The organism is Geodermatophilus maliterrae, assembly GCF_041018925.1.
GTDB lineage: Bacteria > Actinomycetota > Actinomycetes > Mycobacteriales > Geodermatophilaceae > Geodermatophilus > Geodermatophilus maliterrae.
Genome location: NZ_JBFNXQ010000034.1, coordinates 1 through 47,451, shown reverse-complemented (window position 1 = coordinate 47,451; position 47,451 = coordinate 1). Strand labels below are relative to the sequence as shown.

The 47,451-nt window shown below is 74.6% G+C and carries 43 protein-coding genes; 22 read left to right on the top strand and 21 right to left on the bottom strand.

Annotated features, from left to right (window positions below; genetic code table 11):
- Nucleotides 1-218: 218 nt before the first annotated feature.
- Both ABQ292_RS12505 and ABQ292_RS12500 read right to left on the bottom strand, forming a co-directional pair.
- Nucleotides 219-788 carry a hypothetical protein gene (locus ABQ292_RS12505; protein WP_369206759.1) on the bottom strand — a complete coding sequence of 190 codons (570 nt, stop codon included), beginning with the start codon at nt 786-788 and terminating at the stop codon, nt 219-221.
- 30 nt (nt 789-818) lie between these two features.
- Complete coding sequence (locus ABQ292_RS12500; protein ID WP_369206757.1) at nt 819-1,640, bottom strand: IclR family transcriptional regulator domain-containing protein; 822 nt, start codon at nt 1,638-1,640, stop codon at nt 819-821.
- Nucleotides 1,641-2,116: 476 nt separating this feature from the next.
- On the opposite strand from ABQ292_RS12500, the gene ABQ292_RS12495 reads away from it, so the two are divergent.
- The 3 genes from ABQ292_RS12495 to ABQ292_RS12485 are packed head-to-tail and all read left to right on the top strand — an operon-like array spanning nt 2,117 to nt 5,158.
- Complete coding sequence (locus tag ABQ292_RS12495) at nt 2,117-3,307, top strand: CaiB/BaiF CoA transferase family protein (protein WP_369206755.1); 1,191 nt, start codon at nt 2,117-2,119, stop codon at nt 3,305-3,307.
- Nucleotides 3,304-4,128, top strand: coding sequence for a citryl-CoA lyase (locus ABQ292_RS12490; protein WP_369206753.1), 825 nt, complete (start codon nt 3,304-3,306; stop codon nt 4,126-4,128). Before ABQ292_RS12495 ends, ABQ292_RS12490 begins: the two co-directional genes overlap by 4 nt.
- 49 nt (nt 4,129-4,177) lie before the next feature.
- Nucleotides 4,178-5,158, top strand: coding sequence for a zinc-binding dehydrogenase (locus tag ABQ292_RS12485; protein ID WP_369206751.1), 981 nt, complete (start codon nt 4,178-4,180; stop codon nt 5,156-5,158).
- Here ABQ292_RS12485 and ABQ292_RS12480 read toward each other — a convergent pair.
- Nucleotides 5,155-5,760 (bottom strand): helix-turn-helix domain-containing protein, encoded by a 606-nt coding sequence (locus ABQ292_RS12480; protein WP_369206749.1) that lies wholly within the window; start codon nt 5,758-5,760, stop codon nt 5,155-5,157. The two genes, ABQ292_RS12485 and ABQ292_RS12480, sit on opposite strands and share 4 nt — an antisense overlap.
- Before the next feature lie 59 nt (nt 5,761-5,819).
- Here ABQ292_RS12480 and ABQ292_RS12475 point away from each other — a divergent pair, with 59 nt between their 5' ends.
- Nucleotides 5,820-7,412, top strand: coding sequence for an FAD-dependent oxidoreductase (locus ABQ292_RS12475; RefSeq protein WP_369206747.1), 1,593 nt, complete (start codon nt 5,820-5,822; stop codon nt 7,410-7,412).
- On the opposite strand, the gene ABQ292_RS12470 is transcribed toward ABQ292_RS12475, so the two are convergent.
- On the bottom strand, nt 7,388-8,185 hold the full coding sequence (locus ABQ292_RS12470) for an esterase/lipase family protein (RefSeq protein WP_369206745.1): 798 nt from the start codon (nt 8,183-8,185) through the stop codon (nt 7,388-7,390). The two genes, ABQ292_RS12475 and ABQ292_RS12470, sit on opposite strands and share 25 nt — an antisense overlap.
- A gap of 263 nt (nt 8,186-8,448) precedes the next feature.
- Here ABQ292_RS12470 and ABQ292_RS12465 point away from each other — a divergent pair, with 263 nt between their 5' ends.
- A complete protein-coding gene (locus tag ABQ292_RS12465; RefSeq protein ID WP_369206743.1) occupies nt 8,449-8,748 on the top strand; it encodes a hypothetical protein in 300 nt (99 codons plus the stop codon).
- 96 nt (nt 8,749-8,844) lie between these two features.
- On the opposite strand, the gene ABQ292_RS12460 is transcribed toward ABQ292_RS12465, so the two are convergent.
- The 6 genes from ABQ292_RS12460 to ABQ292_RS12435 all read right to left on the bottom strand — a co-directional run bounded on the left by ABQ292_RS12460 (nt 8,845) and on the right by ABQ292_RS12435 (nt 12,822).
- Nucleotides 8,845-9,138 (bottom strand): phosphatase RsbU N-terminal domain-containing protein, encoded by a 294-nt coding sequence (locus ABQ292_RS12460; protein ID WP_369206741.1) that lies wholly within the window; start codon nt 9,136-9,138, stop codon nt 8,845-8,847.
- Entirely contained in the window at nt 9,135-9,539 is a 405-nt protein-coding gene (locus ABQ292_RS12455; RefSeq protein WP_369206739.1) for an STAS domain-containing protein, read from the bottom strand. The genes ABQ292_RS12460 and ABQ292_RS12455 overlap by 4 nt, the downstream gene beginning before the upstream one ends.
- On the bottom strand, nt 9,536-10,450 hold the full coding sequence (locus ABQ292_RS12450; RefSeq protein ID WP_369206737.1) for an STAS domain-containing protein: 915 nt from the start codon (nt 10,448-10,450) through the stop codon (nt 9,536-9,538). The genes ABQ292_RS12455 and ABQ292_RS12450 overlap by 4 nt, the downstream gene beginning before the upstream one ends.
- Entirely contained in the window at nt 10,447-11,523 is a 1,077-nt protein-coding gene (locus ABQ292_RS12445; protein ID WP_369206735.1) for a sigma-70 family RNA polymerase sigma factor, read from the bottom strand. Before ABQ292_RS12445 ends, ABQ292_RS12450 begins: the two co-directional genes overlap by 4 nt.
- Nucleotides 11,524-11,728: 205 nt before the next feature.
- On the bottom strand, nt 11,729-12,034 hold the full coding sequence (locus ABQ292_RS12440) for a hypothetical protein (RefSeq protein WP_369206733.1): 306 nt from the start codon (nt 12,032-12,034) through the stop codon (nt 11,729-11,731).
- A 209-nt stretch (nt 12,035-12,243) separates the two neighbouring features.
- The gene (locus ABQ292_RS12435) at nt 12,244-12,822 is read right to left on the bottom strand and encodes a hemerythrin domain-containing protein (RefSeq protein WP_369206731.1); all 579 of its coding nucleotides are present in this window, start codon (nt 12,820-12,822) and stop codon (nt 12,244-12,246) included.
- A gap of 129 nt (nt 12,823-12,951) precedes the next feature.
- On the opposite strand from ABQ292_RS12435, the gene ABQ292_RS12430 reads away from it, so the two are divergent.
- Complete coding sequence (locus ABQ292_RS12430) at nt 12,952-13,218, top strand: hypothetical protein (protein WP_369206729.1); 267 nt, start codon at nt 12,952-12,954, stop codon at nt 13,216-13,218.
- Between the two features lie 22 nt (nt 13,219-13,240).
- On the opposite strand, the gene ABQ292_RS12425 is transcribed toward ABQ292_RS12430, so the two are convergent.
- Nucleotides 13,241-14,422: an acyl-CoA dehydrogenase family protein gene (locus tag ABQ292_RS12425; protein WP_369206727.1), complete on the bottom strand. Its 1,182-nt coding sequence runs from the start codon at nt 14,420-14,422 to the stop codon at nt 13,241-13,243.
- Between the two features lie 38 nt (nt 14,423-14,460).
- Here ABQ292_RS12425 and ABQ292_RS12420 point away from each other — a divergent pair, with 38 nt between their 5' ends.
- Nucleotides 14,461-15,597 (top strand): glycerate kinase, encoded by a 1,137-nt coding sequence (locus tag ABQ292_RS12420; protein ID WP_369206725.1) that lies wholly within the window; start codon nt 14,461-14,463, stop codon nt 15,595-15,597.
- On the opposite strand, the gene ABQ292_RS12415 is transcribed toward ABQ292_RS12420, so the two are convergent.
- Complete coding sequence (locus tag ABQ292_RS12415) at nt 15,570-16,076, bottom strand: mycothiol transferase (RefSeq protein ID WP_369206723.1); 507 nt, start codon at nt 16,074-16,076, stop codon at nt 15,570-15,572. The genes ABQ292_RS12420 and ABQ292_RS12415 overlap by 28 nt on opposite strands.
- A 96-nt stretch (nt 16,077-16,172) precedes the next feature.
- Between ABQ292_RS12415 and ABQ292_RS12410 the strand changes: the two genes are divergently transcribed.
- Nucleotides 16,173-17,204 (top strand): NAD-binding protein, encoded by a 1,032-nt coding sequence (locus tag ABQ292_RS12410; protein ID WP_369206721.1) that lies wholly within the window; start codon nt 16,173-16,175, stop codon nt 17,202-17,204.
- A 4-nt stretch (nt 17,205-17,208) separates the two neighbouring features.
- On the opposite strand, the gene ABQ292_RS12405 is transcribed toward ABQ292_RS12410, so the two are convergent.
- Entirely contained in the window at nt 17,209-18,555 is a 1,347-nt protein-coding gene (locus tag ABQ292_RS12405; RefSeq protein ID WP_369206719.1) for a serine/threonine-protein kinase, read from the bottom strand.
- Nucleotides 18,556-18,604: 49 nt separating this feature from the next.
- On the bottom strand, nt 18,605-18,742 hold the full coding sequence (locus tag ABQ292_RS12400; protein WP_369206717.1) for a hypothetical protein: 138 nt from the start codon (nt 18,740-18,742) through the stop codon (nt 18,605-18,607).
- 64 nt (nt 18,743-18,806) lie between these two features.
- On the opposite strand from ABQ292_RS12400, the gene ABQ292_RS12395 reads away from it, so the two are divergent.
- Complete coding sequence (locus ABQ292_RS12395) at nt 18,807-21,956, top strand: acetyl-CoA carboxylase family protein (RefSeq protein ID WP_369206715.1); 3,150 nt, start codon at nt 18,807-18,809, stop codon at nt 21,954-21,956.
- A 111-nt stretch (nt 21,957-22,067) separates the two neighbouring features.
- On the top strand, nt 22,068-22,274 hold the full coding sequence (locus tag ABQ292_RS12390; protein ID WP_369206713.1) for a hypothetical protein: 207 nt from the start codon (nt 22,068-22,070) through the stop codon (nt 22,272-22,274).
- 1 nt (nt 22,275) lies between these two features.
- On the opposite strand, the gene ABQ292_RS12385 is transcribed toward ABQ292_RS12390, so the two are convergent.
- The 4 genes from ABQ292_RS12385 to ABQ292_RS12370 form a co-directional block, all read right to left on the bottom strand.
- Entirely contained in the window at nt 22,276-22,779 is a 504-nt protein-coding gene (locus ABQ292_RS12385; RefSeq protein ID WP_369206711.1) for a DUF2505 domain-containing protein, read from the bottom strand.
- A gap of 43 nt (nt 22,780-22,822) precedes the next feature.
- A complete protein-coding gene (locus ABQ292_RS12380; RefSeq protein ID WP_369206709.1) occupies nt 22,823-23,920 on the bottom strand; it encodes a hypothetical protein in 1,098 nt (365 codons plus the stop codon).
- Nucleotides 23,921-24,004: 84 nt separating this feature from the next.
- Nucleotides 24,005-24,901: an ATP-grasp domain-containing protein gene (locus ABQ292_RS12375; RefSeq protein WP_369206707.1), complete on the bottom strand. Its 897-nt coding sequence runs from the start codon at nt 24,899-24,901 to the stop codon at nt 24,005-24,007.
- 37 nt (nt 24,902-24,938) lie between these two features.
- Entirely contained in the window at nt 24,939-25,412 is a 474-nt protein-coding gene (locus ABQ292_RS12370; RefSeq protein ID WP_369206705.1) for a TspO/MBR family protein, read from the bottom strand.
- Between the two features lie 136 nt (nt 25,413-25,548).
- Between ABQ292_RS12370 and ABQ292_RS12365 the strand changes: the two genes are divergently transcribed.
- Together ABQ292_RS12365 and ABQ292_RS12360 are read left to right on the top strand one after the other, a co-directional pair.
- Nucleotides 25,549-25,803 (top strand): ANTAR domain-containing protein, encoded by a 255-nt coding sequence (locus tag ABQ292_RS12365; protein WP_369206761.1) that lies wholly within the window; start codon nt 25,549-25,551, stop codon nt 25,801-25,803.
- Nucleotides 25,804-25,820: 17 nt separating this feature from the next.
- A complete protein-coding gene (locus tag ABQ292_RS12360; RefSeq protein ID WP_369206703.1) occupies nt 25,821-25,922 on the top strand; it encodes a hypothetical protein in 102 nt (33 codons plus the stop codon).
- A gap of 90 nt (nt 25,923-26,012) precedes the next feature.
- On the opposite strand, the gene ABQ292_RS12355 is transcribed toward ABQ292_RS12360, so the two are convergent.
- A complete protein-coding gene (locus ABQ292_RS12355; RefSeq protein WP_369206701.1) occupies nt 26,013-26,147 on the bottom strand; it encodes a hypothetical protein in 135 nt (44 codons plus the stop codon).
- A 329-nt stretch (nt 26,148-26,476) separates the two neighbouring features.
- On the opposite strand from ABQ292_RS12355, the gene ABQ292_RS12350 reads away from it, so the two are divergent.
- From ABQ292_RS12350 to ABQ292_RS12335, 4 genes are read left to right on the top strand one after another with little or no spacing between them, the layout of a single operon-like run.
- Nucleotides 26,477-27,982, top strand: a complete 1,506-nt coding sequence (locus tag ABQ292_RS12350) for an MFS transporter (protein WP_369206699.1) — start codon at nt 26,477-26,479, stop codon at nt 27,980-27,982.
- On the top strand, nt 27,979-30,696 hold the full coding sequence (gene nhaA, locus ABQ292_RS12345; RefSeq protein WP_369206697.1) for a Na+/H+ antiporter NhaA: 2,718 nt from the start codon (nt 27,979-27,981) through the stop codon (nt 30,694-30,696). The genes ABQ292_RS12350 and nhaA overlap by 4 nt, the downstream gene beginning before the upstream one ends.
- A complete protein-coding gene (locus tag ABQ292_RS12340; RefSeq protein ID WP_369206695.1) occupies nt 30,693-32,387 on the top strand; it encodes an NAD(P)/FAD-dependent oxidoreductase in 1,695 nt (564 codons plus the stop codon). Before nhaA ends, ABQ292_RS12340 begins: the two co-directional genes overlap by 4 nt.
- Nucleotides 32,384-33,832, top strand: a complete 1,449-nt coding sequence (locus ABQ292_RS12335; protein WP_369206693.1) for a sensor histidine kinase — start codon at nt 32,384-32,386, stop codon at nt 33,830-33,832. The genes ABQ292_RS12340 and ABQ292_RS12335 overlap by 4 nt, the downstream gene beginning before the upstream one ends.
- 13 nt (nt 33,833-33,845) lie before the next feature.
- On the opposite strand, the gene ABQ292_RS12330 is transcribed toward ABQ292_RS12335, so the two are convergent.
- Nucleotides 33,846-34,127 (bottom strand): hypothetical protein, encoded by a 282-nt coding sequence (locus ABQ292_RS12330; protein WP_369206691.1) that lies wholly within the window; start codon nt 34,125-34,127, stop codon nt 33,846-33,848.
- A gap of 252 nt (nt 34,128-34,379) precedes the next feature.
- Here ABQ292_RS12330 and ABQ292_RS12325 point away from each other — a divergent pair, with 252 nt between their 5' ends.
- Together ABQ292_RS12325 and ABQ292_RS12320 are read left to right on the top strand one after the other, a co-directional pair.
- Complete coding sequence (locus ABQ292_RS12325; RefSeq protein WP_369206689.1) at nt 34,380-34,565, top strand: nuclear transport factor 2 family protein; 186 nt, start codon at nt 34,380-34,382, stop codon at nt 34,563-34,565.
- The gene (locus ABQ292_RS12320; RefSeq protein WP_369206687.1) at nt 34,562-34,771 is read left to right on the top strand and encodes a hypothetical protein; all 210 of its coding nucleotides are present in this window, start codon (nt 34,562-34,564) and stop codon (nt 34,769-34,771) included. The genes ABQ292_RS12325 and ABQ292_RS12320 overlap by 4 nt, the downstream gene beginning before the upstream one ends.
- A 371-nt stretch (nt 34,772-35,142) precedes the next feature.
- Here ABQ292_RS12320 and ABQ292_RS12315 read toward each other — a convergent pair whose 3' ends face one another.
- Nucleotides 35,143-39,324, bottom strand: a complete 4,182-nt coding sequence (locus tag ABQ292_RS12315; protein WP_369206685.1) for an nSTAND1 domain-containing NTPase — start codon at nt 39,322-39,324, stop codon at nt 35,143-35,145.
- 636 nt (nt 39,325-39,960) lie between these two features.
- Between ABQ292_RS12315 and ABQ292_RS12310 the strand changes: the two genes are divergently transcribed.
- From ABQ292_RS12310 to ABQ292_RS12295, 4 genes are all read left to right on the top strand, one after another.
- Nucleotides 39,961-41,460, top strand: a complete 1,500-nt coding sequence (locus tag ABQ292_RS12310) for a lipoxygenase family protein (RefSeq protein ID WP_369206683.1) — start codon at nt 39,961-39,963, stop codon at nt 41,458-41,460.
- Between the two features lie 443 nt (nt 41,461-41,903).
- Nucleotides 41,904-43,835, top strand: a complete 1,932-nt coding sequence (locus ABQ292_RS12305; RefSeq protein WP_369206681.1) for a peroxidase family protein — start codon at nt 41,904-41,906, stop codon at nt 43,833-43,835.
- Between the two features lie 69 nt (nt 43,836-43,904).
- Nucleotides 43,905-44,147 (top strand): hypothetical protein, encoded by a 243-nt coding sequence (locus tag ABQ292_RS12300; RefSeq protein WP_369206679.1) that lies wholly within the window; start codon nt 43,905-43,907, stop codon nt 44,145-44,147.
- A gap of 30 nt (nt 44,148-44,177) precedes the next feature.
- The gene (locus ABQ292_RS12295; RefSeq protein ID WP_369206677.1) at nt 44,178-46,889 is read left to right on the top strand and encodes an ATP-binding protein; all 2,712 of its coding nucleotides are present in this window, start codon (nt 44,178-44,180) and stop codon (nt 46,887-46,889) included.
- The last annotated feature ends 562 nt before the right edge of the window (nt 46,890-47,451 follow it).

The following is a 47,451-nucleotide window of genomic DNA, read 5'->3' as shown; positions in this document are numbered from 1 at the left end:
CAGACCCTCAGGGCGTCGGCGTCCCGGTCCCGGTCGTCGACGACGGGCTCGACGAGGAGCTGTGCAAGCAGGTTGCAGGAACTGCACGGCGTGTCGCGGTGCCGTCCGGTGGGGCTCGCCGCCCCACGTCCTCCCGCACCGCGGAGCGTCCTCCCGCACCGTGGACGGTCAGGGAGGACGCGCCACGATCAGGTCACCTGATCGTGGCCGCGAGCGGCTCAGTCCCGCGCGCGCTGCCGTTCGATCGCCTCGAGCACCGTCTTGCGCCCCTTGCCGAGCTCCCGCTCCGCCTGCTCGGCGCGGTCGAGCTGGGAGTCGCCGTGCATCCGCGACACCCGCCTGCGCGCCTCGGTGGCGTCGACGTCGACCAGCTCGGCGGCCTTGCGGGCCTCCTTGGCGGCGTCTGTGTTGGCCACGTGCTGCTCCTCGCCGTGCCGCTTGCGCGAGTCGGTGGCCCGCTTCTCCTCGTCGCTGAGCAGCTGCCAGGCCGCGTCGGGCAGGTACCGCTTCGTGCCGTCGCTGCCGCGCGCCCGGTCGCCGCCCTCGGCGGTGTGCCAGTCCTGCCCGGTCCACTCCTGCAGGTGCCGCTGCGACTCGGTGCGCTCGCCCTCGTGCCGGTAGCCGCCGCCCTGCGCCTCGTACTCGTGGGCGAGCAGCTGGCTCTTCCGCGCGCTCCACTGGCCGGGCCTGCCGCCCTTGTCGCCGGCCTTGATCTCCTCCTTGAGCCGCTCGCGCAGCTCGGGGTCCGTGTAGTCCTGGGCGTAGTCCTCCGCCGACTTCCCGCTCATGCGCCCGGGACTACCCGACCGGCCGCCGGCTCACCCGGTGGCGGTGCCGGCCCGGCCCACCTCGACGTGCGGCCGCGCCTGCCAGCGCGTCCAGTCGGCGCTGATCTCCCCGGCGGCGCGCAGCAGGAGGGGGAGGTGTTCCTCGAGCAGCCGCTCGCGGGAGGTCTCCGCGGCGTGCACGGTCACGTTCGCGGCCGCCCGGACGGCGCCGGTCCCGTCCCGCACCGGGACGGCGACCGAGCGGACGCCGGGCGCCAGTTCCTCGTCGGCCAGCGCCCAGCCGCGCGCCCGCACCTCGGTCAGCTCCTCGCGCAGCTGCTCGGGAGGGCGGCCGATGTAGGGCGGCAGCCCCGACCGGCTGGGCTGGGCGAGGGTGGCGGCGAGCTCGTCGGGCGGCAGCGCGGCGAGCAGCACCTTGCCCTGCGAGGTCTGCGCGGCCGGGAAGCGGGTGCCGATCTCGACCCGCAGCGCGATGAGCTTGGGCACCGAGACGCGGGCGACGTAGACGATGTCCGAGCCGTCGAGCTGGGCCATCGACGAGGACTCCCCGGTGCGGGCCACGAGCGCCTCGAGGTGCGGCCGGGCGACGTCCCAGAGGCCGAGCGCGCCGACGTAGGCCATCCCGAGGGAGAGCACCCGCGGGGTGAGGGAGAAGGCGCCGCCGGCCGAGCGGACGAAGCCGAGCTCCTCGAGGGTGAGCAGCAGCCGCCGGGCGGTCGGCCGGGCCAGCCCCGTGGCGGCGGCCACCTCGCTCAGCGTCCTGCCCGGGTGGTCGGCGTCGAAGCAGGTCAGCACGTCCAGCCCGCGCGCCAGCGCCTCGACGAAGTCCGGTCCCTCACCGCGTCCGGCCACGACCGCCTCCCCTCGGCTCCCGTCCCCGTCGAGGATCCCAGCCCGGACGGCGCCGTCCGGGTCCCGGGCCCACCGCTCCCCGGCGAGGTGTCGCTCGAGGACCCGTCCCCGCGGCCACGATCCGGTCGCTGACCACTAGCACGTCGGCGACGGGGAGGACCGTGCCCGCGTCGTCCGCCGTCAGCACCGTGCCGCCGTGCGGGACGACGGGCCGTCCGGCCTGCGGTGGCTCGGGGTCGGGACGGGGCGTGGTCGGCTCCTCGGACGTCGACGACACCGACGGACGCGTGTCCGCTTCCCGGACGCCGACGGCGGACGGCGGACCCGTGTGCATGACCTGCGGCCCGCGACAGGGCGCCGCACGCGGTCGCTGCAGTCGATCACCGTCGTCTTGACATGCTGGAACGGCCACGCCGAGACTCCGGACGGCACAGCGGACAGCCGTCCGTGGCCCACCGACGAGGGGACGCGCGACGATGACGGCTGGACCCGCCGGGACCGCGCCAGCATCCGGACAGGGACCTCTCGCGGGCCTGCTGGTGGCCGACTTCTCGCGCATCCTCGCCGGCCCCTACGCCACCATGCTGCTGGCCGACCTCGGCGCCGAGGTGGTCAAGGTGGAAGGGCCCGGCGGGGACGACACCCGCACCTGGACACCGCCCGTGCGTGACGGCGTCTCGACCTACTACCTCGGCGTCAACCGCAACAAGCGGTCGATCGCCCTGGACCTGAAGGACGCCGTCGACCTCGACGCGGCCTGCGAGCTGGCCCGCCGCGCCGACGTGCTGGTCGAGAACTTCAAGCCCGGTGGCCTGGCCCGCTTCGGCCTCGACTACGACACCGTCTCGGCCACCAACCCCGGCATCGTCTACGCCTCGATCAGCGGCTTCGGCAGCGGCCCGGGCGGCCGGTCGCTGCCCGGCTACGACCTCATCGTCCAGGCCATCTCCGGGCTGATGAGCCTCACCGGCGACCCGGGCGGCGACCCCTACCGCGCCGGCGTCGCGGTCTTCGACGTCATGGCCGGGCTGCACGCCACGATCGGCGTCCTGTCCGCGCTGAACCTGCGGCACGGGACCGGCCGGGGCCAGCACGTCGAGGTGGACCTCCTGTCGAGCGCGCTGTCCGGACTGGTCAACCAGACCTCGGCGTACGTCGCCGGCGACGTCGTCCCCTTCCGGATGGGCAACAGCCACCCGAGCCTGTTCCCCTACGAGCCGCTGCCCTGCGCCGACGGCGAACTGATCGTCACCGCCGGCAACGACGGCCAGTTCCGCAAGCTGTGCGAGGTCCTCGGCGTCCCGGAGCTGGCCGAGGACCCGCGGTTCCTGCGCAACGAGGACCGCACCGCCAACCGGGGAGAGCTGCGCCCACTGCTGGTCGAGCGGCTGCGCACCCGCTCCAAGACGGCGTGGTTCCGGGAGATCATCGGGGCCGGCGTCCCCTGCGGGCCGATCAACACGATCGACCAGGGGGTGGCCTTCGCCGAGGAGGTCGGCCTCGACCCCGTCGTCACGGCGGGGGAGGGGACGGCCGCCGTCCCCTCGGTCCGCAACCCGATCCGCTTCTCCGACACCGCCGCGGACTACCGGCTCCCGCCCCCCGCGCTCGACGAGCACGGCGCGGAGATCCGCCGCTGGCTGGCCGCCCCGGAGGGCGAGCGGTGAGCGAGCGCCCGGAGTACCCGACGGCCCTGGGCGCCTCCAGCCGGCACGCGATCACGCTGCTGGGCACCGACCTCGCCCGCGACGTCATGGGCTCGGTCGGCTTCGGCGAGCTGGCGTTCTGGCTGGCCACCCAGCGGCGGCCCTCACCGGGCGAGACGCGCGTCTTCGAGGCGGTGCTCGCGGCGCTGGCCGACCACGGCTTCACCCCGACCGCGATCGTCACCCGGCTGACCTACCTGTCGGCGCCGGACTCGGTGCAGGGCGCGCTGGCGGCCGGGCTGCTCGGCGGCGGCTCGCGCTTCCTCGGCGTGACCGAGGACTGCGGCCGCTTCCTGCACGAGGTGCTCGTCGCCGCCGGGGAGCTCCCCACCGACGACGCCGGCTGGGACGCCCTCGCGCTGGAGACGGTCACCGCGCAGCGCGCCGCCGGCCGGTACGTCCCGGGCCTCGGGCACCACGTGCACAAGGACGGCGACCCGCGCACCCCCCGGCTGTTCGAGATCGCCGCCGAGGAGGGGGTGCACGGCCCCCACCTGGCGCTGTTCGCGGCCATCGGCCGGGTGCACCCGCAGGTGCTCGGGAGGACGCTGCCGCTCAACGGCGCCGGCGTGTGCGGCGCGGCGCTGGCCGACCTCGGCCTGCCGCTGGAGCTGTTGCGCGGCTTCGCGCTGCTGGCGCGCACCGCCGGGCTGATCGGCCAGCTCGCCGAGGAGCTGCGGCACCCTGTCGCCGACGACGTCTTCCTGTCGGTCGACCTGAACAACCGCGCCGTCGCCCCGGACCCGTACGAGCCCGACTCGCTGGGAGGTCGGCATGGCTGAACCGGCCGCGGCGATCGAGTCCACCCACCACCCGCTCCACACCTGAGCCGTGCGCGCCGCCGTCGTCCGCGCGCCCGGCACGCCGCCCGCGCCCGCCGAGCACCCCGACCCGATCGCCGGACCCGGCCGCAGCCTGGTCCGGGTCACCGCCGCGCCGATCGTGCCGCTGGACCTGCTGTGCGCCTCCGGCACCTCCTACTTCGGGACGCCGGCGGTGCCCTACGTCCCCGGCGTGCAGGGCGTCGGCGTCGTGGAGGAGTCCGGCCGGGTGCCGGCCGGCACCCGGGTGTGGTTCGCGACGTCGGCCGGCATGGCGCCCGGCGACGGCGGCCTGGCGCAGTGGTGCGCCGTCGCCGACGACGACCTCGTGCCGCTGACCGCGGACGTGCCGGACGCGGCGGTGGCGGCGATCGGGCTCTCCGGTGTCGCCGCCTGGATGTCCCTGAGCTGGCGCGGCCGACTGCGGCCGGGGGAGAGCGTCCTCGTCCTCGGCGGCGGCGGGGCCGTGGGCCAGGCCGCGATCGGCGCGGCGCGGGTCCTGGGCGCGTCGCGGGTGGTCGCGGTGTGCCGGTCGGCGGCGGCGCAGGAGCGCGCCCGGGCCGCCGGTGCCGACCCGGTGGTGCCCGCGTCCGACGACACCGATGCGCTCGCCGCCGCCCTGGCCGAGGCGTGCGGCAGGGCCGACGTCGTCGTCGACCCGGTGTTCGGGGCGGCGGCCACGGCGGCGTCCCGGGTGCTCGCGCCCGGCGGGCGGCTGGTGAACCTCGGCGGCGCCTCCGGCGACCAGGCGGTGTTCTCCTCGGCGGTGCTGCGCGGCCGGTCGGCCGAGGTGCTCGGCTACACCAACAACGCGCTCACGCCCGCGCAGCGCCGCACCGCGCTCGACGCGGTCCTCGCCGCGGCCGCCACCGGGCGGATCGCCGTCGCGCACGAGACGGTGCCGCTGGCCGACGTCTCCAGGGCGTGGGCCCGGCAGGCCACCGGGGACGCCGGGGTCCGCCTGGTCGTCGTCCCCGATCAGTACACCTAGCCGCGGCCGGCGGGGGCCGCGCGCACGTGCATCCGCTCGCCCTGCGGGCCGTAGAGGGCCAGCAGCTCGGCCGGCCGGCCGTCGGGGTTGCCCATCCAGTGCGGCACGTGGGTGTCGAACTCGGCCACCTCGCCGGCGGTGAGGACGACGTCGGTGTCGCCGAGCAGCAGCCGCAGCCGGCCGGAGAGCACGTAGAGCCACTCGTAGCCCTCGTGGCTGCGCAGCTCGCCCGGCTCCCCGCCCCAGTGCGGCGGGAGAACCTGCTTGTAGGCCTGCAGGCCGCCCGGGCGCCGGGTGAGCGGGATGAAGGTGGCGCCGTGCCGGGTGATCGGCTTGAGGCGCACCCGCGGGTCACCGGTCTCCGGCGCGTCGACCAGCTCGTCGAGCGGCACCTGGTGCGCCCGGGCCAGCGGCAGCAGCAGCTCCAGCGTGGGCCGGCGCTGCCCGGACTCCAGCCGCGAGAGCGTCGACACCGAGATGCCGGTGTCCTCCGACAGCTGGGTCAGCGTCGCCCCGCGGCGGCGCCGCAGCTCGCGCAACCGGGGGCCGACGGCGGTGAGCACGTCGTCGAGGTCGGGCACGTCGTCGGACACGTGGACCATTTTGCCATAGTGGCAATGGAGTTTGTCGAGACGGCACGGTCGGGTGCACCGTTGCCGGCATGGACGAGACGTACGACGTGGTGGTCATCGGTGGCGGAGCGGCGGGCCTGTCCGGGGCGCTGGCGCTGGGGCGGGCGCGGCGGTCGGTCGCGGTCGTCGACGACGGGACCCCGCGCAACGCGCCGGCGCACGAGATGCACAACTACCTGGGCCGCGACGGCACGCCGCCGGCACAGCTGCTCGCCGACGGGCGGGCCGAGGTCGCCGGCTACGGCGTCGCGCTGGTCGACGACCGGGTGACCGGTGTCGGCGGGTCGGTCGGCGCGTTCACCGTGGACCTGGCGGGGGGCCGTGTGCTGCGGGCGCGCCGGCTGCTGGTCACCACCGGCCTCAGCGACGAGCTGCCGGAGATCCCGGGCGTGCGCGAGCTGTGGGGCACCGACGTCCTGCACTGCCCGTACTGCCACGGCTGGGAGGTGCGCGACCGGCCGATCGGCGTCGTCGCCACCGGCCCGATGTCGCTGCACCAGGCGCAGCTGTGGCGGCAGTGGAGCACCGACGTCGTCCTGTTCCAGCACACGGCCGACGCACCCGAGGGCGAGGTCGCCGACGCGCTGGCCGCCCGCGGTGTCCGGGTCGTGCCCGGCGAGGTCGCCGGGCTGGAGACCGACGGCGGTCGGCTGACCGGCGTCCGGCTGGCGAGCGGTGAGGTCGTGCCGCGCGCGGCGGTCGTCGTCGCCCCGCGGTTCACCGCCCGCTCCGCCGTGCTGACCGGGCTGGGCCTCGACGCCGTGCCGTTCCGCATGGGCGAGGCGGTCGTCGGCTCGCACGTGCCGGTGGACGCCCGCGGCGCCACCGCCGTGCCCGGCGTGTGGGCCGCCGGGAACGTCGCCGACCCCGCCGCGCAGGTCGTCAGCTCCGCGGCCGCAGGGCTGTGGGCCGGGGCGCAGCTCAACGCCGACCTCGTCGCCGAGGACACCCGCTTCGCCGTCGAGGTGATGCGCGCGCAGTCCGATCCGGAGTTCGGCCAGGCGTGGTGGGAGGACCGCTACCGCTCGCACGAGCGCTCCGTCTGGAGTGGCCGGGTCAACGACGTGCTGGCCACCGAGGCCGCCGACCTCCCGCCGGGCCGGGCGCTGGACGCGGGTGCCGGGGAGGGCGGGGACGCCGTCTGGCTGGCCCGGCGGGGCTGGGAGGTGACGGCCCTCGACGTCTCCCGCACCGCGCTCGACCGGGCCGCCGCGGCGGCGGCGGAGGCCGGGGTGGCGCTGGAGACCCGGCGAGCCGACGTCACCGCGTGGGAGCCCGGCGAGGAGCGCTGGGACCTCGTGACGGCGTCGTTCCTGCACTTCCTGCCCGACCGCCGCGACGACGTGCTGCGCCGGCTGGCGTCGGCGGTCGCCCCGGGCGGCACGCTGCTGGTCACGGCGCACGACGGCAGCGACCTGCACGGCGCCGTGCAGCGGCCGGGGCTGCCCGAGTGGTACGCCACCGGCGAGCAGATGGCCGCCGTCCTCGACTCCGCCGACTGGGCCGTCGAGGTGGCCGAGGCCCGTCCCCGCACGGCCCGCGGGCACGAGCACGGGTCGGTGCACGTGGCAGACGCCGTCCTGCGCGCCCGGCGCCGTCAGTCCTCGTCGTCCCGGGTGTAGAGCAGCCGGAGCCGGGCCGGCGGGGTGAACGGCCGCCAGCCCTCGCGGGTCTGGGCCAGGCGGTCGGCCACCAGCCAGAGCACCGCCGGGTCGTGTCCCATGCCGAGGTGGCTGGCGTGCACGCCGACGTTCTCGGCGCGCGGGCCGGGCTCCTGCCGGCAGGCCCGCCAGTCGACGACGCCGTCCCACGGGGAGTAGACGGCGGTGCTGGGCACCGGCAGGGAGCCACCCGGGCCGCCGCGCGACCGGCCCGCGACGGAGTGCAGGTGGCGGTAGCGGTCGTAGGCGCGGGCGCCGGGTGTCCCGTCGGTGGGCCGCCCGGCCAGGCCGAAGGGGGAGCCGAGGCTGACCACCTGGCGGACCAACCGCGGCACCCGGAGCGCCAGCCGGCGGGCGTATATCCCGCCGAGGCTCTGACCGATGACGCTGACCGGCCCGCCGTGCTGCTCGGCCAGCCGCGCGACCAGCTTCGGCAGCGCCTCGGTGATCTCCTTCGTGGGCCCGCGGTTGCGGCCGAGCTCCCACCCGACCACCGGGTACCCCAGCCCGCGCACCCAGCGGCGCAGGGTCACCGTCGAGGTGTCGGAGGCGAGCAGGCCCGGCAGCACGAGCACCGCGTGCGGCTCGCCGCGCGGGGCGCCGCGCAGCAGGGGGTAGCTGAGGGCGAGCGCACCGGCGCTGGCCGCAGCCCGCACCGGCTCGGTCGCCGCGAGCAGGCCGGCTCGGCGGCGGGCGGCGGACCGGGCCGCGGCGGGTTCGGGTCGGGTGGACATCGGACGCCTCCTGCCAGGGGTTCCCGGCGCCCATACCCGCCCGGACGCCTCCGACCCGCGGGCATGACGCGGGTGCTGCGCGCCCCCCGCCCCGCCGTCCGGGGGCGCGAGCGCATCGGCGCAGGTGGGCGCGTCGGACGTCTCCGCAGGGGACCGGAGGCCGGCCACGGCCCGCGTCATGCCGGAGCGCTCAGGGGGTCTTCATCCGTGCAGCCCAGCGGCGACGTCGCCGCACCGGGCAACGGATGAGCAGGAGACCCCTCATGACCAGCACCCTCAAGCGTTCCGCCTTCTGCGTCGCCGCGAGCGCCGCGCTCGTCGCCGGCGTCGCCGGCCCCGCCAGCGCCCAGCCGGTGGACCAGGACGGCCTGGTCAACGTCGCCGTCGGCGACGTGACGATCCTCGAGGACGTCAACATCGGGGTCGCCGCTCAGGTGGCGGCTCAGCTCTGCGGGCTCAAGGTCGGCCCGGTCGCGGTCCTGGGGACCGCCGTGGACCGCAGTGGCGACGCGTCCACGGTCTGCACCACCGACCAGGGCCCGGTGACCTTCGAGCAGAACTGACCGGACCGCGCGCGGCCGGCACCGGCCGCGCCCCCTGACCCCTCGGCCGGGATCCCCCCTGTCCCGGCCGAGGGCCGGCACGCGCGTGCGCCCGGCTCAGCGCCGTCGGGCGAGGAGGCCCCGCTGGGCCATGTCGGACGTCGAGAGCACCTCGATGAGGAACTCCGAGGCCGCTCCGGCCACGTCGGGCACCTCGTCCACCGGGGTCTCGCGCAGCACCTCGACCAGCACCTCGTGGTGGACGCGGACCACCTCCAGGATGCTCAGCCCCCCGGTGACGGCGGCGCGCCCCAGCTCGTAGCCGCGGTGCAGCGCGGCCTCCGCGCGGCGCGGGAGGTAGGCCAGGAACGCGACCCGGTAGTCGCGGGTCAGCTGGTCGGTCGCCGTCACGTCGTCCGGCTGCGCGACGTCGACCGGCCGGGGGCGATCAGCCGGTCGAGGACGTCGAGCCCCTCCTCGAGGTCGAGCGCGGTCAGCAGCGGTCCGGTGTCCATGCCGAGCGCCACCATCGCGAACGCGACGTCGGGCTGGATGCCGACGACCACCGTCACCGCACCGCGCAGCCGCGCCACCTCCGCGATGGTGCGCAGGGTCCGGGTGCCGAAGGAGTCGAGCACGTCGAGCGCGGCGACGTCGATCACCACCCCACGCGACCGTTCCCGCCCGATCCGCTCGACGAGATCGTGCTGGAAGGCGGTCATCTGGGTGTCGTCGAGCGCCGTGTGGATCGAGGCGATCAGGTACGGCTGCTGCCGCAGGATCGAGACGAGCCTGGGTCCGGTCGTCGTCATGGGCTGCCCGTCCCGTCCTCCCGGGCGGCGGCCGTGTAACCGAGCAGGCGCTCGGCCTCCTCCAGGCCGCCCTGCAGGTCCCCGATGGTGTCCATCTTGCTGAGGTCGACGCCGATGGTGACCAGCGTCTGGGCGATGAGCGGCGACAGTCCGGTGATGATCACGCTGGCGCCCATGAGTCGGGACGCGTCGACCGTGCGCACGAGGTGGTCGGCGACGGACTCGTCGACCTCGGGGACGCCGGTGATGTCGATGACGACGACGCGCGCCCGGTGGGTGCGGATGCCGTTGAGCAGCTGCTGGGTGAGCTGGCGCGCCCGCTCGCTGTCGAGGACGCCGATGATCGGCAGGATCAGCAGCCGCTCGCGGACCTGCAGGACCGGCGTGGACAGCTCCCGGATGGAGTCCTGCTGCTGGCGGATGACCCGCTCCCGCTCCTCGACGAAGCTGACGGCGACCGTGTTGGCGATGCGGTTGGCCGCCGGCTCGTAGGCGTCGAGCACCCGGTTGAGCAGGGCGAAGTCGCGCTGGTACTTCTCGAACAGCGACCGGGCGAGCACATCGCGGAGCAGCAGCACGATGCCCACCACCTCGTGCGTCTCCACGCCTCGCGGGATGATCCGCTCCGACAGGTCCCGCGCGTACCGCTGCAGCGCCTGGACGCTGCCGGTCTCGAGCACCCCGACGTAGTTGTCGTAGACCGAGGTCGTCTCCGCAGCCATCTCCTGCGGGGTCATCGCGTGCAGCAGGCCGGCCCCCTGGATGCGGTCGGCCCACTCGTGGCGCAACCGGGTGCGGTGCTCGCGGAGGTGGGCCACCAGCTGAGGGAGCAGCTGGTCCTCCGTCGCCGCCGCCATGAGGTCCGTCTCGTCGATCGCGCCGGCCACGGTCACTCCCTGGTCCTGGGTCATCGGTCACCGCACCATCTCGTCATCGTCACCGTCGTGCCACGGCCGGGTTCGGACACGACCGCGAACTCGTCCATCAGCCGCCGGGCTCCCGGCAGTCCCATCCCCAGCCCGTGGTACGTGCTGTAGCCGTCCTTCATGGCGAGGCGGACGTCGGCGATCCCGGGACCGGCGTCGCGGGCGACCACCTGGACGCCGCGGCGGGGCCGGTCGAGCAGCTCCACCACCACCTCGCCGGTGCCGGCGAAGCGCACGATGTTGCGCGCCATCTCCGACACCGCCGTGGCGATCAGCGTCAGGTCGGTGGAGGAGAAGCCCAGGCGGCCGGCGAGCTCACGGGCGGCCTGGCGGGCGGCGACGATGTCGGCGTCGCCGGAGATGGGGACCCGGACGGCGTCGTCCCGCTGCTGGCCGCGGTCGAGCAGGGGCTGGCTGAGTCGGGCGCAGAGGTCGCACTCGAGCAGGTGCCGCCCGGCCTCCACCTCACGCTGGCGCCGGCGGTCCCCGCTGGACAGGGCCAGCAGCACCGGTCGGCACCGGTCGGTCGGCGGTTCGGCGTGGTCGCGGGCGAGCAGGTACTCCACGCGCAGCCGGGCCCGGGCGCGGTTGAGCTGCGCGGCCACGGCGCCCGCGGTCGAGCCCGACTCCGCGGCCAGCGAGCGGGTGTCCCGGCCCGACACCTCGTGTGCCAGCAGGGCCTCGCGGTCGCGGTCGGAGAGCCGGGCCAGCGCCTCGGTGACGGCCGTCCGCTCCTCGGCGGCCAACAGCTCCGCGTCCGGCGCGTCCGGCAGCTGCAGGTCGACCACCCGGTGCTGGTTGCGGCGCTGCCGGTCCTGGTCGCGCCACGAGGTGACGACCACGTTGCGCGCCGTCGCGATGGCGTAGGGCTCGAGCATCCCGGGTTCCACGCGGCCGGTGGCGGCGAGGACCCGCACGAGGGTCTCCTGGACCAGGTCCTCGACCGCGCTCTCGTCGGCCACCCGGGCGGCGACGATGCGGCGGACCATGGGGATGAGCGAGGCCACGTCGTCGTGGCCGACGTCGGGCGACGGTCCGGCGGACTCCGCGACCCCCATCCCGCGGACGCTACCGCCGGGTGACCGTCCCGGCGCCCTGCCGGGGCGCGGGACGGCCGCCGGGTTCAGCGCTGCGCCAGGTGGGCGGCGGCGGTCTCCCGCAGCCGGTCGTGGACGCCGTCGGCGGCCGGCGTGCACCGGACACGCACGGCCCTGCTGCAGGGCCCCGCCCCGAGCTCGCCGGGGGTGGGGGCAGCGGGGTCCTTCAGTCGCCGGGCGGCAGGACGCGGGGGACGAAGACCTCGTCGATCGGGCGCGGGCCGACGTACTGCCGGCAGGTGCACGGCACCCACGTGTGGCCCGCCCAGCGGCCGCGTTTGTCGTAGGCGTCGCGGCGCAGCTCGGCGTAGCAGGTGTTGGTCTCGGTGTCGTGCTGGCTGAGCGTGTGCCCGCAGCCGCACAGGGGGGTCGGGTTCGGCGGTGGTCCCGCGGGACGGCGCCGGCCGATCCGGCCGGCCACGAAGCCGACGGCCAGCAGGGCCGCACCGATCACCAGGCTGACTGGTTCCACCGTCCGAGCTCCTCCCGCCGCGTTGCCCTCCCGACGGTAACGCCGGGAGAGCAGCGGCGGGGCCGGACGGCGCCGGAGCGTCCCGGACGACGGCGGCCCCGGAGCCCGGGCTCCCCCGGGGCGTTCCGGAACCTCTCGGGGTGCTGCAGGACCCCAGGGAGCCGAGGAACACACCGGAGCGGGGCCCCGGGGGGCCGCCGTCGCCGGACTCAGGTGTCCTGCTTGCCCCTGCCGCTGACGGCGTCGCGGAGGTGGTCGACCAGCGCCGCGACCGGGCCGAGCGCCGTCCGGATCCCGCCCTCGTTGGGCACCAGCGGGTGCGGCCGGGTCGGCGCGATCGCCTTGATCCGCTCGACCTGGTGCGCCATCTCCACCAGCTGCGCCCGGTCGAACGTCGCCTTGAGCTCGGTGAACATCCGGCTCTCCTCGTGCTCGACGTGCGTGCGGATCTCGTGGATCAGCGTCCGGATCTCCGCGTCGTACTGCTCGTCGGCCGGGTCGAGGCGCTCCAGGCGCTTCATCGTCTCCTCGGCCAGGTCGTGCTCGTGCTTGGACCGCTCGGCCTCCTCGGCGTCCACCTCCTTCTGCACGCGCGGGTAGACCTGGGTCTCCTCGGCGACGGAGTGCTTGACCAGGCCGATGCTGACCTCGTCGACGAGGGCGCGCTTGCGGGCCAGCACGTCCTCGCCGGGCTGACCCACGAGCCCCTCGAGCTCGGTGAAGATGCGCTCGAACTCGCGGTGGTCGGCGCTGAGCAGCTCCACCACGTCGCGTTCGGTCTCGGTCACGGGTGCCTCCTGGTGGTGGTCGGGGCCGGTGGCGTACCCAGTCCGGAGCGCGGCGGCACGGCCGCGCACGGTTCCGTTTCCCCTGATCAGGGGTGGTTGCCCGGCTGTGGCGCGGGGCACACTGGCGTCGTGGAGTCCTACGCGGTCGGCTTCGCCCGGCCGGACCGGTGGTCGCGGGGCCGGCCGGCGGAAGACGGCCACCCCTGGCACGCCGTCGAGTCGCACCGTCCCCCCTCCGAGCTCGACGGGGAGGTGGAACTGGCACTCTGCGGCGCCATCGTGCAGGTCTGGGGTTCCCAGCAGTGGGAGCGGGTGGGTGCGGGCCGCACCGGCTGCCCCGAGTGCTACCGCCTGTCCGGACTGGCGCTGCGCGCGCCGCTCCGCCGCGCCGGCTGAGCGGCGCGACCCGGCCGGGAGGTCAGCGGCGCCGTCCGGAGATCGCCGACAGGCCGGTGATCTCCCGGCCGACGATCAGCGCCTGCACGTGGTCGGTGCCCTCGAAGGTGTAGATGGCCTCGATGTCGGCGTGGTGCCGCGCGACGTGGTGCTCGAGCAGGATGCCGTCGCCGCCGAGCAGGTCGCGGGCGTCGGCCACGATCCGCCGGGCGGTCGCCGCGCAGTGCCGCTTGGCCAGCGAGGCCATCGCGGGGGTCATCCGGCCGGCATCGGCGAGGCTGGACAGCCGCCAGCACATCAGCTGCATGCCGGTGATGTCGGCGAGCATCGTCGCGAGCTTCTCCTGCACCAGCTGGTAGCCGGCGATGGGCTGGCCGAACTGCTCCCGCCGCAGCGTGTGCTGCAGGGCCAGCTCGTAGGAGCCGGTCGCCAGGCCGAGGGCCCGCCAGGCCACGGTGTAGCGGGTGCGGTCGAGGATCGTCGAGACGTCCTTGAAGCCGTGGCAGTTCTCCAGGCGGTTCTCCGCCGGCACCCGCACGCCCTCCAGCGTCAGCTCGGCCTGCCACACCGCCCGCAGCGCCGTCTTGCCGGTCATCACCGTCGCGGTGAAACCGGGGGTCCCCTTCTCGACGACGTAGCCGCCGACCGCGCCGTCCTCGCCGCGCGCCCACACGATCACGTGGTCGGCGATCGACCCGTTGCCGATCCACTTCTTCGCGCCGTCGAGGACGTAGGAGTCGCCGTCGCGGCGGGCGCGGGTCTCCAGGGCGACGGCGTCCGAGCCGTGCCCGGGCTCGGTCAGGCCGAAGGCGCCGATCTTCTCCATCCGCGCCATCTCCGGCAGCCAGCGCTCGCGCTGCTCCTCCGAGCCCAGCAGCGCGATCGACTGCATGGCCAGGAAGCTGTGCACGCCGTTGAAGGTGCCGACGCTGCCGTCGGCGCGCGCCAGTTCCGCGGCGACCAGCCCGGCGGCGACGGCGCTCATGCCGGGCGAGCCGTAGCCCTGCACGGTGCCGCCGGCGATGCCCAGCTTCGCGAAGCCCGGCACCAGCTCGAACGGGAACTCCGCGCGCTCCCAGTAGTCGTTGATCCGGGGCAGCACCTCCGTGTCGCACCAGGTGCGCACGCGGTCGCGGACGTCGATCTCCTCGGGGGTGAGCAGCTCCTCGAGGGCGTAGAAGTCAGTGGTCGACGGCTCGGTCACGTCCCGACGCTACGCGTGGGTAGGGCATGCTGCCGGGCGTGCGGATCGTGATCGCCCCCGACTCCTTCAAGGGCTCCCTGGCCGCCGCGGACGCCGCCGAGGCGGTCGCCCGCGGGCTGCTGCGCGAGCGTCCGGACGCCGAGGTGCTGCTGCGCCCGATGGCCGACGGCGGCGAGGGCACGGTGGCCGCCGCCCTCCGCGCCGGCTACACGCCGCGGACGGTCACGGTCACCGGCCCCGACGGCCGCCCGGTCGAGGCGGAGTTCGCCGTCGACGGGATGACGGCGGTGGTGGAGATGGCCGCGGCCGCCGGGCTCGGGCTGCTCGACGAGCTCGCCCCGACCACCGCCACCACCCGCGGCGTGGGCGAGCTGCTGCTGGCCGCGCTCGACGCCGGCGCCACGCGCATCGTCATCGGCCTCGGCGGCAGCGCCACCACCGACGGCGGCGCCGGCCTGCTGCAGGCCCTCGGCGTCCGGCTGCTCGACGCCGACGGCCACGACGTCCCGCCCGGCGGCGCCGGGCTGGCGCTGCTCGACCGCATCGACGCCGGGACCCGCGACCCGCGCCTGGACGGCGTCCGGGTCGAGGTGGCCACCGACGTCGACAACCCGCTGACCGGCCCGACCGGCGCCGCCGCCGTCTACGGCCCGCAGAAGGGCGCCGGCCCCGAGCAGGTGGCCGAGCTCGACGCCGCGCTGGCGCGCTTCGCCGCCGTCGTCCGGCGCGACCTCGGGGTGGAGCTGGAGGGGCCGCCGGCCATGGGCGCCGCCGGTGGCACCACGGCGGGCATCGCCGCGGTGCTCACGTCCTCGGTCACCTCGGGCGCGGAGCTGGTGGCCGACCTCGTCGGGCTGGACGACGCGCTGGCCGGCGCCGACCTCGCGGTGACGGGGGAGGGGAGCCTGGACTCCCAGACCCTGCGCGGCAAGGCGCCCGCGGTCGTCCTGGCGCGGGCCCGCGCGGCCGGGGTGCCGTGCGTCGGGCTGGCCGGGAGGGTGCAGCTGTCCGAGGCCGAGCTGCGGGAGGCCGGGTTCGCCGGCGCCGGTGCCCTGGTCGACGTCGAGCCCGACGTCGCCCGCTGCCTCGCCGAGCCCGCGCCGGTGCTCGCCGACCTGGCCGCACGGGTGCTGCCGGGTCACCTGCCTCAGGCGCCCAGCAGCCCCCGCACGTAGGCCGCCTGGCCGGCGTGCTGCAGGTCGTCGGAGAGCACGCTGACCAGCCGGACACCGAGGGTCACCGGCGGGTCCCACCGCTGGTCGACGACGCGGTCGAGGTCGTCGTCGGACAGACCGCCGAGGAACTCCTGGCTGCGGGAGAGCACCGCGTCGGCGTACTCGAGCAGCAGGTCGGCCGAGGGCACCCGGACGGCGGCCACCTCGTCGGCGCTCATCCCGTAGCCGGTCGCGGCGTCGTCGACGGGGAGGGCGAACCGGCCGGCGAAGCCCTGGGCCGTCCACACCTGCTCGCTGCCGGCGACCTCGGCGAGGTGGTCGTCCTGCACCCGCAGGGCGTGCCAGGCCAGCCAGCCGGCCGGGTTGGCGTCGGGTGCGGGCCGCTGGTCCAGCTGCTCGGGGGACAGGCCCTCGACGGCGGCGCGCAGGGTCTCGCCGACCTGCGAGTAGGCGTACGTGAGGAGGTCGCGGCTGCGCATGCCCACGGCGCTACCCGTCCCGCTCGCGGGGGACGCCTCCCGGCGGCACGCGACGGTAGGTTGCGGTGTCCGCCCGGCCGTCGAGGAGTCCCCGCGTTGCCGTTCACCCTGCAGCGGCTGCTGCGCCTGGCCCGACTGCGGCTGCCCGGCTGGCGGCTGCCCCTGGCCGTCGCCGTGCTGGTGTTCCTCACCAGCTGGGGCGCCATGGCCCTGGTCGAGCCGGCCGGCAGCGAGGTCGTCGCGCCCGCCACCTACTGGTGGTACTTCGTCGTCACCGCCGCCACGGTCGGCTACGGCGACTTCTTCCCGGTGTCGTTCGGCGGCCACGTCGTCGGCACCTACGTGATCGTCGGCGGCATCGTCACCCTGACCCTGCTGTTCACCGAGCTGGCCACCGCGCTGCAGACCGCGCGGGGCAAGCGGCTGAGAGGAGTGGTGGCCCTGGACCTCCGGGACCACGTCGTCGTCCTGGGCTACACGCCGGGGCGCACCGAGCGGATCGTCGCGGAGCTGACCGTCGAGCCGGGCACCGAGGTGGCGCTGTGCGCGTGGGACGACGTGGCGGTCAACCCCATGCCCGAGCTGTCGGCGGTGTCCTTCGTCCGCGGCGACCTGACCCACGCCGACGTGATGCGGCGGGCCGGTGTCGACCGCGCGCGGACGGCGGTCGTCGACGGCCGCGACGACAACGAGACGCTGGCCATCGCGGTCGCCGTCGACCACGCCAACCCGCGGGTGCACATGGTCGCCGCCGTCCGCGACCTGGGCCGGCGCGACAGCCTGCGCTACGTCAACGCCGACGTGCAGGTGGTGCAGTGGCACATGCCGTTCCTGCTGTCGGAGGAGGCGGCCGACCCGGGCCTGACCCAGGTCTACAACGAGCTGATGACCGCCGGCGGGCACGGCAACACCTACTCGGTGCGGGTGCCGCGCGGCCTGCCGTACGCCACCTTCGGCGAGTGCCAGACCGCCTTCGGCCGCGACCACGGCGCCACGGTGCTGGCGGTGCGCACCGACGACGGCCTGCAGGTCAGCCCGCGGTGGGACACGCCCGTCCCGGAGGGCGCGACGCTGTACTACGTCGCCGGCGAGCGGCTGGACCCCGCGCTGCTGACCGGCCGGCGCTGATCGGTCAGAGCGCGCCGAACGCCGAGGCCAGCAGGGCGACCGCGCCGGCGACGGCGGCCAGCACGGCCAGCACGGCCAGCACCACCGGGACGACGACCCAGCGGCGCTTGAACCGCCACCGGGGCCGGGCCGGGCCCGCGGAACGGGGCGGCGACGTGGCCACGGGCGGCGGGGCCGGGGCCTGCCGGTGCAGGGCGCGCCGGGAAGGAGCCTGCCGGCGCGGTGTCTGGACCGGCGGGGCCTGCTGGACGGGCGGTGCCTGCGGCGGTGGTGCCTGCCGGGACGGTGCCGCGGCCTCGGCCTGCCGGCGCTCCTTGCGTTCCTTGCGCTCCCGGCGCTTGTCGGCCAGGTAGCGGGCCTGCTCGCGCGCGTCCCGGGCGACCGTGCCGAGCACCGATGCCAGCGCCCGCAGGTCGTCGGCGTCGAACCGCTCCACCCGCCCGCCCAGCGCGGCGCTGTCCCCGGCGGCGGGGGAGTCGTCGGACTCGTCGGTGTCCGGCGGCGTCCACGTGGTGCCGGGCTCGGTGCCGGAGAGGGCGCGCCGGAGCTCCCGGCGGGCCGCGGGCACGTCCATCCGCGCGGCGGGGTCCTTGGTGAGCAGCCCGCGGAGCACCGGCTCCAGCGGCCCGGCGCGCTCGGCCGGCGCGGGGTCGTCGGAGACCACGGCGAACAGGGTGGCCATCGGCTCGGCGCGCTCGAAGGCGAGCCGGCCCTCGACGGCCGTGTACAGCGTGGCGCCCAGTGACCAGAGGTCGGTGGCGGGGCCGGCGTCCTCACCGCGGGCGCGCTCCGGGGACATGAACGGCGGCGAGCCGATGACCGCTCCCGCCGTGGTGATCGACGGGTCGCCGGTGGCGACCGCGATGCCGAAGTCGGTCAGGTGGGCGGCGCAGTCACGGCCGACCAGCACGTTGGCCGGCTTCACGTCGCGGTGCACGATGCCGACCGCGTGCGCGGCCTCCAACGCGGCGAGCACGTCGAGCCCGATGCGGGCGACCGTGGTCCAGGGCAGGGGCCCGTGCCGCTGCACCACCTCCTGGAGGCTGCGCGAGTCGACGTGCTCCATGACCAGCCAGGGCCGGCCGTCCTCCTCGACGACGTCGTAGAGGGTGGTGACGTTCGGGTGCACCAGGCGGGCTGCGGTCCGGGCCTCGCGGAACGTCCGGCGGCGCAGGGCGTCGCGTTCCTCGTCGCTGAGGTGCGCGGGGAACGTGACCTCCTTGAGCGCGACCGGGCGGCTCAGCACCTGGTCCGTCGCCCGCCAGACGACGCCCATGCCACCACGGCCGAGGACCCCGGTGACGGCGTAGCGCCCGGCGACCAACCGCCCGGTGCCGGTTTCGGCGGACATGGGCGCACGGTACGCCCGCGGCCGTCCGGACGCGCCCGTCCGAGTCGTCCTACGCCGGGTTGGTGGGCGCCTCGGGGTCGCTCTGCGCCTCGAGGTCGGCCGCGGTGCGCTCGTCCTCCATCTCCAGGGCGATGTCGCGCGGCTGCGGGGTGTCGGGGGCCTGCGTCTCGCGGTCGGGCGTCGTCATGACCGCGAGCCTGCCCCCGATCCGCCCGGCCCGCTGCCCGGTGCCGACCTAGACTCCGCGGCCGATGACGATCACCCGGCTGCTGGTCGCCAACCGCGGCGACGTCGGCGTCCGCGTGCTGCGGACCGCCGCCGCGCTGGGCCTGTCCACCGTCGCGGTCGCCCCCGAGGACGACGCCGGCGCGCTGCACGTGCGCCGGGCCGACGCCTCGGCCCGGCTCCCCGGCACCGGCCCGGCCGCCTACCTCGACGTCGCCGCGGTGGTCGGCGCCGCCGTCCGGGCCGGCGCCGACGGGCTGCACCCCGGCTGGGGGTTCCTCGCCGAGAGCCCGGAGCTCGCCCGCGCGTGCGCCGACGCCGGTCTGACCTTCGTCGGCCCGGACGCCGGCGCGCTCGCGCTGTTCGGCGACAAGACCCGCACCCGCGCGCGGGCCGTCGAGCTCGGCATCCCGGTGCTCGCGGCCACCTCGGGGGACACGGACCTCGCGGAGGCCACCCGCTTCCTCGCCGGCCTCGGCGAGGGCGCGGCGGTCATGGTCAAGGCGCGGGCCGGCGGCGGCGGCCGGGGCGTGCGCCCGGTGCAGGACCCCGCGGAGCTGGCCGGGGCGCTGGAGCGGTGCCGGTCGGAGGCGCGGGCGGCCTTCGGCAACGGGGCGGTCTACGTCGAGCGGCTGCTGACCGGCGCCCGGCACGTCGAGGTCCAGGTGGCCGGCGACGGCGCGGACGTCGTCGCCCTGGGCGACCGTGACTGCTCGCTGCAGCGGCGCCGGCAGAAGCTGGTCGAGGTCGCGCCCGCGCCGGGGCTCGACGACGTCGTCCGCGCCCGGCTGGCCGACGCCGCCACCGCGCTGTGCGGCTCGGCCGGGTACCGCGGGCTGGCCACCGTGGAGTTCCTCGTGCGGGGCGACGAGGTCGTCCTGCTCGAGGTCAACCCGCGGCTGCAGGTCGAGCACACGGTCACCGAGGAGGTCACCGGCCTCGACCTGGTGGAGGTCGGGCTCCGGCTGGCCGAGCGGGCGACGCTGGCCGGCCTCGGCCTGACCGCGCGGCCGCCCTCGCGCGGCAGCGCCGTCCAGGCGCGGGTGAACGCCGAGACGCTGCTGCCCGACGGCACCGTGCAGCCGGCGGCCGGGGTGCTCGAGCGGTTCGTGCCGCCCACCGGCCGCGGCGTGCGGGTGGACACCGCCGCGGTGCCCGGGGGCGAGGTCAGCCCGCGCTACGACTCGCTGCTGGCCAAGGTCGTCGTCTCCGACCGCGACCTGCCGCGCGCGCTGGCCGGCGCCGCCCGGGCGCTGGCGGAGCTCGACGTCGCCGGGGTCGCCACCAACCGCGACCTGCTCACCACGCTGCTCGCGCTGCCCGAGGTCGCCGCCGGGCGGGCGACGACCGACCTCGTCGACGCCCGCCTGACCGAGCTCGTGCCCGACCGGCCGGCAACGGCGCCGGCCGCCGTCGACGGCGTGCTGCCGGTGACCGCGCCGCTGTCGGGCGCGGTGGTCGAGGTCGCCGCCGCGCAGAGGGACGCCGTGGCCCCCGGCGCGACGCTGGTGGTGCTCGAGGCGATGAAGATGGAGCACGTCGTGGCCGCACCGGCCGGCGGCGTGCTGACCGGGCTGGCGGTGCGGGTGGGCGACGTCGTGACCGCCGGGACCGTGCTCGGCGCCGTCGTGCCGTCCGACGACGCGACGGCGGGTGCGGACGGACCGGACGACGCCGACCTCGACGCCCTCCGCCCCGAGCTGGCCGAGCTGCGGGAGCGGCGGGCCGCGACGCTCGACGACGCCCGGCCGGAGGTCGTGGCCCGCCGGCGCGCGGCCGGGCGGATGACCGCCCGGGAGGTGGTCGCCGCGCTGGTCGACGAGGGCACCTTCGTCGAGTACGGCCAGCTGGGGGTCGCGGCGCAGCGCGCCCGCCGGTCGGTCGAGGAGCTGGTCGAGCGGACGCCGGCCGACGGCATGGTCACCGGCATCGGCGAGGTCGACGGCGTGGCCTGCGCCGTCCTCGCGTATGACTACACGGTGCTGGCCGGCACGCAGGGCCGCACCAACCACCGCAAGACCGACCGGCTGCTCGAGGTCGCCGCGCAGCGCCGGCTGCCGGTCGTGCTGGTCGCCGAGGGCGGCGGCGGACGCCCCGGCGACACCGACGGCGGCGGCTTCTCCCGCCTCGACGTCCCGACGTTCACCACCATGGCGCGGCTGGCCGGGCGGGTGCCCACGGTGGCCGTCGTCTCCGGGTACTGCTTCGCCGGGAACGCCGCGCTGGTCGGCTGCTGCGACGTCGTCGTCGCCACCGAGGGCAGCAGCATCGGCATGGGCGGCCCGGCGATGATCGAGGCCGGCGGGCTCGGGGTGGTGGCGCCGGGCGACGTCGGGCCGACCGCCGTGCAGGCCGCCAACGGCGTCGTCGACGTGGTGGTGCCCGACGACGCGGCCGCCGTCGCGGCGGCCCGGCAGGCGCTCGGGCTGCTGGCCGGCCGGGCGGAGCCGGGGGACTGCGCCGACCAGCGGCTGCTGCGCGCGGCGCTGCCGACCGACCGGGTGCGCAGCTACGACGTGCGTCCGGTGGTGACCACGCTGGCCGACACCGGCAGCGTGCTGGAGCTGCGGCCGGTCTTCGGCCGCGGCGTCGTCACCGCGCTGGCCCGCCTCGACGGCCGGCCCGTGGGCATCGTGGCCAACGACCCGCGGCACCTCGGCGGGGCCATCGACGGGGAGTCGGCCGACAAGGCCGCAGCGTTCCTGCGGCTGTGCTCGTCGGCCGGGCTGCCGGTGGTCTCGCTGGTCGACACCCCGGGGTTCATGGTCGGGCCGGAGTCCGAGCGCACCGGCACCGTGCGCCGCTTCGGCGCGCTGTACGTGGCCGGGGCGCAGCTCGACGTGCCGCTGCTGGCCGTGGTGCTGCGCAAGGCCTACGGGCTGGGCGCGATGGCGATGCTGGGCGGGGACCTGCGGGCGCCGCTGCTCACGCTGGCCTGGCCGACCGGGGAGTTCGGGCCGATGAGCCTGGAGGGCGCGATCCGGCTGGGGCACCGGCGGGAGCTGGAGGCGCTGCCCGACGAGGCCGCCCGCCAGGCCCGCTTCGCCGAGCTGGTGGCCGAGTCCTACGCGCAGGGAAAGGCGCTCAACGTGGCGTCGGCGTTCGAGGTCGACGACGTCGTCGACCCGGCGGACACCCGGGACGTGCTGGTGAGGGCGCTGGCCGGACTGGCCTGAGAAAGGACCCCCTGCTCCCCACCACTCGCAAGCTCGCGGCGGGACCCTGCAGGGGGCCGGGGACGGGGCCGGCGGCGGGCCTCCGTGAGCGGGCCACGCTACGGTCCGGTCGTGCCTCGATACCGCCTGACCACCGGGGACGGCTCCGTGCTCCAGGAGTGGGACGCCGCCGACGCGACCACCGCCGAGGACGAGGCCGTCCGCAGCGTCGAGCAGCACCGCGCCGGCGACCCGCCGGGCGCCGCCGAGTACGTGCTCGTCGAGGACGGCGACGACGGCCCGTCCCACGTCGCCCGCTGGGGCTCGAGCGCCCCCTGAGTCACCCGCTCTCGCCCAGGCGGCGCAGCAGCACCTCGTGCTCGTGGCGCAGCACCACCTGGGTGACCAGCTCGCGCACGGCGGCCTCGGCCTGCCGGCCGACGAGCGGCGCGTCGACGCGGGCGTCGCCGGCGACCGTGGCGCGGGTGCCGCCGCCGACGGCCAGCAGCCGCCGCTCGCCGGTGACCAGCGCCGTGCGGCCCATGATCTCGGAGCGGACGTCGAGGGTGCCGCGGTGGCCGCCGTCGCCGTCGGGGGTCCAGGTGCGGACGTCGAGCACCGGCACCGAGCGGCCGACGAAGCGGGCGAACACGGGCGGGATCCCGGTGGTGGGGGCGTCCAGCCGCACCGTCGTCGTCGTTCCCGCGCCGTCCCGGCGGCTGGAGACCTCCTCGACCCGCGCCTCCAGGGCCTGCGCCCACTCACGGAGGAAGGCCTCGTCGGTGAGGACGGCGAGCACGCGGTCGGGGTCGGCGGCGTAGGTCTGTGTGACGTCGATGGGCACGCCCCATCCTCGGTCGAGCCCGGCCCGGCTGCCCGCCGAGGGCTCAGGGAGCAGGTGCGGGAAAGGGCTCCGCCGGCGGCGCCGGCTCCGCGGGCGCGCACGGGTCGGGCGTTCCCGCGGGGACGTCCGTGGCCCCCGTGGCGGGAGCCTCCGTCGCGGGAGCCTCCGTCGGCACGGCGGGGTCGGTCGGCACGGCGGGGTCGGTCGGCACGGCGGGGTCGGTCGGCACGGCGGGGTCGGTCGGCACGGCGGGGTCGGTCGGCACGGCGGGGTCGGTCGGCACGGCGGGGTCGGTCGGTGTGGCCGTGGGCGTGGCGGCGGGGTCGGGAGCCGTCGCCGGCGGGCACGTCGGCTCGGTGGGCGTCGCGGGCTCCGCGGGCGTCGTCGGCTCGACCGGTGCCGCCTCGGTGGGTGCCGGCTCGACCGTGGCTGTCGGAGCGGGTCCCGGCGTCGGCTGGGGGGACGGCTCTGCGGGCGTGCGCTCCGCGGGCGTGGGCTCCGCGGGCGTCGGCTCCGGGACCGGCGGCACCTCGATGTCCGGGGCCGCCTCCGGCGGTGCCTCGAGCGCCGTCTGCTCGGCCGGGGACGGTTCGGCCGGTGACGGCTCCGCGGGTGAGGGCTCGGCGACGGACGGTCCGGCCGGTGACGGCTCCACCGGAGAGGGCTCGGCGGGCGAGGGCTCGGCCGGCGAGGGCTCGACCGGCGGCGTCTCCACCGGCGGCGTCTCCACCGGCGGCGTCTCCACCGGGGGTGCGTCGACGGTGGGTTCCGGCGACGCCGGCCCGCTGGGCGACTCGGGTGCCGGGACCGGCGCCGCGGTGCCCTCGGCGGCGGTCGACGGGTGGGGTGACGGGCGCGCCGGCGGCGGGGGAGGCGGCGGGGCGGGCGCCCAGCCCTCGTCGAAGCCGGGGGCGAGCACGCCGATGCTCGGGACCTCCAGCGGGCCGGCCGGTGGCGGCGCCTCGACGACCTCGGCCGTCGACGTCGGGCTCCCCGCGGGCGAGGTGCCCGCCCCGTCGGCGCGGGCCGCGGGCGGGACCGACGTCGCCACCAGCGCCGCCGTCACGCCGAGGGCGCACGCGCCCGCGCCGAGCACCGGGATGAGACGCGCGGAGCGTCCGCGGCGGGCAGTCCTGTCCACGCGCTCTTCCCCCCGGAGCTCTCGGACGACGACCGGCCCATCGTCACCTGCCTGCCGGGAGCGGGCCAGAGGGGACGGCCACGGTCAGCCGAAGGAGTGCGCCGGCGCGAGGAACTCCTCGGTGAAGGCTCGGGTCACGACGTCGAGCGCGCGCCGGGCCTCGGCCGACGGGAGGTGGTTCGGCGGACCGTTGGGCGTCGGGTTGAGGTCGACGACGTAGGCGCGGCCGTCGCCGCGGTCGCGCAGCACGTCGAGCTCGGCGGTGTCGGCCCCGAGCAGCCGGCACAGGTGCAGCAGCCGCGCGGTCTCGTCGTCGCTGAGCACCGACGAGGCGGGCACGACCTCGGCGCGGCTGTTGTCGTTGCTGAACCGGTCGGACACCGGCCGGTGCTTGCGGTACACGAGCGGGACCCGCGTGCCCACGACGACCACGCGGAGGTCCTCGACCTCGGTGCCGTCGGCGGTGACGTTGGCGACCACCTGCTGGTAGACCCGCCCGGGCCGCACCCGGGCAGGCGGGACCGGCGTCCGCAGCTCTCGCCCGTCGTGCTCGGCGTTGGCGTCGGACTTCTCGACGCAGACGCCGGCCGACGTCGTCGGGTCCACCGCCAGGCCGTAGCCGAAGGCCTCCTGGTGCGCGGCCTCCACCGCCGTCTTGGAGATGTCGGTGCAGTCGGCGTTGAGGACCCGGCCGGGGTCAGCGGCCAGCTCGGCCGGCAGGGGGCGGTGCGTGGCCAGGGAGAAGTGGACGGCGAGGTCGTGGGGCTGGTCGGGGCCGACCACGCGGGCGCCGGCGAGCGAGCAGACCTTGGCCGCGACGCTGAGCGGGTGCGGCCGCTCGGGCGCGAAGGCGACGGCGGGTGCGCGACCGCCGTCGGCGAGCCGGCGCCGGAGGTACCGCAGCCGGAACGGGAGGCGGTAGGCCGCCCAGTACGCCGTCGAGACGCCCGGGGTGTTGCGTGCCCACTCGACCCACTGCACGGCACCGATCCGACCACGGCCGGCCGCGGGGTGCAGGTCAGCCGCGGGCGCGCCGGGCGATCTCCGCGCTGAGCGCGGCGGCGAAGGCGGTCCAGGCGGCGTAGGGGACCAGCAGCCGGCCGGCGGCGGGGTCGAGCCGCCCGCTGCGCCGGGCGAGGTCGGCGGTGGACGCCGCGAGCACGAGCGCCTCGGCCGTGGCGAGCGGGGGCCGCCGCAGCCGGAAGAACGCCCACGTCCAGCCGGCGTTCAGCACCAGGTTGGCGGCGTAGGCGCGGCCGTAGGACCGTCGCTCGCGCGGGCCCGCGGAGCCCAGCGCCCGGGCGCCCGCCGTGGCCAGCAGCACGTACAGCCCGGACCACGCGATCCCGAACACCGGCCCGGGCGGCTGCCACGGTGGCTTGTCGAGCTCCCGGTACCAGCGCGAGGTGACGTCGGTGCCCGCCGTGCCCACGACCGCGGTCGCCACGACCGCGGTCGAGGTGGCCAGCGTGGTCGGGGAGGGACGCCTCACCCCGCGAGCGTGCGCGGCGCCGTCGAGCCGGACAACTCGGCGTGCCGCGTCCTCCCGGCGGGCATCGGCCCCGGCGTGGTGGACCAGGAGGGCGAACCGCGTCGGGCCGGGCGGTCGGTGACGCGCGGAGGAGAACCTGCGCACGGCCGTCAGCAGCCGGGACCTCGTCGGCCAGGACAAGGGCACCCTCGTGGAGCGCGTCCGGCTGACCGCCGACGACTCCTTCCTCCTGCTCGTCGAGGTCTCGCAGTCGACCCACCGCAGGGTCGTCGACGTCGCCCGGGAGCTCGCCGAGACCGGGACGGTGCCCGGCTGGCGGCCCGCCGGCAGCAGTGACCCCGGAGCCGCGCGGCCGGCGGCCGCAGCAACGCCGCGATCGCGGCCCGGCTGACGCTGTCGGAGCTCACGGTGAAGACGCACGTCGGCCGGATCCTCGCCCAGCTGGCGGTCCGGGACCGCACCCAGGCGGCCGTGCTGGCTCACGAGGAACGGCTGGTGCAGCCCACCTGACGGCCGAGCGGCTGGTGGTGCGCCGGGTGAGGGGACGAGACGTGGCGGTGGCCGCCGAGGCCGACGGGACCCGCGACACCCGAGAGCAGGTCAGGGCAGCGCCCGGACGGTGTCGGCGGCGATGGTGGTCACGGTGCGCACCCGGTCCTCGGGCAGGGCCTTGCGCGGCCTCGTCCCGGGCCGGGGCGCGCGGTCGACTCCGTCGTCGTGTCCGGAGCCGCCCACGCACCGCAGCGAGCACGCGGTGCGGTCGAGGGGCGCCGCACCCCGGGGACGCCCGAGCGTCCATGTCGATCCGGCACCGCCCCGGCCAATGGACAGCCGGGCCCACGAGGACCAGGCTGCTGGTCCAGAGCGCGACCGGACCGGACGGGGACGGCGGACGGGACCCCGAACACCCGCAGGAGGTCTTCCCGTGCAGCTCGTGGGGTGCACCGCGCACGGGCGCGCGCGTGCCCGGGACGCCGTCGGACCACCGGACGATGGCGGCTGAGCCGCGGCGGCCCCGGAAGGCTGGCAGAGGCGGCGAGCCGGGCCCGGCCGGTGCGCTGCGCATGGGGACGCCGCAGGGGCGCTGGGTGCTGCTCGCCACCGTGCTGGGCTCGAGCCTGGCGATGCTGGACGCCACGGTCGTCACCGTCGCCCTGGAGCGCATCGGGGCCGATCTGGGTGCCGGGTTCAGCGGGCTGCAGTGGACGGTCAACGCCTACACGCTCACCCTGGCCTCGCTGATCCTGCTCGGCGGTTCGCTGAGCGACCGGCTGGGCCGCCGGCGTGTCTTCCTCGTCGGGGTGGTCTGGTTCGCTCTGGCGTCCTTGCTGTGCGGGCTCGCGCCCGACACCGGGACGCTGGTCGCGGCCCGGGCGCTGCAGGGGGTCGGGGGAGCGCTGCTCACCCCGGGGAGCCTGGCGATCATCTCCGCGTCCTTCTCCGGCACCGACCGTGCCGCGGCGGTGGGCGCCTGGTCGGGGCTCGGCGGGGTGGCCGGCGCGATCGGTCCCTTCGTCGGCGGGTGGCTGGTCGAGTGGAGCTGGCGGGTGGTGTTCCTGGTGAACCTGCCGCTGGCCGCCGTCATCGTGGCCGTGGTGGTCCGGCACGTGCCCGAGACGCGCGACCCGGGGGCCGCGCCGGGCCTGGACTGGACGGGGACGGCGCTGGTCGTCCTGGGTCTCGGGTGCCTGACCTACGGGCTGACCGCGGCCGGCGAGCCCGGCCGGGGCACGGAGGTCGTGCTGTGGGTCTGCGCCGGCGTGGTCGCGCTGGTGGCCCTCGCCGCCGTGCAGCTGCGCTCCCCGCACCCCTTGGTGCCGCCGGCGCTGTTCCGCAACGCGCAGTTCACCGCCACCAACGTGGTGACGTTCCTGGTGTACGCGGCCCTCGGCGTGGTGTTCGTGCTGCTGACCCTGCAGCTGCAGGTGGTCGCCGACTACTCGCCGCTGGCCGCCGGGACCGCCCTGCTGCCGGTCACGGTGCTCATGCTGCTGTTCTCCGCCCGCGTCGGGGCGCTCGCCCAGCGGATCGGCCCGCGCCCGCTCATGACCGGCGGTCCGCTGCTGGCCGCGGCCGGCCTGCTGCTCATGCTGCGGATCGGGCCGGAGGCGTCCTACCCGCTCGACGTCCTGCCCGGCGCCGTCGTCTTCGGCGCGGGGCTGACCCTGCTGGTCGCCCCGCTGACCGCGACGGTGCTGGACTCGGCCGACGACCGGTTCGCCGGGGTGGCCTCGGGGGTCAACAACGCCGTCGCCCGCGCCGCCGGCCTGCTCGCCGTGGCCGTGATCCCCGTCGCGGCCGGGATCGGCGGGGACGACTACACCGACCCCGACGCCTTCGGCGCCGGTTTCCGCACGGCCCTGCTGATCTGCGCCGGGCTGCTGGTGACCGGCGCGCTGGTCGCCGCCGTGTCCGTGCGGCGCCCGCTCGGCGGGGAGGGCGCCGGGCCGTCGCCGGAGGGCGTGCGGCTGGACGTCGAGCAGTGCCTGCACTGCGGGGTCAGCGCGCCGCCGCTGCACCCGCGCCCGCCCGCCGGCGCCACCGGGGACTCGATCGGCAGGACCCGGTGACCGCGGGTGGCGCACCCGACGTCCTCGGGCGGTCGACCGCGGGCGGCGGCAGCCTGCTGGCCCGCGTCGCGCCCCTGCGCCGCCGGCTGCGCACCGAGGCCGGGAGCGCGGGCCTGCTGCTGCTGGCCACGGTCGTCGCGCTGGTCTGGGCGAACTCCCCGCTCGGCGACAGCTACACGGCCTTCTGGCACACCGAGCTCGCCGTGCGGGTGGGCGGCGCGGAGCTGTCGCTGGACCTGCAGCACTGGGTCAACGACGGGCTGATGGCGTTCTTCTTCTTCGTCGTCGGCCTGGAGATCAAGCGCGAGCTGGTCATGGGGGAGCTCACCGACCGGCACCGCGCCGCGGTCCCCGCGCTGGCCGCCCTGACCGGCCTGGTCGTGCCCGCCCTGGTCTACGTCGCGTTCAACCTGGGCAGCGACGCCGTCGGCGCCTGGGGCGTGGTCATCTCCACCGACACCGCGTTCCTCCTCGGGATCCTCGCGCTGGTCGGTCCCGCGTGCCCGGTGCAGCTGCGGCTGTTCCTGCTCACCCTGGCCATCGCCGACGACGTCGGGGCGCTCGGGGTGATCGCCGTCTTCTACACCGACGACCTGCGGCTGGTCCCGCTCGGCCTGGCCGTCCTGGGGCTGGCGCTGATGGTCGGGCTGCGCCGGCTCGACGTGTGGCGCGGCCCCGCCTACCTGGTGCTCGGCACCGGCGTGTGGGTCGCCACCTACCTCTCCGGCGTCCACCCGACCCTCGCCGGTGTGGTCATCGCCCTGGTCACCCCGGCCTACCCGGCCCGGCGGGAGGAGGTCGCCGACGCCGCCCGGCGGGCGCGGTCCTACCAGCAGTCACCCAACCCCGAGTTCGCCCGCGCCGCCCGGCTGTCGATCGACCGGTCGGTGTCGGCGAGCGAGCGCCTGCAGCAGCTGTGGCAGCCGTGGACGTCCTTCGTCATCGTCCCCGTGTTCGCCCTGGCCAACGCCGGCGTCGCGCTCACCGCCGAGACGCTGCGGGCCGCGGCGACCTCACCGGTGACGCTCGGCGTGGTCGCGGGTCTGGTCCTCGGCAAGGTGGCCGGCATCCTGCTGGGCACGTCGCTGGCGGTGCGGCTGCGACTGGGCTCCCTCGCGCCGGGGCTGACCGGCTCGCAGCTGGCCGGCGGTGCCGCCCTGTCGGGCATCGGCTTCACCATCTCGCTGTTCATCGTCGACCTCGCCCTCGACGGGGACCCGGTCGCGGCCGACCAGGCGCGGGTCGGCGTCCTCGTCGCGTCGCTGCTGGCAGGGCTGCTGGGGTGGGGCCTGTTCCGGCTGGCCGACCGGCGCCGTCCGCCCGACGCCGCCGGCGGGCCGGTGTGGCTGGACCCGCCGGTCGACCCGGCCCGCGACCACGTCCGCGGACGGGTCGACGCGCCGCTCACCCTCGTCGAGTACAGCGACTTCGAGTGCCCGTTCTGCGGCCGGGCGACGGGCGTGGTCGACGAGCTGCGCGAGCGGTTCGGGGACCGGCTGCGCTACGTCTTCCGGCACGTGCCGCTGGTCGACGTGCACCCGCACGCCCGGCTGGCCGCCGAGGCGTCGGAGGCAGCCGCGGCGCAGGGCCGCTTCTGGGAGATGCACGACCGGCTGTTCGCCCACCAGGACGGGCTGACCCCGGTCGCGCTGCTGGAGCACGCCGCCGCCGTCGGCCTCGACGTGCCGCGCTTCGCCCGCGACCTGGGGGCGAGCCGCTTCGCCCGGCGCGTGGAGGAGGACGTCGAGTCCGCCGAGGCCAGCGGCGTCACGGGCACCCCGACGTTCTTCGTCGGCGGCCGCCGGCACCGCGGCCCCTACGACGCCGACACCCTCGCCGCCGCGCTGCTCGCGGGCGAGGGGGCCTCCGGTGCGACGGCGGCACCGGCGCACCGGCCGGTCGACCCGCGGGTGCTGCCGGCGCTCGGCCCGCGCCGCGGCGTGGACGGCCGGGCCCCCGGGACCGACCCGGCAGCCGCCCCGGAGCCCCTGCCGCCGGACCTGCCGGAGACCCCCGACCGGCTCGGCGCCTTCCCGCGCCTGACCGAGGCGCAGGTGCGCCTGCTCGACGGGTACGGGTCGCGCAGCCGGCGGCAGCCCGGCGAGACGCTGTTCCGCGAGGGCGACCCGGGCTACGACCTCCCGGTCGTCCTGTCGGGCGCGGTGGCCGTGGTCGAGGCCCTCGGCCGCCCCGGGCAGCGGGTGGTCTCCGTCCACGGGGAGCGCCGCTTCCTCGGGGAGCTCGACCTGTTCAGCGACCGCCCGGCGTTCCTGACCGCCGTCGTCCTGCGGCCGGCCGAGGTGCTCACCGTCCCGCGCGGCCGCGTGAAGGCGGCCTTCGCCGCCGACCGTGACCTCGCCGACGTCGTCCTGCGCGCGTTCCTCGTCCGCCGCTCGATGCTGCTGGAGATGGCCGCGGACCTGCGGGTGGTCGGCCGGGCGGGCTCGCCCGACACCGATCGGCTGCGCCGCTTCGCCCTCGACCGGGGGCTGGTCGCCGCCGTCGTGGACGTCGACGGCGACGACGACGCCCCCGCCCTCCTGGCCGAGCTCGGCGTCGCCGAGGAGGACCTGCCGGTGGTGGTGTGGCGCTCCGAGCGCGTGCTGCGCAACCCCACCGACGCCGAGCTGTCCGCGCTCGACGCGGTGCCGCCGTCCTCCGGGACAGGCGAGCGGCCGGCGCCGCGGCTCCCAGAGCTCCAGGAGGACACGTGACCACGACCGCCGAGAACACGGCCGGGACCGGCGGGCGGGCCCGACCCGTGCTGCTGACCGTCGACGACGACCCCGGGGTCTCCCGGGCGGTGGCCCGCGACCTGCGCCGGCGCTACGGCGAGCGCTACCGCGTGGTGCGCGCGTCCTCCGGCGAGGAGGCGCTCGCCGCGCTGCGCGAGCTCAAGCTGCGCGGGGACGCCGTCGTGGCGGTGCTGGCCGACTACCGGATGCCGCAGATGAACGGCATCGAGTTCCTCGAGCAGGCGATGGACCTGTTCCCGCGGGCCCGGCGGGCGCTGCTCACCGCCTACGCCGACACCGACGCGGCGATCCAGGCGATCAACCTCGTCGACGTCGACCACTACCTGCTCAAGCCGTGGGAGCCGCCGGAGGAGAAGCTCTACCCGGTCGTGGACGCCATGGTGGAGATGTGGCTGGCCAGCCCGGAGGCCGCCGTGCAGGACGTCCGGATCGTCGGGCACCACTGGTCGGCGCCGTCGTTCGCCGTCCGCGACTTCCTCGCCCGCAACGCCGTCCCCTACCGCTGGTACAGCGCGGAGGAACCCGAGGGCCGCCGGCTGCTCGACGCGGCCGGCGCCGGGCCGGACGACGTCCCGGTCGTGGTGCCGCCGGGCGGGCGGCCGCTGGTCGCGCCCACCGAGGCGGAACTGGCGGCCGCGGTCGGGCTCACCGTCGAGCCCAGCGCCGAGTTCTACGACCTGGTCGTGGTCGGCGGGGGCCCGGCCGGCCTGGGCGCGGCGGTCTACGGGGCGTCGGAGGGGCTGCGGACCGTGCTGGTCGAGCGGCAGGCCACCGGCGGGCAGGCCGGGCAGAGCAGCCGGATCGAGAACTACCTGGGCTTCCCCGACGGGGTGTCCGGGGGGCAGCTGGCCGACCGGGCCCGGCGCCAGGCCGCCAAGTTCGGTGCCGAGGTGCTCACCGCCCGCAAGGTGGCCGCGCTCGACACGCAGGGTCCGGCGCGGGTGGTGCGCTTCGCCGACGGCGGCTGCATCGCCGCGCACGCGGTCGTCCTCGCCACCGGGGTGTCCTACCGGAAGCTGGAGGCCGAGGGCGCCGACGGGTTCACCGGCCGCGGGGTCTACTACGGGTCGGCGATCACCGAGGCGGCGTCCTGCGCCGGCGAGGACGTCTACGTCGTGGGCGGCGCCAACTCCGCGGGGCAGTCGGCGGTGTTCTTCGCCCGGCACGCCCGGTCGGTCACCCTGCTGGTGCGCGGCCCGTCGCTGGAGGCGTCGATGTCGCACTACCTCGTGCAGCAGCTCGCCGCGATCCCGAACGTCGCCGTCCGCACCGGCACCACCGTGGTGGCGGCGCGGGGTGGCGACCACCTGGAGGAGCTCGACCTGCGCGACGCCACCGGCGCGGTGGAGACGGTGCCGTCGTCACACCTGTTCGTCTTCATCGGCGCGGCGCCGCGGACGGAGTGGCTCGACGGCGTCGTGGCCCGCGACGGCCTCGGCTTCCTGCCGACCGGGCCGGACCTGCTCGTCGACGGCGCCCGCCCGCCGGGGTGGCGGCTGGAGCGGGACCCCTACCTCCTGGAGTCCAGCGTCCCCGGGGTGTTCGTGGCCGGCGACGTCCGCGCGCAGTCGGTGAAGCGGGTGGCCTCCGCCGTCGGCGAGGGCGCGATGGCGGTCACGCTGGTGCACCGGTACCTGGGGGAGCGGTGACGGCGACCGGCGCGGACGCGCCCGCCCGGCTGTCCCCGGACCGGCTGCGCGAGCTGTTCCTGTTCGCCGACCTCGACGACGCCCAGCTGGCCTGGGTGGCGGGGGCCGGCGACGTGGTCGCCCACCCCGCCGGCAGCGAGGTCTCCGTCGAGGGGGAGCCGGCCCGGTGCTTCCACGTGCTGCTGTCCGGGACGCTGAGCATGGTCCGCCGCGTCGGCCGCGACGAGGTCGAGACGGTGCGGACCGACAGCCCGGGCGTCTACAGCGGCGCCGTCCAGTTCTACCTGGGCGACCAGATCGACCAAGTCTACCCGGCCACGGTGCGGGCGGTCACCGACTGCACCTTCCTCGCGCTGCCCGCAGAGGAGTTCGCCGCGGTGTTCCGCCGCTGGTACCCCATGGCCGTCCACCTGCTCCAGGGGTTGTTCGTGGGCGCCCGGAACTCCCAGGAGCTGGTCGGCCAGCGGGAGCGGTTGCTGGCCCTGGGGAAGCTGACGGCCGGGCTGACCCACGAGCTGAACAACCCGGCCGCCGCGGCCTCGCGGGCGACGTCGGCGCTGCGTGAGCGGGTGGCCGGGATGCGGCACAAGCTGGCACTGCTGGCGGAAGGCCGGGTCGACGGCGCGCGGCTGCGCGAGCTGACCGAGCTGCAGGAGCGCTTCGTCGCCCGCATCGGCACCGCCGCCGAGCTGACCGCGCTGGAGCGGTCGGACCGGGAGGACGAGCTCGGGGACTGGCTCGAGGACCACGACGTCGACCGGCCGTGGGAGCTCGCGGCGGTGTTCGTCCCGGCCGGCCTGGACGTCGAGTGCCTGCAGCAGGTCGCCGACGCCGTCGGCGAGGACTTCCTCGAGCCGGCGCTGCGCTGGCTGGCCTACACGGTGGAGACCGAGCTGCTGCTCGGCGAGATCGTCGAGAGCACCGCCCGGATCTCGCACCTGGTTGGTGCGGCCAAGCAGTACTCGCAGCTGGACCGCGCACCGCACCAGCCGACCGACCTGCACGCCGGCCTGGATGCCACGCTGGTGATGCTGAGCGCCAAGACCGGCCCGGGGATCCGGGTGGTCAAGGAGTACGACCGCGGCCTGCCGCTGGTGCCGGCGTACGCCGCAGAGCTCAACCAGGTGTGGACCAACCTGATCGACAACGCCCTCGACGCCATGGACGGCTCCGGCACGCTCACCCTGCGCACCGCGAGAGCTGGCGAGTCCGCCGTCGTCGAGGTGGCCGACACCGGCCCGGGCATCCCCGAGGAGGTGCGCCGGCGGGTGTTCGAGCCGTTCTTCACCACCAAAGCGGTGGGCCAGGGAACCGGACTCGGGCTCGACGTCGCCTGGCGGATCGTCACCGGCCGGCACGGCGGGGCGCTCGAGGTCCGCTCCGTCCCGGGCGACACCCGGTTCGTCGTGCGGCTGCCGCTCACGGAGGTCGCGCCGCCCGCCTGATGCCCGACGCCGGTCACGTGACTCGCGGAGGTTCCTCCGCGTGGAGCAGCTCGGAAGTCCTCGACCGGCCCTCGGGGGCGCTGGTCAGCCGGTCGAGGACCTCGATCCACGCCCGCCGGACGCCGACGGGCTGGTCCTCGACCAGGGAGCTCAGGTGGGAGGGGTGCAGGCACCCGCCGTGGACGACCGAGTCGAAGGCGAGGCGGAGCACGAGGCTGTGGACCTGGTCGTGCGCCAGTCCCACGTCGGTCAGAGGCTGCAGGATCCATCGTTGCTGCGTCGACAGCTCGCTCACGGAACGCCTTCGTGCGGAGGCGGCGTTCCGGATGCACGCGGCTGGGCTGTGTCCACGGTCTGCCCATGGCGGGGGCCATCGCGACGGACGAGGCGCATGACAGATGCCGCCGTCGCAGCCAACTCCGTCGGGGCGGGGACCCGTTCGTGTGTCCCTGATGTCGGTCAGTCGAAGGATCACGCTTGCTCCACCACCCGCGGAAGAGAAGCCTCGCAGCGTTGAGCGGGGGCGGGCAGCCGGTAGGAGGGCGCCATGCCGCACCGGAACGAGACCATGCTGCGTGATCTCTATGCGGCTTCGGCCGGAGGTGACGTGCAGCGGATCCGGCAACTCATGCACCCGGACATCGTCTGGCACGTGCCCGGGCACAACATCCTGGCGGGGGAGTACAAGGGCATCGACGAGGTCCTGGGTCTGTTCGGCCGGCTGGCGTCGTGACCGATGGCACGTTCCGTTCGGAGTTGCACGACGTCGTGGCCAGCGACGAGCACGTGGTCGGACTCCACACCGAGCGGGAGGAGCGAGCCGGGCGCTCATTGAGTGCTCGTCTGGCTCTGATCGGGCACGTGCGCGAGGGACGGTTGGTCGAGGTCCGGGAGGGCCACACGGACGCCGCGAGCTACGACGTCTTCTGGTCAGCCTGAACCGGGCATTTGCATCGGCGTCCACGGAGATGTTGCATGAGCAGGTCTTCGGGCTCTGTCCGCAGCTCTGCGGTGCAGCTGCACCAGCTCGTTCTGCTCGCTGCTGCTGGTTCGGTCGTCGCTGATGCCGGTCGTCGATGCGGCCTGTCGCCAACAGAATGGCAGCAGGGAGTTCGGCCCGGATTCAGGTCTCCTCGGCGGGCCACCCGGAAGGCTTTACGCCGGAACTCCGGCGGCAACTTCCTCAGCACAGCGACATCCTGTCTGCGGCCCTCGTCCCACGGACAGATGTCAACAGAGGGTGCAGCTGTCTCGTCCGACTCCTGACGAGACCTGCTCCTCTCGAATGGATGGCGTCTCGGCTGACCGGTTCAGTATTGAGCCGCCGGAGCATCGGGTGGCGCGTCTTGGCCGGGAGGAAGGTCGGGGCAGGTGCGCTCGTATGCGATCCCTGGCAGTAGCTGCTCCCATTCGGTCATGGACAGGTTGCGGTTGACCAGTCCACAACCGGCCGAGAGCCAGGACTCGAAGAACGGGTTCCACAGCCGCGCGGTCCCATCTGCGCTGGTGGTGGCCAGCAGCTGCCCGTCCGGGCTGAACGCCACTGAATAGACTCTGTCGGTGTGGCCGGTCAGCGGCGGACCGTGTGGTCGGCCCGTGGCCACGTCCCACAGTCGCACCGTCTGGTCTGGGCTCGTGGTGGCCAGCAGCCGTCCGTCTGGGCTGAACGCCACGCCCTCCACCCAGTCGGTGTGCCCGATCAGCGGCTCGCCGTGCGGCTGGCCGGTCGCCACGTTCCACAACTGCACTGTGTAATCCCCGTTGGCGGTGGCCAGCAGCTGCCCGTCCGGGCTGAACGTCACCCCGTTCACCGCGTTGTCGCTTGGTGCGGGCAGCGGCTGCCCGTGCAGCTGGCCGGTGGCTACGTCCCACATCCGCGCCGTGCCATCCTGGCCGGCGGTGGCCAGCAGTTGTCCGTCCGGGCTGAACGCCACTCCGGACACCGCGTCGTCGTGACCGGTCAGCGGCTGTCCAAGCGGTTGGCCGGTGACCACGTCCCACAGCTGGACCGTGGTCTCCGCGGTGACCGTGGCCAGCAGCCGTCCGTCCGGGCTGAACGCCACCTCGTCATCCGCGTCGGCGGTCGGCCCGGTCAGCGGCGGGCCGTGCGGTTGCCCGGTGGCAACGTTCCAGAACCGCAATGTGGCATCCGCGCCGATGGTGGCCAGCAGCTGCCCGTCCGGGGTGAACGCCACCCCGTTCACCCCGTCGGTGTGGCCGGTGAGCGGGGCGCTGTGCGGCCGGCCGGTACTCACGTCCCACAACCGCGATGTGCCATCCCCGCTGGTGGTGGCCAGCAGCCTGCCGTCCGGGCTGAATGCCACGCCGAAGGTCTCGTCGGTGTGGCCGGTCAGCGGCCGGCTGATGGAGAACGTCTCGGCGACCTGCCACAACCGCGCTGTGCCATCGTTGCTCGCGCTGGCTAGCAGCTGCCCGTCCGGGCTGAACGCCACTCCCACCACAGCGTTCGTGTGGCCGGGAAGCGGCTCACCGTGCGGCCGGCCGGTGGCCACGTCCCACAGCCGCACCGAGTTCTCCTGGCCTCCGTGGGCGGTGGCCAGAAGTTGTCCGTCGGGGCTGAACGTCACACAGCTCACGAAGCCGGGTCGCCCGGTGAGCGGCTGCCCGTGGGGGTGGCCGGTGGCTACGTCCCACAGCCGCGCCGTGCCATCCTGGCTACCGCTGGCCAGCTGGCTGCCGTCCGGGCTGAACGCCAAGCAGTTGACCTTGTCGGTGTGGCCGGTCAGCGGCTGCCCTTGGGGTTCGCCAGTGGCCACGTCCCACAACCGCACCGTTTGATCTGCGTCGGCGGTGGCCAGCAGGCTGCCATCCGGGCTGAACGCCACGTCCCCGACCCAGTCGGTGTGGCCGGTGAGGGGGGTGCCGTGGGGGTGGCCGGTGGCCACGTCCCACAGCCGCACCGTGCCATCCTCGCTGGTGGTGGCCAGCAGGCTGCCGTCTGGGCTGAACGCCGCCCGGTTGACCCAGTCGGTGTGGCCGGTGAGGGGGGTGCCGTGGGGGTGGCCGGTGGCCACGTCCCACAGCCGCACCGAGTCTTCCTCGCCCCCGCCGGCGGCGGCCAGCAGCCGCCCGTCCGGACTGAACGCCACCCAGTCCACCCAGTCGGTGTGGCCGGTGAGCGGCTCACCGTGCGGCCGGCCGGTGGCCACGTCCCACAGCCGCACCGTGCCATCCTCGCTGGTGGTGGCCAGCAGGCTGCCGTCCGGGCTGAACGCCATCCAGTTCACCCAGTCGGTGTGGCCGGTGAGGGGGCCGCCGTGGGGGTGGCCGGTGGCGGCGTCCCACAGGCGCACCGTCTGATCATCACTGAGCGAGGCCAGCAGCCGGCCGTCCGGGCTGAAGACCACCTCGAAGACCGCGTCGGTGTGACCGGTGAGCTGCCGTGATGTGTGGTTCACCCGGCCCAGTCCGGTGATGAGCCCGGCCGAGGGCTCCGGAGAGTGGTCGCGGGCCAGGCTCAAGCTCTGCAGGCCGGCCAGGATTGCGGTGTCCGGCCGGGTGTCGGCCAGTTCCTCCGCTTCACCGGCCAGCTGCCGGGACAGCGCCAGGCGGGTCTGTGCTTGGGCTGTCTGGGTCTGCTCCTGGGCGGTCTGGCTCGCGTTGACGGCGAGCCCGCCGGCGACCAGCGCGGCGACCAGTAAGAGCGCGAGGCTCATGGCCAGCGCACGGAGCCGTCGGACGGACCGGCGGGTGGCCTCCAGCTCATGGCTGGCCAGTCCTCGGCTCGCCACGAGGAACTGTCGTTCCAGCGGGCCGAGCTCTCCGGGATGCTCGTTGGCCCAGTGGTCGATCGTGGCCAGCCGCCCGCCGCGCAGCAGATAGGACTCCTCGCGCCCACCGTGCTGCCAGTCGGCGGCCAGCCGCTCCAGTTCCGAACGCAGCCGCAGCTGGCTCCGGTCGGCATCGATGGCCTCGCGCAGCCGTGGCCACTGCCGCAGCAGCGCCTCATGCGCGACCTCCACCACCGCCTCTCCAGCCGGATCGGCGGGGTCCTGGCTGCTGACCAGCAGCCGCGCGTCGACGAAGGCGTCGACGACTAGCTGTTCATCGCCGCTGAACGCCGTGCGCCGCACCCGTCGGCGGGTGGGCGGGTCGTCGTCGGTCACCGAGGCCAGTCGCATCAGCGTGGGCAGCACCAGGTGGCCCAGGCCTCGACGGTCCAGCTCCTCGGTGAGTCGGTCGGCGTGGGAGCGCAGGGCGCCGACCACCCCGCCGATGGCCTCGTAGTCTGCCGCGGTGACGGTCGCCTCAGGCCCGGCCCGCTGGTAGAGCTGGTTCAGGGTGTAGCCCAGCAGTGGCAGCGCGTCCCCGCCAGCAGTGTCCTCCACCATCCGCTCGACCAGGCCAGGGGCGAACTCCAGGCCGGCTCCTCGAGCCGGGCGGGCGATCACCTCGGCCAGCCGGCCCCGGCTCAACGGCTCGATGATCAGCGGGTCGTCCACTGTCTCGGCCAACCCGGCCCGCTCAGGAGCGGTGCTGAGGAACTCCGAGCGGACCGTGGCCACCGCCCACACCGGGCTGTCCTCGTGCAGCGCGCCGCCCAGCAGCTGCAGAAAGGCCTGCTGCTCGCGGGTCCCGGTGCGGGTCAGCAGCTCCTCGGCCTGGTCGATGACCAGCAGGACACTCGGTCGCCCGCCGCCATTGACGCCGAGGTCGGCCAGTTGGCCGGTCAGCTGCACCAGCCCCGCCGAGCCTCGGTGCAGCGTGGCGACCACTTCCTCGGTCGGGCGCGGTCGGCCGCGCGCGGCGAAGGCTCGCGAGAGGCATCCGGCCAGGGCGGTGGTGGGATGCCGGCCGGGCCGCAGCGGCGGCACCACCAGCCAGCGCTCCGGCATCCGGGTCAGCCGGGGCAGTAGCCCGGCGTGCAGCAGCGACGACTTACCGCTGCCCGACGGGCCGACCACGGCCACGAACCGGCCCGGGCCGCGCTGCAGGGTCGGGGTGAGCAGCTCCATCAACCGGTGGGTCTCGGTCTGGCGGCCGAAGAACACCGCGGCATCCTCTTGGGCAAAGGGGACCAGGCCCGGATACGGCGACCGGCCCGGCTCCAAGGCGAAGGAGTCAGCCGGATCCAACCCGGCCGACCGCAGTCCGGCCAGCAGCCGGATCAGCCCTGGCTCGGGGTCGGTCAGGTCGGTCAGGTCGGTCCACTGCACGTCGGCCAGCAGCGGCAAGTCCACCCCGGCCCGCAACCGCACCGGGAACACTGGATGCGCCAGCGACCGAGCCAGGCTCAACTCGGCAAAACACCACCGTGAAGCGACCGATGCCTCGTTGGCCAAGAACACGACCGCGTCGGTGCGGCGCAACGCTGCGTACAGCTCCCGCTCCCAGTTTCGCCCCGCAACAACGCCCTGCTCGGGGTTGAAGTCGACGAACATTGCGGCGAAGCCAGCGGCCTGTAGCCGCTCGACCACCCGCGCGGTGACGGCTTGGTCCCCGCTGCTGTGACTGATGAACACCGAGGCCATGACCCGCCCTTCACCGGCGCGTCGTCACGGTCACCTCGACGTCGCTTGGCCAGGCGACCTGGATGGTCAGCCAGCTAACTCACACGGCGGACAGCCAGCAAGACCCGCAGTTGCGGATCTCGCGACCCTCCCGGTCAGCTGGCCCATCCCTCGCGATCTACGCCGATCCCCAAGCGCCGGCCGCAGCCCGGCCGGCTGGCCGCCCCGGCACTGAAGCCTGGCTCCTCCACGACGAAGCGGTCCAGCGGATGCTTGGTCACGCCTCCGCAGCGATGACCCTCAACGTCTCCTTCGGCGAACGCGTGAATGCCGCCCACGAGGCCCTTGTCACCAATCATCACGGTGCGTAGTGAGGATGCACCGTGTAGGCACGGGCCCCATCGTCAAGATCGACGATCGATACACGAGCTCGAACTGGGTGGATACCGGTGGGGCGGGTGGGGCTCGAACTCACGACCCAGGGACTATGAGTGCCCGTGCGCTGTGCGCTGTGCTCACCTGCATCGATGCAGCACCGGCCGGTGGGGCTGCCGGATGGATGGCGGGACGGTGACGGAGCGGTGACGCCGCTGCTCCTACGGTGCACGGCCACGGACCCACGATGCAAACCCGGAGTTCGCGATGATGCCGTGGCGCGTGCGCAGAGACTTCTGGAACCTGCTGGCGATCCTCAAGTACCGCACCAACCGGCCGGCGACGATCCCGGTCCCCGTTGACGAGGGACAGCGGATCGGTGACGTCAGCTTCGCGAGCCAGTTCCCTGGAATCCCGATCCACAACATCCGGGTGGCAGACCGGGTCCCGGCCGACGAGGCATCCCGACTCAAGTACTACTTCTACGAGTTCCAGGTGGCCATGTACCGCCTGTTCTCGCCGATGCACCCCGATCTGCCCAGCATCGACGAGGACCCGCGCAAGGCCGTGCTCGCGGCCTACACGCGCCTGCATCGACGCCTCTTCCCGGCTCCGCAGCTGCCGGAGGAGTACGAGGGCGAGGTCGATCTCGGCCATCTGGCAGTGGCGGGACCGTATGCGGGCTACCTCGAGCGAGCCCCCGAAGGGGGGTACCACTGGGATCTCCGGCACCTGGCGCGCTACGAGCACCACCGCGGACTGCGCTCGCTGGGCGTGCGCGTCCTGTTCCGGCCGGATGAGCAGGTATCGGGGCTGCGAGCGGTCGAGATCGACTGTGAACTCGGGCAGTGCAGACCGGGCGACCCTGACTGGGGGCTCGCGAAGAAGATCGCGCTCTGCGCGGTCACGAACCACGTGTCCCTCGTCCGCCACTTCAACTGGGTCCATCTCGCAGCCGGTGGACCCTTCGCCATCGCCACCCGCAACTGCCTGGGAGCCGACCATCCGCTGCGCCGGTTGTTGTGGCCTCACATGTTCGGCACGCAATACAGCAACCAGATCGCCACCAAGGGCCAGATGGCCCGGGGTGGCGATTTCGAGACGATTTTCAGCTTCACCCACGCCGGCATGTGCAAGCTGTACGAGGACAGTTACAGCGAGTACGACATCGTCGTCCTGGACCCGGCTCGGGACGCCGAACGCCGGGGGATCCGGAATGCCGGGTTCGACACACCCGCCCTCCTCAACCAGGAGGCGCTCTTCGACGTCATGCACGCGCACACCTCGCGCTACATGGCCTCGTACTACTCCTCCGACGACGACCTGCGGGCCGACGCGGCGGCGGTCGACTGGATGGCTTCCCTGGATCGGCTGGTGCCCAACGGGATCCGCGGACTCAGCGGCCCGGTCGTCACGATCGGTGGCACGGCCCGGATGATCGCGGCCCTGCTCTACCTCGCCACGGTCCAGCACGAGGTCCTCGGCACCGGCCTCTGGAACTACCAGATGTGGACCCACGTGCAGCCGGTCAGGGTCTACGAGGACATGGAACGCGAACCGGTCGACGTCTACCAGCGCCTGGTCAACGCCAACTTCAACCTGAACGTGAGGCGTGCCCCGCTCCTCCAGGACTTCAGTTACCTGGCCTTGGACGCACGAGGGGCGGACGCCTTCCGCACCTTCAAGAAGGACCTGGAGGCCCTGCAGAACCGGCTCGAGGCGGAGCCCTTCACCCACTGGAAGGTGTATCCCAGGAAACTGGAAGCCAACATCAATGCCTGACGCGATGGAACCGGCCTCGGGGCGGCAGCCCTCGCGTCGTTTCCGGACGTCAGCACGGCCCGAGCAGAGCGACTTCGACCACGTCGTCGTTGGCTCGGGCGCCGGAGGCGGTCCTGTGGCGGCCGATCTGGCCGAGGCCGGCCACCGGGTCCTGCTGGAGGCCGGATTCGCTCCGAGGCCGATCAGTGCCGACCTGTTCCTCCTGCAGGGTGCGGACCTGGACCGGCCGCTGCGCTCGGCGGTTGTCATCCACGCCAGCGACACAGCCACCGTCCTCTCGCTGTGGCGGCGACGGCAGCTGGCTCCGGCCGTGGCGCGGCCGCTCGCGCTGATCCGGCCTCGATCCGGTCCTGGCCTCGACCGCCTCCCCCGGGCCGGTCGTGACCGCGCTTTCGGCACCGTCCGCCGACGTCCCACCGGCCGCACGTCACCCAGGAGATCCGATGAGCACCGACACCTCAGGTCCGGCCGGCACCCGCACCGCAGGCGCCCCCGCCGTTCCGCGGCCCCGGGCCGCCCCCACCGGCGGACCGCCGGCTGTGCCCGCTTCGGCGGGACCGCGGCCGGTCCCCGGGTCCGACTACCGGCGGACGCTGTTGTGGCGGGTCTACGACGGGGTGGCCCAGCTGGTCGACCACCGGGTGGGCTGGGACCGGCTGCCGCGCAGCCTGGGCCTGGCCGTCCTGGGCGGGCTCCGCAACATCCTGCGACGGGAAAACCTGTCCGACCCCTCGTCCCGGGTACCGGTCGTCGACGCCTCTCCTGTACCACCGCGCACCCCGCAGCACCTGGTGGCCCGAAGCGTCGACGGCTCGTACAACGACCTCGACCACCCGGACATGGGCATGGCCGGTGCCCGTTTCGGTCGCAACATCCCCCTCGACAACGTGCTCCCGGTGACCGACGACGAGCTGCTCCGGCCCAGCCCGCGTGAGGTCAGCCGCCGACTGCTCACCCGGACGACCTTCCAGCCGGCCGAGACGGTCAACACCCTGGCTGCCGCCTGGTTGCAGTTCATGATCCGTGACTGGTTCAGCCACGGGCAGGGGGACACGTCGAGGCTGGTGGAGATCCCGCTCGAGCCCGGTGACACCTGGTGGGAGGACCCGATGCGGATCCCGCGGATCCACACCGACCCCACCAGGCCGGCCGATGCTGACGGCCCGGTGACCTCGATCAACGAGGTGAGCCACTGGTGGGACGGCTCCTCGCTGTACGGCACGACTCCGGAAGAGCAGCAGCGCGTGCGGACAGGCAGCGACGGCAAGCTCCACCTGACCGAGGACGGGACGATCCCGCTGCCCGAGGACCCGGCGATCGACCCGACCCGCGTTCCGGGTTGGTGGACCGGTCTGGGCATGTTCGCCACGCTGTTCGTGCGAGAGCACAACGCCGTCTGCGACCGGTTGAGGGCCGAGTACCCGGACTGGGACGACGAGGAGCTGTTCCAGCGGGCCCGGTTGGTGGTCTCGGCGCTGCTCGCGAAGATCCACACGGTCGAGTGGACGCCGGCCATCACCAGCCACCCCACCGCGGTCTCCGCCCTGCGGATCAACTGGTTCGGCATCGCGGGGGAGCGGATCGCCCGGACGTTCGGGCGGCTGAGTGGCAGTGAGGTCGTCAGCGGGATCCCCGGGGCAGGGACCGCGCACTACGGCGTGCCGTTCTCGCTCACCGAGGAGTTCGCCAGCGTCTACCGCATGCACCCGCTGCTGCCCGACGACTTCGACATCCGGACGGCCGACGGTGACCGCCCACTGGCCCTGCTGGCCTTTCCCGCGCTCGCCGGCCCCCACTCCCGCGAGATCACGGACAGGTTCGCCCTGGGGGACCTGTTCTACTCGTTCGGGACCACGCACCCGGGTGCGATCGTGCTGCGGAACTTCCCGCGCTCGCTGCAGTCGTTCGAGCGGCCCGACGGCAAGGTCATCGACCTGGCCGCGACCGACATCCTGCGCATCCGAGAACTGGGCGTGCCTCGCTACTGCCAGTTCCGACGGCTGATGCACCTCGCGGCGCCCCGCAGCTTCGCCGAGCTCACCGACGACGCCGGGCTCGCCGCCGACCTGGAGGACCTGTACGGCGACGTCGAACGGGTCGACCTGATGGTGGGCCTGTTCGCCGAGAGACGGCCGGCCGGGTTCGCCTTCAGCGACACGGCGTTCCGCATCTTCATCCTGATGGCGTCGCGGCGACTCAACAGCGACCGGTTCTTCACCCGCGACTTCCGTCCGGAGATCTACTCGCCTGCCGGACTGGCGTGGGTGCGGGACAACGACATGCGCACCGTCCTGCTGCGGCACCTGCCCCAGCTGCGGCCGGCTCTCCGCGGCGTCGACAACGCCTTCGCTCCTTGGACGCGAACCAGCGCCTGACCCCCCTGGCTCCGAGGCGCCGTGGAGGCAGCAGCTCCGCTGGCATCGTCTGGCGCCTCGTGATCCGGTGTGGCGCTGTCCGGCCGCCTGGGCCGGATCGTCGCCGCGGGGCCGGTCGGCGGGGTCGCGGATCGCGTCACCGTGCCCGATGTCGAGTACGCCGACCTGACCTTGGCCATGCGCACCGGCGAGAGCATGGAGCGTTGCCGATACCACCTCGGCGATCAGTCGGCGCACCACTCCGCGCCAGCGACAGCACTGCCCTGCTCGGGGAGTCAGTTTGTCTATCCTCTTGTGGACGAGCTGACCTGAGAGGCGTTGATCAGCAGGAGGCCGGGGGAAGTGGCCGACGAGCTCACCTTGGTGCAGCCTTCCCGGCTGGAGGATGTCGGGCTCCCTACCGGCACGGTCACGTTCGTGTTCACCGACATCGCCGGTTCGACGCGGATACTGCGGAAGGCCGGGCGCAACTACGCGGACGCTCTTGCGGACCACCATCGTCTGTTGCGGGGCGCCTTCTCCGCCCACGGTGGCCGGGAGGTCGATACCCAGGGCGACGCGTTCTTCGTGGCCTTTCCCTCTGCCGGGCAGGCGGTGGCGGCCGTGGCTCAGGCGCAGCAGTCCCTGGCGGCTCACCGGTGGCCTGCTGGGGTGTGCGTGCGGGTGCGGATGGGTCTGCATTCCGGAGAGGCCACCGTTGCTGGGGAGAGCTACGTCGGCTTGGCTGTGCACCGGGCGGCCCGGATCGCTGCAACGGCTTCCGGCGGTCAGGTCGTGCTGTCGGAGGTGACCGCAGCCCTCGTCGGCGAGCAGCTACCGGGCGGCACTTCCCTACGCAACCTCGGGGAGCACCGCCTCAAGGACTTTCCGCGTCCGGCCGCGCTGTACCAGCTAGACGTGGTCGGGTTACCCACGCGGTTCCCGCCGCTACGCACGGCTGCCCCCCGCAGTCGGGTGCCCGTCCCGACCGGCACGCTGCTGGGTCGCGACCGCGACCTCTCTGCCCTAGCTTCTCTGCTGACCGCGCCGGAGGTGCGGCTGATCACCGTGACCGGCCCGGGTGGGGTCGGCAAGACGAGGCTTGCTCTGGAGGCGGCGCAGGCCGTCACCGCGGACTTCCCCGGTGGAGCCGTGTTTGTCCCGCTGAGCGCCGTCACTGACCACCGGCTCGTGTTGCCCACGCTTGCCGATGCCCTCGGCGCCCGACGGGAGCGGGGCATTGAGATCTCCGATGCGGTGCGGGTAGCCCTGAGTGACGACCGGACGCTCGTGGTGTTGGACAACGCCGAACAGGTCGTCGAAGCCGGCGGCGAACTGGCGGCGCTCCTGGAGGCTGTTCCGGCCGTCGTCGCGCTGGTGACCAGTCGCCAGGTCCTCCGTCTGCGCTCGGAACGGCACTACTCTGTGGCCCCCTTGGCAGAGATGCCCGCGATGGCCCTGTTCGCCGAGCGCGCCGCTACGGTTCGTCCCGGCTTCACGCTCGACGCCGGCAATGCGGCCACGGTGGCGCAGATCTGCCGGCGCCTCGACGGCCTACCGCTGGGCATAGAGCTGGCCGCGGCTCGAATCCGACTGCTGCCGCCAGCCACGCTGCTCGCCCGGTTGTGCGAGCGGTTAGACGTGATCAGCGGCGGCCCCGTCGACCTACCGGCGCGTCAGCGCACGCTGCGGGCCACTATGGACTGGAGCCTTCATCTGCTCTCACCGCATCAAGAGGCTGTCTTCACCCGGCTCGCCGTGTTCTCCGGTGGGTGCACGTTGGCCGCGGCGGAGACCGTCTGTGGCAGGTCGGGCGAGCCCGCCGTCCTCGACGCCCTCTCCGCTTTGCTCGACGCGAGCCTGTTGGTGGACTCCGATGAAACCTCCGGGGAGCCACGGCTGCACATGCTCGAGACGGTGCGCGCTTTCGCGGTGGAGAGGCTGACCGCCTCTGCCGACCGAGCAGAAACCGAGCGGCGCCACACTGAGTGGGTGCTGGCGATGACGTCCTCGGGGATGACCGCTGGCACCCGCGGGTTCCGAGAGGCGCTCGAACGGCTGGACCGGGACCGGGCCAACATTCGTGCGGCTGTGCACCGAGCCATCGATGCTGCGGACGTCGAGACGGTCGCACTACTGATCCGAAACGCCTTTCCGTACTTGGTTCTCCGCGATGGCGTGCAGGAGGCCCTGGTATGGCTGGACCAGGTCTTGCCCCGGGCGACGGAAGCCTCGGCGGCAGGGCGTGCACGACTGCTTGTCCTGCGGGCGATCGTCGCGGGTAGTTTCGGCGACGTCGCCGCCGTTCGCCCGCTCATGGAGGAGAGCTGCAGGCTCCTTCCCAAGGACCACGAGGACGCCTACGACCGACTTGGTGTGGCCTGGGCCGGCCTGTATGCCGCCCTGGCAGACGGCTCGGTGGACGAAGCCTCCCGCCGCATCGAGGAGGCGGCCGCTCACGGCACCGCCCTCGGACAGGAGTTGCCGGCGCACGCCGCGATCGCGTTGGTGTTCATGGCACTGTTCCGAGCGACTCTTGCGCTGCTTCGCGGCGACCTCGAGGGGGCGGAACCGCACTACCGGGCTGCCGTAGAGCTGGCCGGCCGTCTGGGCGACGAGACCCTCATCGGCCTGGTCCTCGGCCTACGGGGGTTGGTTCAGCTGGCCCGCGGTGACGTTGTCGGCGGGCGGCGGTCGATCACCGACGCTGCGGCGGCTAATCGCAGTGGCGGTACCCCGTGGACCATGGCGAACTGTCTTGAGGGGCTGGCAGGGGTGGCCCTAGCCGACGGCCGTCCGGTCGAGGCAGCCCGAGCCCTGGCGGCAGCGGCCGCCGCCCGCCGCGACGTCGCTATGCCGTCCACCCCCGCTTTGCGACCGCTGGTGGACGATCTGGCCGCTAGGGTCAGGGAGCAGCTTGATGCCCAGTCCTATGAGGCGGCCTGTGCCGAGGGCAGACATCTGGGCCTTCGGCAGGCATTGGACCGCGCATTGGAGGAGCTTCCCGTTACTGACCACCATCCCGACGAGCCGGCCACTGATGACACCCAAACGGGCAGCCAGCGGCCAGGATGAGCCTGAACCGCCCTGGCGAGTCCGAAGACTCAGGGTGTTGAGACCTCGGGCGATTCCTATCCGCTTAGCGGCAAGCTTGGCGCGTGTCCGCAGAGAGGGGACGAATGGTAGGTGAGCCACAGCAGCGATCTGCGAATGATCGGCGACGTGCCGGTTGAAGCGAGCGGCTATGGGCGTCGCAATACCTACAGCCTTGTTGAAGAGGAAGAAGCCCGTAGCACCTTGACCGGGTGGCCACTGCTTCGCGAGCCTCTCGCCCATTTCTGCCTCGTTGATCGGCTTAAGCAGGCCGTTCTCGTCAGGGGGAGCCTGAGTTACTAGATCCCCCACGATCTGAAGTACGGTGGCCTCTTGCGTGCCTTGAGCGAATTGATTCACCTGCCGTTCCCTCCCATAGCAGAGCAGCTTGGCGGGCATCGGGTTGTACGTCCACGTGTCAGCAGCCTGGTCCCGTGTCCCGCCCCGGGTTCAGTGGAGGCTCGGAACTGACGCGGCGACGGTAGCCGCCGCGGTGTTGTGCCGGTAGAAGACGTCCTCGTGCTCGGCCGGTGGAACGAGGCTA

Coding starts and splice junctions, on each gene's coding strand:
- ABQ292_RS12315 (WP_369206685.1), bottom strand. CDS start 39,324: ATGGCCTCGGTGTTCATCAGTCACAGCAGCGGGGACCAAGCCGTCACC.
- ABQ292_RS12325 (WP_369206689.1), top strand. CDS start 34,380: ATGCCGCACCGGAACGAGACCATGCTGCGTGATCTCTATGCGGCTTCG.
- ABQ292_RS12305 (WP_369206681.1), top strand. CDS start 41,904: ATGAGCACCGACACCTCAGGTCCGGCCGGCACCCGCACCGCAGGCGCC.
- ABQ292_RS12475 (WP_369206747.1), top strand. CDS start 5,820: ATGGACGAGACGTACGACGTGGTGGTCATCGGTGGCGGAGCGGCGGGC.
- ABQ292_RS12405 (WP_369206719.1), bottom strand. CDS start 18,555: ATGTCCGCCGAAACCGGCACCGGGCGGTTGGTCGCCGGGCGCTACGCC.
- ABQ292_RS12450 (WP_369206737.1), bottom strand. CDS start 10,450: ATGACCCAGGACCAGGGAGTGACCGTGGCCGGCGCGATCGACGAGACG.
- ABQ292_RS12470 (WP_369206745.1), bottom strand. CDS start 8,185: ATGTCCACCCGACCCGAACCCGCCGCGGCCCGGTCCGCCGCCCGCCGC.
- ABQ292_RS12395 (WP_369206715.1), top strand. CDS start 18,807: ATGACGATCACCCGGCTGCTGGTCGCCAACCGCGGCGACGTCGGCGTC.
- ABQ292_RS12480 (WP_369206749.1), bottom strand. CDS start 5,760: ATGGTCCACGTGTCCGACGACGTGCCCGACCTCGACGACGTGCTCACC.
- ABQ292_RS12495 (WP_369206755.1), top strand. CDS start 2,117: ATGACGGCTGGACCCGCCGGGACCGCGCCAGCATCCGGACAGGGACCT.
- ABQ292_RS12415 (WP_369206723.1), bottom strand. CDS start 16,076: ATGCGCAGCCGCGACCTCCTCACGTACGCCTACTCGCAGGTCGGCGAG.
- ABQ292_RS12505 (WP_369206759.1), bottom strand. CDS start 788: ATGAGCGGGAAGTCGGCGGAGGACTACGCCCAGGACTACACGGACCCC.
- ABQ292_RS12445 (WP_369206735.1), bottom strand. CDS start 11,523: ATGGGGGTCGCGGAGTCCGCCGGACCGTCGCCCGACGTCGGCCACGAC.
- ABQ292_RS12465 (WP_369206743.1), top strand. CDS start 8,449: ATGACCAGCACCCTCAAGCGTTCCGCCTTCTGCGTCGCCGCGAGCGCC.
- ABQ292_RS12455 (WP_369206739.1), bottom strand. CDS start 9,539: ATGACGACGACCGGACCCAGGCTCGTCTCGATCCTGCGGCAGCAGCCG.
- ABQ292_RS12400 (WP_369206717.1), bottom strand. CDS start 18,742: ATGACGACGCCCGACCGCGAGACGCAGGCCCCCGACACCCCGCAGCCG.
- ABQ292_RS12350 (WP_369206699.1), top strand. CDS start 26,477: ATGGGGACGCCGCAGGGGCGCTGGGTGCTGCTCGCCACCGTGCTGGGC.